The organism is Methylophaga sp. UBA2012 (assembly GCF_002335235.1).
In the GTDB taxonomy this organism is placed as follows: Bacteria; Pseudomonadota; Gammaproteobacteria; order Nitrosococcales; family Methylophagaceae; genus Methylophaga; species Methylophaga thalassica.
The window spans coordinates 18876-76546 of the sequence record NZ_DDCG01000010.1; the positions used below are offsets into that span (position 1 = coordinate 18876).

The window sequence follows — 57671 nt, forward strand, 5'->3', positions numbered from 1 at the left end:
AATACGACATCAGATGCAGAAGGCTCAGCAGGTGTCAAAGTGGAAGGTTTAGATCGACGCAAACCATTTAATATTTTCCAACAGGTTGAACGAGCAGAATGGGACACGTTGATGTTTTTTTACGGCATCATTCTATGTGTCGGTGGCTTAGGAACAATTGGTTACCTAAACCTTGGTTCACAGCTGATGTATGGGGATTTAGGTCCAACTACCGCGAATATTTTAGTCGGTATTGTCTCAGCGATTGTTGATAACATTCCGGTGATGTTCGCCGTACTGTCAATGAATCCTGATATGAGTCAGGGACAATGGCTGTTAGTAACACTCACGGCTGGTGTCGGTGGCTCTCTGTTATCAATTGGCTCTGCAGCAGGTGTCGCTGTGATGGGTCAAGCCAGAGGCATTTACACATTCTTCTCCCATATCAAGTGGATATGGGCTATTGCTCTGGGTTATGCCGCTAGTATTTATGTTCATCTCTGGCTGAATAGTGCAATGTTCTGATCGAAATTACATATCAGTAAAATAAAAAGGCGGTGATTAAAAACCGCCTTTTTTGTTATTCATATTGTTATTCATATAAGCGTAATAACATTTCTGCAATACACGCTGGTCGCTTACTATTTTCCACTTCAATTGTGACTTCACGCACTAATTCCAAACCACGCCTAAGCGGTGTTACAGCAATAATACGAGTTCGAGCCCGTATGCGCTTGCCTGCTCTGACTGGTGAAGGGAAAACTACTTTATTCATCCCATAATTGACCAGCATTCTGGCTTCAGGGTAATCATTTTTTTCTGGGTTAACGGTATCGGTCAATTTCGGAATCAAGGATAGTGTCAAAAAGCCATGGGCAATAGTTGATTTAAACGGTGATTCATTTTTCGCTTTTTGTGGATCGGTGTGAATCCATTGATGATCGCCGGTGGCCTGTGCAAACTGGTCGATACAAGGTTGATCAACCAGAAACCACTCTCCGATGTAATTTTCAACACCCAGATTCGACTCAATGCGTCTGTGTAAATCGGTAAACTTCTCACTTAACTTAGGAGCCGTTTCGATATCATTGATAACAGGCTCTTCACTATCATGAAAGAAATGGAAGTATTGTGTCCATGGCAGGGAGAAGTTTCGGATATCGGAGACTTTTTTATTAATGGTTTCCGGCCAGCTTTTTAGTGTTGTTTCTACTCGATTCTTTATTTCTGAATTGATTGACTCAAGCTTTTCTTGACCCTGCTTAAATGACTCTACCAGCCGCATAGTTGATCCTTTCTTCCAAACCTTAACGCCATATATTTGACTTATTCCGTAGTCATAAGTTTTTCTGCATATAGTGTGCCACAGGTTCCGAACCCACGTTTGAAGGATCTCATCATTATTTGTTACATGCTTGAGATAGCACAAAACGCCTTCAGCGGTTACAATTCTGTGTTTATTTCATCGATACCATAGATACCATGCTCTACAGCACAGACGATCTGCGAATCACTGGCATTCAAGAAGTGATCCCACCGGCTCAACTTCATGAGGAATTACCCATTACCGATCAGGCATCGGAAACAGTTTTCCATGCTCGTAAAGCGACACAGGATATTTTGCACAAACGCGATGATCGCTTAACAGTCATCGTTGGTCCTTGCTCTATACACGATCCTCTTGCTGCTCGTGAGTATGCCACAAGACTCCAACCTTTAATCGAAGAACTTAAAGATGACTTACAAATCATCATGCGAGTTTATTTTGAAAAACCGCGCTCAGTCGTTGGTTGGAAAGGTTTGATCAACGATCCGTATCTTGATGGCAGCTTCAAGATCAACGATGGACTTCACATCGCCCGCAAGTTACTTCTGGATCTTGCTGAGATGGGAGTACCCTCAGCCACAGAATATCTTGACTTAATCAGTCCACAATATATCGCTGATCTAGTCTCTTGGGGAGCCATTGGCGCCAGAACCACTGAAAGTCAGGCTCATCGTGAACTTGCATCCGGTCTTTCCTGCCCTGTTGGCTTTAAAAATGCGACCGATGGTGGAGTGCAAATTGCTGTCGATGCCTGTCTTTCGGCATCAAAACCTCATCATTTCATGTCGTTGACTAAAGCGGGTCGTTCCGCCATTTTCTCCACTACTGGCAACCCTGACTGTCACATTATCTTACGTGGTGGCCGTGAACCCAATTTTGACAACGACAGTGTTAATGCTGCCGCCGATGTCATTACTCGTTCAGGTCAAGATGTCAGAATCATGATCGACTGTAGTCATGCCAATAGTGGCAAAAATCATATTCAACAAGAAACCGTGTGCCGTGAAGTCGCCAGCCAGATTGCCGCTGGAGAGAAACGAATCATCGGACTAATGTTAGAAAGTAACTTGGTCGCTGGCCGGCAAAATGCCGAGACAGGTAAAGAGTTAGTCTATGGACAAAGTATCACAGATGCTTGTATGGCTTGGGACAACACAGAAGATCTTCTCAGAGAGTTGGCTCAGGCAGTTCGGCAACGTCGAGAACAATAAAGCATATTGATGCGTAACATCATTGTTGATTTGTCTGATAAGTTGCTCACAGATAACGCATTAATATCATTGCTATAGCTTCGATATTCATGCTTTTTAAGCTATAATTACTGATTACCGTTTACAGCCGAAATAAATCCGTGCTGAAATGACAACTAATTCCTGAGAAAATCAGTAGGTTATTAAATGGCAGATTATGCCCTCATACTCATAAGTACGATACTGGTCAATAATATTGTCCTCGTCAAATTCCTGGGACTATGCCCTTTCATGGGGGTGTCACGTAAGCTTGAAACAGCGATGGGAATGGCGCTTGCCACAACCTTTGTGTTGACCCTGTCATCGATCAGTAGCTATCTGATTAATGAATATCTACTTGCTCCATTCGATATTGAATTCCTGCGTACCATCAGTTTTATTTTCGTTATTGCTGTAGTTGTTCAGTTCACTGAGATGGTCGTTCACAAAACAAGTCCTCTGCTTTATCAGGTACTGGGTATTTTCTTACCATTGATTACAACTAACTGTGCCGTACTGGGTGTTGCTTTGCTGAATGTCCAAGAAAAACATGGATTTATTGAATCAGCGCTGTATGGTTTTGGGGCGGCTTTAGGTTTTTCAATGGTGTTGATAATTTTCGCGGGTATGCGTGAACGTCTTGCTGCAGCCGATGTGCCTGTTCCTTTCCAAGGTGCTGCTATCGGGCTTATTACCGCAGGTCTGATGTCTATGGCCTTTATGGGTTTTACCGGACTGGTGAAAGGATAAGCCCATGTTGACTGCAGTAATTGCTTTAACGCTTCTGGCGTTGATTCTCGGTTTGCTATTAGGCTTTGCATCGGTCAAATTCAAAGTTGAAGGCGATCCAATTGTCGACCAGATCGATAAAATTCTTCCTCAAACTCAATGTGGTCAATGTAGTTTTGCTGGTTGCCGGCCTTATGCTGAAGCCATTGCTGCCGGTGAAGTGGATATTAACCGTTGCCCGCCTGGTGGCGAATCCACCATTCAAGCGCTTGCCGATCTATTGGATGTTGAACCAAAACCACTTGATGAAGAATGTGGCGTCGAAAAACCCAAAATGCTTGCGGTGATTGATGAACAACGTTGTATTGGCTGTACTTTATGTATTCAAGCCTGCCCTGTCGATGCGATTTTGGGTGCAGCAAAACATATGCACACGGTTATCGCCGATGAGTGTACGGGTTGTGAACTATGCTTAGAGCCTTGTCCGGTGGATTGTATTGATATGGTTGAAATGACACCTAATCCCAATACCTGGCGCTGGCCAGATCCTTCTCACGTCCAACTGGAGCGTGGAGAAAGAATATGACAAAAACCTTAGGTTCTTTTCCAGGTGGCTTGAAATTACCCGGTCATAAAAAGCGGTCAACGCAAACACCTATCCGTAAAACACCTTTAGCTAAAAGGCTGACCTTACCGCTGCAACAGCATATTGGTAGTGCCGCCATTCCTATTGTCGAAGTGGGTGACAAGGTGCTTAAAGGTCAGCAAATTGCTCGCGCCGATGGTCATGTTTCGGTCTGTTTACATGCGCCAAGTTCAGGCACCATTATCGCTATTGAAGATCAGCCTATTCCGCATCCATCAGGTCTGACAGCACCCTGCATCACCATCGAAACAGATGGGGAAGATTGCTGGGTAGAACGTCATCCGGTAAAAGACTACCGCTCACTTTCTGCCCATGAGATTCGTCAAATTGTACGCGATGCTGGCATTGTGGGACTTGGCGGCGCGGGATTCCCTAGCTTTATCAAGCTCAACCCCGGCGTGCACCATACCGTCGAAACACTTCTACTGAATGGGGCAGAATGTGAGCCTTATATCAGCTGCGATGACATGCTGATGCGTGAACGGGCTGACGGCATTATAGATGGCGTCGAAATCATGCAATATGCACTTCGGGCTCGCGAAGTCATCCTGGCGATAGAAGATAATAAACCGCAAGCCATTTCAGCGATGGAACTGGCTTTGGCATCTCGACCACATTTGCAAAATACCCGGCTCGTTGTTGTTCCAACACGCTATCCAACCGGTGGTGAAAAGCAGCTTATTCAAGTGGTAACGGGTAAAGAAGTCCCCAGCAATGGTTTGCCTATCGATTTAGGTATTGTTAGCCACAATATGGGAACGGCTTATGCGGTGGGTCGTGCTATTCACCACGGTGAACCTTTAATTTCAAGAATCGTGACGGTCACCGGTAAAGATGTGACCCATGCCGGTAACTTTGAAACCCTGTTCGGTACCCCTATCTCAGAAGTTTTAGCTTACGCCGAAACGAAACGGGAACCGGATGAAGCCTTTATTCTTGGTGGGCCGATGATGGGCTTTAGCTTGTCAGGTGATAACCTGCCAGTGACAAAAACAGCAAACTGTATTCTTGCTGGTGTAGATGATGCTGCTCCGGCACAAGAACCCTTGCCATGCATTCGTTGTGGAGATTGTGCAAGTGCTTGCCCTGCCAGCTTACTGCCTCAGCAACTCTATTGGCATTCACGCGCAAAAGATTTTGACCAGACCCGCGATTACAATTTATTCGATTGTATTGAGTGTGGCTGCTGTGATTATGTCTGCCCAAGTAAAATTCCGCTTGTTTCTTATTTCCGCTTTGCTAAAACAGAGATTATGAATCAGGAGCGTGAGCGTAAGAAATCAGATCTTGCCCGAGATCGCTTTGAAACTCGTCAGGCACGGTTAGAACGTGAACAACGCGAGAAAGAAGAACGTCAACGTCAGCGTAAAGCCGCTCTAGCAGCCTCAAAAGCCAAAAAAGAACAACAAGAAAAGACTGCAGAAACGGCTGACGCGGATAATAAGGAGACAGAGTAAAAATGGCGATATTCCGAATGAGTCCGCCATTTTTGGCAGGCACTAACCGCGTCACCATGCAAATGCTGCAAGTCATCTTTGCGATGATTCCAGCGATAGCCGCTATGGTCTATTTTTTTGGCCCAGCGGTTTTAATCAATATAAGTTTAGCGCTGACTGTAGCATTATTAGCGGAAGCCATTTTATTAAAGCTTCGCAAACGTCCTGTTAAACCGTTTATTACGGATGGTAGTGCTGCCGTTACCGCCATACTGCTGGCCGTAGCTATCCCGCCACTGTCGCCATGGTGGCTAACCGTGACTGGCGTTTTGTTTGCGATCGTGTTTGCCAAACACCTATATGGTGGCCTGGGGTATAACCCGTTTAATCCGGCGATGATAGGTTATGTACTGTTACTGGTCTCCTTCCCCCTTGAAATGACAACTTGGTTACCTGTTGAATCACTGACAGATACTCCCCTTGACCTACATTCCGCCTTTCAATTGATTTTTTATGGTCAGACCAATGTCGGTTGGGTTGCTGATACCGTGTCCGGTGCCACGCCACTGGATACGATGAAAACCCAGATAGGACAATCGATTGCACCCGCTTATATTGTGAATCAGAACCTGTTTGGCAGTTTAGGTGGACTTGGCTGGGAATGGATCAATATCTGGTTTGCAGTTGGTGGGCTCTATCTTCTATACCGTCGCGTTATCAGCTGGCATGTGCCTGTTGCCATGATTGGTACGATGTTTGTGTTGAGCGGCGTTACCTATTTATTCGCACCAGAAATAACGGGTTCCCCCCTGTTTCATTTGATGAGCGGTGGCACCATGATTGGCGCTTTCTTTATTGCCACTGATCCTGTCTCCGGTTCCACCACAGTGAAAGGTCGATTAGTATTCGGCGCTGGGGTTGGAGCGTTGACCTACATTATTCGTGTCTGGGGTGGTTATCCTGATGGTGTTGCTTTTGCTGTTTTATTAATGAATATGCTGGCACCCTTGATCGATTATTACACACAACCCAAAGTCTACGGGGCCACGAAATAATGGCTGATTTCAAAAAACATGTATTAAGAGTAGGCGCCGTTCTTGGTCTTTTTGCTATCGTGGCGACAACCATGGTGGCTTTTACAGAGCAAAATACTCGTCAGCAAATCAAGGAAAATGAACGCCAGGCATTATTGGATGCGATAAACACCTTAATACCGCATGAGCAATACGATAATGCTATTTTGCAAGACACTCTAGCACTGCCTAAAACCGAAGAGCTGGGTACGGAAGAAACTACACAAGTGTACCGTGCCCGTAAACAGAACCAGCCGGTGGCGGTTGTGCTGACCGTTGTTGCACCTAATGGTTACTCAGGTCGAATTAAAATGTTAGTGGGGATTTATAACGATGGTACTCTGGCTGGTGTCCGTGTTATTAATCACAAAGAAACACCGGGACTAGGTGATAAAATTGATGCCAGTCGTTCAAACTGGATTAAACAGTTTGAAGGTTTGTCATTAGAAAACCCTTCATCAGCGAAATGGAAAGTCAAAAAAGATGGCGGGGCTTTTGATCAATTTACCGGGGCCACCATTACTCCAAGGGCTGTCGTCAGAGCTGTTAAAGCCTCACTGGAATATTTTAAAAATCATCGTGAAGCATTATTTGCCCAAAATGAGGAAAAATCATGAATCCTTATTACCAAATAGTTAAAGAAGGCTTGTGGAAGAATAATCCGGCGCTGGTACAGTTGCTGGGCTTATGTCCCCTTCTTGCCGTCACCAACACTGTCATCAACGGTTTAGGATTAGGCTTAGCGACGATATTAACCTTGGTTGCCTCCAACGGTTTTATCTCTTTATTGAGAAATCAGATTCCTGATGAAGCGCGACTCCCCGTGTTTGTGATGATCATTGCCTCGATTGTGACCGTTATCGAATTATCAATGAATGCCTGGTTTCATGATCTGTACTTAATCCTGGGTATTTTTATTCCGTTAATCGTGACGAATTGTTCGATTATTGGTCGGGCTGAGGCTTTCGCTGCCAGAAATTCTGTGGGTCCAGCCCTGCTTGATGGCTTAATGATGGGCTTAGGATTCACCGCAGTATTAGTTGTACTGGGTGGCATGCGTGAACTTATCGGCCAGGGCACCCTTTTCTCTCAGGCAGAGTTGATGTTTGGTGATGTAGCGAAAAATTTCAGTATTACGGTGATTGATGATTACCGTGGTTTTTTACTAGCCTTATTACCACCCGGTGCATTTATTGGTTTGGGATTAATCGTCGCATTAAAAAACGTGATTGATGCCAGACTCAGTAAACGACAAACAGTCCAAGTAGAAGCTTCGGCTGAAGTAGCAACGAGTAGCTAAAATGAATCAGGCTCAACGGCGTGATTTTTTTGCCACGCTAAAAGCACACAATCCGGCGCCCACCACTGAACTCAATTATTCTTCGCCTTTTGAGTTATTGATTGCGGTTATTTTGTCTGCTCAGGCCACCGATGTGGGTGTCAATAAGGCAACCGACAAACTCTACCCCGTCGCCAATACCCCCGAAAAAATTCTGGCCCTCGGCGTTGACGGTTTAAAGCAGTACATAAAAACTATTGGTTTATTCAATAGCAAAGCCGAAAATGTCATTAAAACCTGCAAAAGACTGATTGAGCAGCATGACAGCCAGGTACCTGAAGATCGGGAAGCACTTGAAGCCTTGCCTGGCGTCGGCAGAAAAACTGCTAATGTCATTCTGAATACCGTTTTTAAACACCCAGTTATTGCCGTCGATACACATATCTTCCGACTCTCCAACAGAACCGGTCTGGCAAAAGGTAAAACCGTTAAAGCCGTTGAAGACAAGCTGATGAAAGTCGTGCCCAAAGAATATCTGTTAGATGCGCATCACTGGCTCATTCTGCATGGTCGCTATGTTTGTCTCGCACGTAAACCAAAATGTGATACCTGTTGCGTTACTCAATACTGTGACTATTATCGCGATCAGCAACGTCGTCAGTCACGCTCAGTGTCATGATGTTTGGACAAAACAGACAAGAAATCAGACAAGTCTATTTTGATGTCTGGGCAAAAAGTCACTCAGGACAGCCCTTATCTGAGCTTGAGAAACACATCGCTCATATCATAGAACTACACCCAGAATATCACCCCTTATTTAACCAGCCAGAAAATATCCATCAGGACTACTTTGTGGAAGCAGGTGATACCAATCCATACCTACATATGGGATTACATCTGGCATTGCATGAGCAAATCCAAACGGACAGGCCCACTGGTATTCGTGAAGTTTATCGGCAATTACTGGTTATCAAACAGGATCAGCACCACTGTGACCATCTGATGATGGACTGTCTGGCTGAGTCCATATGGCAAGCACAACGAGATGGTATTCCACCATCAGAAGAAACCTATCTAAACGCGCTTAAACAATTATTGTCATAAAATCAGATCAACTTAATTCTCTCTCTCAGTTCATCAATGTCTTAATGCATCACGGAGAATAGCAATATGAAAGCCTACGGATTTTTTCAAGCCAATGGACAAGCACAACTCATCGAACGCGAAACACCAACAGCAAAAGGCCGCGACCTGTTGATTAAAATTGATGCGATTGCCGTCAACCCGGTGGATACAAAAATAAAAGCCAGTCTGGGTGATGGGGTTGAGCAAGCCAGAATCATTGGCTGGGACGCATGTGGCACTGTTATCGATACAGGCAGTGAGTGCGATTTATTCCAAACCGGTGATAAAGTCTTCTACTCAGGAGATGTCACCCGTGAGGGCTGTTATGCTTCTCACCAGTTAGTGGATGAACGTATTGTTGGTAAAGCGCCCAAGAACTTAAGTGCAGAACAAGCAGCAGCAATGCCACTCACCAGTATTACCGCCTGGGAAGCTTTATTTTCAAGAATGCGGATCCGGGCTGATCTGGATAAAGGCAAAACCATCCTGATTGTTGGCGGTGCCGGTGGCGTGGGCTCAATTGCGATTCAACTTGCTAAACAGGTAGGCCAGCTCAATGTGGTTGCTACAGCTTCACGTCAGGAATCCATCGACTGGTGTTACGAGCTGGGCGCAGATCATGTGATTAATCACCAGCAATTAAGCGAACATTATTCAACATTAAATATTCCGGCTCCTGATTATATTTTATGTCTGGCTGACACCGATCCCTATTACGAAGAGTTAACTGACCTAATAGCCCCTCAAGGTCTGATTTGTTTTGTTGTCACCAGCCAGCAGCATCACAATATTGATAAATTAAAAAATAAAAGTGCAGGGATCGTATGGGAGTTTATGTTTGCCAGACCGATGTACCACACAGCCGATATGATCGAGCAACACCATCTCCTCAATAAAGTCTCAGAAATGCTTGATAATAAAATACTCAAATGTACTCACAAACACACATTGGGGCCGATTTCTACCAGCAATATTGAGCAAGCTCATCAATTATTATTGACGGGTAGAACGATAGGGAAAATAAGCCTTTCTGCTATAGAGGACTAATCCTTTCTGCCGCTTTTCGTAGCGCAGCGTGTTCGTTAACCGTATAATCATCGCCATTATTTAAAATCAGCAGAGGTTAGTAATGAATAAGAAATCTGGTCAATTTTTTATCGGTAGTATCGTCACCATATTGGCACTTTACAGTTTAGTGTTAGTCATCCTGAATAACTCCCTCGAATTAGGAAAAGACGCTACAGCCCCTGCCAGTATGGAAGAAGATGCTGTTGCTGAGCGCATCAAACCTGTTGCTGAAGTTAACATCGGTGAACCACCTGCAGTACAAGCCCCCGCCGCTGAAGAAGAATCTGACACTGCTGGTGGACCCGGTCAACAAATCGTGACACAGGTTTGTGCGGCATGTCACGGCGCTGGATTAATGGGCTCGCCAAAAATCGGTAATGCTGCAGACTGGGCACCACGTATTGAAAAAGGTATGGATACTTTGCACAAACATGCTATTGAAGGTTTCAATATGATGCCGGCAAAAGGCGGTCGTGCCGACCTGAGTGACGAGGCTGTCATGGCAGCTGTTGATTATATGGTGTCACAATCAAAATAACCTTTGGCCATTAATGAATAAAAAAAGCACTGTCGAGCACTGCTCGACAGTGCTTTTTCATGTATAAATACAGTAAACGAGCATCCGTTAGATAACAGGAAAATCAATGAATTTATTGACGTTCAACTTACCTTTAGTTGCTCTGATACCTTTTCTAGGCGCACCGATTGCCGCATGGGCTGCTAGGTTCAATCGTGTCGCTTCAGCTTGGGTCGCGGGTGCTGTCACCTTTTTATCCCTGCTGACATTAATGCCAGCTGTGCATATTCCTTTTAATAATGAAAGCTTAATTCAAAGCTGGTCATGGCTACCTACGCTCGGATTAGATTTTGCATTCCGTCTTGATGGCCTCTCTCTACTGTTTAGCTTTTTGATCTTACTGATTGGCCTACTGGTCATCTTGTATGCACGCTATTATTTATCGGCTCAGGACTCCATGGGCCGTTTTTTTGCCTATTTACTTATGTTTATGGGCTCAATGTTAGGCATTGTGCTATCAGAAAACTTAATTCAGCTGGTCATTTTCTGGGAATTAACCTCGCTTACTTCATTTTTATTGATTAGCTATTGGCAATACAGTCAGGATGCACGTGATGGCGCCCGCATGGCGCTGACGATCACTGGTGCTGGTGGTTTGGCTATGCTGGCTGGTGTGTTAATGATTGGCAATATGGTCGGTAGTTTTAATCTGACCGATGTCTTAGCCTCAGGCGACTTGATTCGTCAAAATGAACATTACCTGACAGCCTTAGTTTTGATTCTGTTAGGGGTCTTTACCAAATCAGCACAGTTCCCATTTCATTTCTGGTTGCCACATGCCATGGCGGCCCCTACACCTGTATCAGCCTATTTACACTCCGCCACCATGGTCAAAGCCGGTATTTTTATTCTGGCAAGACTGTTTCCAGTACTGTCAGGTACTGAAGCGTGGGGTTGGCTGGTAGGTGGTGCCGGTATGATAACGATGGTACTAGGTGCTTACACGGCCCTTTTCAAACACGATCTAAAAGGCCTTTTAGCTTATTCAACCATAAGTCATCTGGGCTTGATTACCCTGTTATTTGGCTTTAGTACCAAACTGGCTGCTGTCGCCGCGATTTTCCATATTATTAATCACGCTACCTTTAAAGCGTCATTATTCATGGTGGCAGGTATTATTGATCATGAGTGTGGCACGCGTGATATGCGTAGAGTTAACGGCTTATTAAAATATATGCCGCACACTGCCGTACTGGCGATGATTGCAGCCTCTGCCATGGCAGGTGTACCACTGTTGAACGGCTTTCTCAGTAAAGAAATGTTTTTTCAACAGGCATTAACGGCTACGGACCACCATACATTAAGCTGGGCCATCCCCATTATTGTAACCTTTGGTGCTGTGTTCTCAGTCGCTTACTCACTGCGTTTTATCCACGACGTCTTCTTTAATGGTGAACCTCAGGGATTAACTAAAACACCGCATGAGCCCCCTCGCTTTATGAGAATACCTGTCGATATTCTGGTACTGCTTTGTCTTGGGGTAGGAATGATGCCCGTATTAATCGTCGCCCCTATTTTGACTGTGGCTGTGGCAGCTAGTCTGCAAGGGGTACCGCCGGACTACAGTCTGGCCATCTGGCATGGCTTTAATATTCCGCTATTGATGAGTTTTATTGCTTTGGTTTTCGGCGCGATTGTTTATTTCTACCGTGAAAAATTATTCCGTTGGCATGATACAAACCTACCCCGTCTGGATGCGAAAACACTATTCAACCGGGTCACACATGGTTTATTAGTATCGAGCGGTAAAATCAGTCGTCTATTCGATCGTGGTTCCTTACAAAATGCCATCAGCTGGGTATTGTTATCCGGTGTCGCTGCGACCTTATATGGCTTTTTACAATTTGATAGTCCACTGTTTGGTGACAGAAACTTACTGGATGCTAACCTGCTCACCATGATCCAAGTTGGCATTCTGGTTGTGGCGAGCATTCTAACGGCTGTGATGCACCATAACCGACTGGTAGCACTCATTATTATCGGTGTTATTGGTTTGATCGTATCTTTGGGTTTTGTGAAATTCTCAGCACCTGATTTAGCCTTAACTCAGTTATCAGTCGAAGTTGTCACCATTGTGCTTCTTTTATTGGCTCTGTTTTTCTTGCCTCAGCACAGTCCTCAGGAAAGAAGTCATAAACGCCTGACCCGTGATTTGGTTTTATCTGTTTCTGCCGGTGTCACGGTGATGTTATTAGCTATGGCGGTAATGACGCGTGACTACAGTACCATTTCAGGTTTCTTCCTTGAGAACAGTAAACCGGGAGGCGGTGGTACGAATGTGGTCAATGTCATTCTGGTCGATTTCCGTGGCTTTGATACATTAGGTGAAATCGTGGTACTGGCGCTTGCTGGCCTGGGTATTTTTGCTTTACTGGAAAACCTGAAACTTCCAGCACCACTACGTGATATAGACGGTCGTGAATCGAGCCATGATCCCCATCCTCCCATCATGCAAACACTGACCAGACTGCTGTTCCCATTAATGTTAATGGTGGCGGTGTTTATTTTCCTGCGTGGTCATAATTTGCCAGGGGGTGGCTTTATCGCAGGCTTAATCGCTGCTGTGGCTTTGATTTCACAATATCTTGCTAACGGTATAGCCTGGACCAATGCCAGAATTAAAGTGGATATGCATAAGGTGATTGCTGTCGGATTAACCGCTGCCTTTGTCACTGGTTTGGCCGCTATGTTCTTGTCTTACCCATTCCTGACCACCACCTTCACATATTTGACGTGGCCGATTGTCGGTAAATTTGAAATCGCCAGCGCCATGGTCTTTGACTTGGGGGTATTCCTCGTTGTGGTCGGCGCCACTGTCCTCATTCTGGTCGAACTGGGTAAGCTCAGTCATGCATCACACAGTTTAGCTCAACAGGAGAAAAAATAGATGGAGTGGTTAGTCGCCATCGCGATAGGTGTCATGACATCATGTGGTGTCTACCTTGTGCTTCGTGCCCGTACCTTTCCTCTGGTACTCGGGTTAACACTAATTTCCTATGCCGTTAATGTATTTTTATTTGTCATGGGCCGCTTACAGATTGGCGAAGCCGCCATTATTTCTGCTGAAACAACAAAATATACCGATCCACTACCTCAGGCACTGGTATTAACCGCGATTGTGATTGCCTTTGGTATGACGGCGTTTCTTATCGTTCTGGCTTTAAAAGCACGTAGCGAATTGGGTAATGACCATGTCGATGGCATGAGTTATGTGGCTGAGGAACAAGAGAAGAAAACAGCTGGAGGCCAATCAAAATGATACTGTCTCAGCTTCCTATCCTACTCATTCTATTACCTTTAGTAGGCGGCATATTGACCTTATTTGCCCGCCCTAAAGGAATAGTCTTACAACGCCTACTCAGTCTGTTTTTTACTGCTGCCCTGCTGTTACTGAGTATTTATACGGTCTCCATTGCTAATAGTGGTGGCTATTCTGTTTATTTACTGGGTAACTGGACAGCACCGTTTGGCATTGTGATGGTACTGGATAAACTGTCAGCCCTGATGGTATTGCTGACGTCTATTCTGGCTGTTGTTGCCCTCGCTTATGCCATCAGCCAGAATACCGACAAAAATGGGCAACACTTTCATGTCTTATATCAAATACAACTGTTTGGATTAAACGGGGCTTTTCTGACAGGTGATTTATTTAATCTGTTTGTCTTCTTTGAAGTATTGTTATTAGCTTCTTATGGTTTATTGCTGCATGGCGGCGGTCGTCTGCGAACCAAAGACGGACTGCACTATGTAGTGATTAATTTGGTCGGTTCCAGCTTGTTTTTGTTTGCGGTTGGTACGTTATACGGCATTTTGGGTACACTCAATATTGCCGATATGTCGACACATATCGCTCAATTGGATTCGATGGACCAGGGTATTGTCGCAGCAGCTGGCCTGCTGCTTCTGGTGGTATTTGGCATCAAGGCGGCCATATTCCCACTCTATTTATGGCTGCCCGGAGCCTACGCAAATACGTCAGCTGCGGTAGCCGCTTTATTTGCCATTATGACCAAAGTAGGTTTATACGCCATTATTCGGGTTCACGGCACCTTATTTTCAGAGCAAGCAGGCGCTTTAGCTGGGCTGCATGCCGATGTGGTATTAACGCTTGGGCTGGTGACATTGGCTATGGCCGTTTTGGGTGTATATGCCGCTCGTTCATTAAAAGAACAAACAGCTTTTCTGATTCTCGCCTCGGTAGCCACTTTATTAATCGGTATCGGTATTAACACCACGGATGCTATGGCTGCGACTTTGTACTACCTCATTCATTCCACGCTGATTGGTGCTGGCTTATTCCTATTGGCAGACATCATAGCCAGAGCAAGAGGCTCGTATTCAGATAGATTGCGGGCGGGCGCCCCTATCAAACAGGCTATTTTCCTGGGTTCTATCTTTTTCATTACCACGATTGCCATTGTCGGCATGCCACCGTTATCAGGTTTTATTGGCAAAGTCATGATTTTGGAAGCCGCGATGAGTAGTGCTTTCAGTACCTGGATTTATGCCGTTATTCTGGTGGGCAGTTTATTGATGATTATGGCAATGGCGCGCTCCGGCTCGATTTTGTTTTATCAGGTAGACAGCTCTCTGGATAACGATGGTGAGAAGTTAAATCTTCGTGCCACGGCTATGGCATTAATTTTAGTGTTCGCCAGTCCTGTCTTAGTCATCGCTGCCGGCCCCATCTCTGAATTTACCCAAAGCGTGGCTTCACAACTCAGCAATCATCAAAGCTATATCAATGCGGTGATGAGCCAGCCAGCCTATCAGGGAGGAAAATAAGATGTGGCGTAAATGCTTTCCTCATCCTTTTCTGACCCTAGCGTTATGGGTCATCTGGTTATTACTGAACAATACCCTTTCTGCTGGTCAGATGATTTTGGGAGGACTTCTCGCGATCTTTATTCCATGGTTTAGTGCCGGATTTTGGGAAGAACGCATTAGTGTCCGTCGACCATGGCTAATGGTGAAGTTTTTTGCCTCCGTGCTCTGGCAAATCATTATTGCCAATATTCATGTCGCGCGCTTAATTCTGATGTCTTCAGACAGACTGAGACCAGGCTTTGTTGAAATCCCCCTGGATTTAACCTCACCGCTAGCTATCAGTATTCTTGCCAATACTATTTCTCTGACACCTGGCACGGTCACCTGTGACTTGTCTCAAGATCAGAAAAGCCTGTTGATTCATGCCTTACATATTGATGATGCCCAAAGCACCATTGATGAAATCAAACAGCTCTTTGAAAAACCGTTAAAGGAGATTTTCAACTAATGCTGAATATCGCCATCATTACTGCCTGTGTTATGGTCTGTACAGCTCTTTTATTGAGCCTGTATCGTCTTCTTATCGGTCCTAGCGTGCCAGATAGAATCCTGGCTCTGGATACGCTTTATATCAATTCTATTGCGCTGCTTATCCTGCTGGGCATTTTTCTGCGAAGTAATCTTTATTATGAAGCCGCCTTGCTGATTGCCCTAATGGGCTTTATGGGCACACTCGCTCTCAGTAAATATCTGCTTCGCGGCGACATTATGGAATAAACCATGTTAGAAATTTTATTATCTATTCTGATTATTCTGGGTGGTTTTTTCACACTGGTTGGCTCATTAGGTTTGTTTAAGCTACCTGATTTTTATATGCGTTTACATGGGCCCACCAAAGCCAGCACACTCGGCGTTGGTGCAGTGCTGGTCGCTTCGGCTATTCATTTCAGTGTGAAAACAGGTGATATCAGCCTGCATGAAATCCTTGTCACCTTATTCTTATTTATCACAGCCCCGGTCAGCGCACATTTGATGGCAAAGGCAGCACTTCATATCAAAGTCAGACAAGAAAAACGTACACTCAATAAATCTGATCAGGAGCAGTAATGCATATCTGGGTCGATGCAGACGCCTGTCCGGCTGTTATCAAAGAAATCCTGATTCGGGCATCAAGACGCACCTCGCTACCACTTACCTTTATTGCTAACCACGCTATTAAGGTACCGGCAGATAACCAGATCCAGTTTATTCAGGTCGCCTCCGGTTTTGATATGGCCGACAATGAAATTGCCAGCCGTGTCCAGACGAAAGACTTAGTCATTACGGCTGATATTCCACTTGCCAATGATGTCATCGACCGCGGTGGCATCTGTCTCAGCCCCCGTGGTGAGTTAATGGATAAAAGTAATATTGCCGCCCGTCTCACCATGCGTAATTTTATGGATACCATGCGTTCAAGTGGTGTGGATACCGGCGGTCAAAACGCATTTAATCATCGTGACAGAATGCAATTTGCCAACCAGCTAGACAAAATTATTCAATCGTCTCTTTAACAAAAAAACCGAATAATCGGAACATCCCTATTGATAATTCTGTCCTAGCGATGGTTTTCACAAAGGAGAGAGAAATGATAAATGATTCAATAGACCGTTACGGAAGTATCACCCGTTTTTTCCACTGGTTAGTGGCTGTTCTGGTTTTCCAGCAATTCTTCAAATTTGCTGACCGGATTAACGATGGTAAACATTGGCTGGGGGATACATTCGGTCCCTATCATGTCTCGATAGGTGCAATCATTATGATTCTCGCCATATTGCGTTTGTTATGGAGCATGAAACAAAAAAACCAACGGCCGATTATTGAAGGTGCCAACAGTAAACTGGTAAAAACGGTTCATGGCATCATGTACTTCTGCCTGATTGCCATGCCACCGCTCGGCGCACTCTATATTCATGGTCATGGTTATCCGGTGAAAGTATTTGGTCAGGTACTCATCGAAAAGCCAGCTGATAAAGTACAGTGGGCACATGACATCGGCGAGTTACACTCAATATTAGCTATCGTACTTGCCATTTTGGTGGTTGGTCATATTGGTGCCGCCCTTTATCACCACTTTATTCGAAAAGACGATACCCTGCGTCGTATGGCATAAAATAAAAAGCCCGGTTTGAAACCGGGCTTTTTTTATTTCAGCATCTGACGGATATTCGATAAGTGGGCTTTACCGCGCTCTTTGCGTTCTTCCGGATCCGCCTGTGTTTTTTCAGACATCCAGATCAGATCATCAGACGGTAGTTCACGAAGAAAACGACTTTCCTCACACTCCATCTTTTCGCCATAGCGTTTACGCGTATTGGCCATAGTCATGACCAGACTGCGTTGGGCTCGGGTAATGCCGACATAGGTCAGGCGGCGCTCTTCCTCAATGGTGCCTTCTTCGATGCTGGTGCGATGAGGCAGAATTTCTTCTTCCATGCCAATCATAAATACATGAGGAAACTCCAGACCTTTTGCTGCATGTAAGGTCATCAAGTGCACGGCGTCGGCCTGATTTTCGTCTTCCTGACGATCCAGAATATCCATCAATGTCAGTCTGGCTGCAATATCACCAATACTTTTCTCTTCTGTGTCGTTTTCGATAATACGTTCGATCCAGCTCAGTAACTCAAGCACATTATCCATGCGGCGTTCGGCTTTGTTTGGATCACCACTGGTTTCTTCCAACCAGCCGCGATATTCGATTTCTTCCACCATATCGCGAATGGCGCTCATTAAATCACCACGTTTTGCCCGGTCAGCAATATCGACTAGCCAATTAGCAAAATGCGTCAGGTTGATAATGGCTTTTTCAGGCAGCTTTTCTGCCAGGCCCATCTCAAAGCAGGCACCGAACAAGCTGGTCTTACGTTCAGAAGCATAATTACCCAGAGCTTGTAATGTACTTGAACCTATACCACGACGCGGGGTGTTAATGACCCGCAGAAAGGCATTGTCATCATCCTGATTGGCCAGCAGGCGCAGATAGGCCATGATGTCTTTGACTTCAATCCGTGAGAAAAACGACGTCCCGCCCGTTAGAAAATAAGGCACATTATGTTCACGTAATACACGTTCAATCGGTCTGGACTGATGATTACTACGATAAAGAATCGCGTAATCCTTGAAATTCGCCTGATGTTTCAGCTTGTGATAAAGCAGCTCAGAGACGACTTTTTCCGACTCATGATCATCATCACGACAACCAATAACCCGAATCGGATCGCCCTCACCTAACGCACTCCATAATTGCTTCTCGAACACATGGGGATTATTACGAATCAAGGTATTCGCGACACGCAGAATACGGCTCATGGAACGATAATTCTGTTCCAGTTTAATCAGCTTCAAACGCGGATAATCGGTCTGTAACTGCGCCAGATTTTCTGGCCTTGCACCACGCCATGAATACACCGACTGGTCATCATCCCCCACCACGGTCAGTGCTTCCCGTATACCGACCAGTTGTTTAACCAGCTCATACTGACAGCCATTGGTGTCCTGATACTCATCCACCAACAGATAGTGAATACGTGCCTGCCACTTTTTTAAAACATCATCATGTTCACGGAATAACACCACGGGTTTGAGGATCAGATCATCAAAATCAACCGCGTTGTATGCCTGCAAAGCAGCGGTATAAAGCGGGTACACTTTCGCCGCAGCCATCTGGGTACCGGCTTCGGCAATTTGCATCGCTTTCTCAGGCAGAATCAGCTGGTTTTTCCATTCTGAAATTTGCCACTGCACTTGCTCAGCGTGTTCACTATCGGCAGCAAAATCACGCCCCATCAGATCACGTAAAACCGCCAGACTGTCTTGCGCATCAAAAATAGAAAATCCACTGCGATAGCCCAGCGATTTATATTCACGGCGCAGAATATTTAATCCCAAGGTATGAAAAGTCGACACCATCAAACCACGTGCTGCCGCCGAATTTTGGCGACTGGCCATGAGTTCAGAAACCCGGGTTTTCATTTCACGTGCGGCTTTATTGGTGAAAGTCACCGCAGCGATATTTTTTGCAGAAATGCCACATTGCTCGATCAAATAAGCAATTTTTCGGGTAATAACTCGCGTCTTACCACTACCGGCACCGGCTAAAACGAGAAGAGGTCCATCTATATGACGCGCAGCTTCCTGCTGCTGCGGATTAAGATCATTCAGCATCAACGCCTCTGAAAAACAACATGAACAACCGAGTGTTGCCACTCAGTGATAACGTGAAACATATGGACATTAATAACCTACATCAAGCCGGCGATAGCTGATGGCTTCGCTAAGATGTTCAGTTTGTATTTGACGACTTCCAGCAAGGTCAGCAATCGTTCTGGCGACTTTTAAAATGCGATGATAGGCACGGGCTGATAAGCCCAGACGAATAATCGCTTTTTCTACCAGTTGATAATCTTGTTCAGTCAACAGACAAACTTCCTCTATCTCTTTTTGTTCCAGCAAATTATTCGCTTTACCCTGCCTGTCGAGCTGTCTGTGGCGCGCCTTTTCTACTCGATGGCGAACCTGCTCAGAATGCTCTGCAGTAGCATCAGCCGCTTGATTTCGTAATAAACGTTTATCCACTGCAGGTACCTCGACCAGCATGTCGATTCGGTCCAGTAACGGGCCGGAGACTTTAGCACGATAGCGACGAACTTGCTCTTCTGTACATCGACAACGCGACTCGCCAAGATAGCCGCAAGGGCAAGGGTTCATCGCTGCGACAAGTTGGAAACGCGCTGGAAACTCCGCCTGCTGTGCCGCTCTTGAAACCGAGATTTTGCCAGATTCTATCGGTTCGCGCAGTACTTCCAATACGCGGCGGTCAAACTCGGGCAGTTCATCTAAAAAAAGTACGCCATTATGCGCTAACGATATTTCTCCCGGTCTGGGTTGACTGCCACCGCCCACCAATGCCACGGCTGATGCAGTGTGATGCGGTGACCGAAATGGCCGCTGACGCCATTGAGCCGGATCAAAACCATTCGAGGCGATAGAATGTATTGCGGCTGTTTCCATGGCTTCAGCTTCTGACATGGAAGTTAATATTCCGGGCAGTCGGCTGGCCAGCATCGTTTTGCCGGTTCCTGGTGGTCCACAAAAAAGAAGACTGTGTGAACCTGCAGCTGCAATCTCTAAAGCACGACGCGCATGTGACTGCCCACGAATATCAATCAAATCCGGATACTCAGGTTCAGTTGATATATCATCCGGTATTTCGGCCAGATTCAAAAATTGCTGTCCGTGCAAATGAGCACATACGGCCAGCAAGCTATCCGCACCAAAACACTGACATTGCTCAATTAGCGCCGCTTCACTGGCATTGGCTGAGGGTAAAATCAAAATACGTTTAGCAGCAGAAGTGGCGAGTGCTGTTGGCAAAACACCACGTACAGAACGACACTCTCCGGCCAGACCTAATTCACCAATAAACTCTTTGTCAGCAATCGCTTTTAAGGGAATTTGCCCTGATGCCGCGAGTATTCCTAACGCAATAGGCAAATCAAATCGCCCGCCTTCTTTAGGTAAATCAGCGGGTGCTAAATTAATGGTGATGCGTTGCTGAGGAAAATTAAACTGTGAGTTCAAAATAGCAGAACGAACCCTGTCCTTACTTTCTTTGACTGCGGTTTCAGGCATCCCCACAATCGACAAACTGGGCAAACCATTCGATAAATGCACTTCTATGGTGACTGACTGGGCATGTATACCTGTCACCGCGCGGCTGTAGACCTTAGCGATACTCATATTCCATCCTTGGTTGAGCGTGTTTGAAAAATAATATTAGCCTATCTTTTTTTATATTGTCGTGAAACTTGTCGGATAAATAACGGACGAAAAAAGCGTAGATTTTTACGAAAGCGGTTGCTTATGTTAATTTAGTAGCGCACAACCCATCCAATACAAAACTCCGGAGTTTTTATGCACAAGCCTAGCTTGAGGACTATTTTTTTATTAATTTCAAGCACCTTCACCAATATCGCCATCGCTGACCAAGTCGTTCTGGACGATGGCAGTCTGCTGAAAGGGACTGTCAAACAAGTCGCAAATGGTCAGCTAATCATGGATACCGCCTTCGCCAACGAAGTAACCATTGATTATGCTCGGGTGAATCAAATCACTACTGACAAAAAGTTTTTGGTTGAACTGGAAAGTCGTGATCGTATCGTAGGTAAACTCAGTGTCGATAGTAATGGCCAGTCGCAACTGAGCGATACCGCTTTTGGCTCAGTGAATATCGATCCTAAAAATATAAAAAATGTCTGGGAGACTGATGCTACCAAACCACAAATTCTTGCTGTACAGCAAGAATACCAAGATGAAATAAAAACACTGAAAGCGGACAAAGAAAAAGAAGTCGAAGATCTGAAATCCTCCTATGAAACTGCTCTCACAGCGCTAAGAGAAGAACGTAATCGTTTACGTGATCCCTGGAGCGGCAGCATCGCGATGGGTATCACTGGTGCCTCAGGTAACACCAACCGTTTTGGCGCACATGGTCGGGGTGAATTAAACCGTGAAACTGATCAAGAGCGCATGAATATCTATATGGAAGTTAACTTCCAGAAAGAGGATGGCGAGCAGACAGCCAATCAGAAACTGGCTGGACTTTCACTGGAACGTGATATCAGCGAAATGTGGTTTGCCAGAGGCTCCGCCGACTTTGAAATTGATGATTTTGAAGAGCTGGATTTACGTGCGATCGCCGCAGCGAGTTTAGGTCGCTTTTTCATTCGTGAAGATGATCTGAAATTCAAAGGTTTTGCTGGTCTCGGTTATCGTTTTGAGAGCTACTCAGACGGCACCAATGAAAAAGACCCAACGGGTGTGCTGGGTTACGATGTGAAATACAAAATGAATAGCAAACTGAGTCTATTCCACGACTTCACTTATTACCCCTCATTTAGCAGCCCAGGTAAAAACTACCTGATCGTGACTAACTTTGGTGGCGAAATGCCGATTACGGAAAAAGAAGACTGGAAAGTACGTGCTAGCCTACGTAGCAAATACAACAGTCAGCCAGCACAAGATGCTGAAAGCACAGACACCACCTACCAGATGAATCTGGTGTATGACTGGGACTAATTAAAGTAGTCTGAAATAAAAAAGGCGCCCTGAGGCGCCTTTTTTATTATCGCTGATAGCGTATTAATCTAAATAGCTACAGCAGTAATCGACTAACTCTAAGATCTGGATATCAAATGATGAGTTAGCTGGCACATTGAATGACTCACCAGCGCTTACATCAATCCATTGAGCATCGCCTTTCAGACGATAAGTCAATTTACCGGCCAGAATTTCCATCAATTCTGCTTTTTCTGTACCAAAGGTAAATTCACCCGGCATCATAATGCCTAATGTTTTGTAGCTGCCATCAGCAAATGTCACTTTACGGCTGGTCACATTACCATCGAAATAAACGTTTGCTTCACGTGTGACCGTGACATTAGTAAATTCAGACATATTGTTTTCTCTTATTTAGGTGGGTTTTCTAACTCGGCGACACGATGTTCCAGTGCCTCCAACTTTTCACGGGTACGTAACAACACTTGAGCTTGCACATCAAATTCTTCACGCGTGACCAGATCCAGTTTGGTAAATGTCGCGGTGAGGGCTGCACGGATATTCTTTTCAGCATCTTCCTGCATTTGTACTAAACCTGGTGGTAATGCTTTGCTGATGCTTTGTACAACTTCTTCAATTTTTTTGGTATCAATCATCATTTTTCCCCTTATATCTCAATGACTATTCTACGGCATTTAAAAACAGACTCAATTTGTTATTTTTTGCCTAACAAGGATCCTAAAATACCTCTGACAATTCGCCGACCTAATTGACTGCCAATAGCACGCATCGTACTTTTGGCAAAGGCTTCCAGGACAGTCTCACGCCTTCTTGCCGTTGTTTTTGGCTCGTCCTTGGGCTGGCTCTGTTCAGCCTCCTGAGCTTTTAATGCACGTTCCGCCAGCACTTCATACGCCGACTCCCTATCTAATGTCTTGTCATAGACACCAGCCACCAAAGAAGTCCGTAGCAAGGTCTGCCTTTGCTGTTCAGTAACAGGACCAATCTGACTTTGTGGTGGTTTAATCAGTGTCTGCTGCACGATCTGCGGTCGGCCTTTTTCATCAAGCGTAGACACCAATGCTTCGCCCACTCCTAAACTGGTCAGTGTTTCCCGGGTATCAAACGCCGGATTATCACGGAAAGTCTCTGCTGCTGCCTTTAGGGCTTTTTGATCTTTTACCGTGTAGGCACGCAAGGCGTGTTGAATCCGGTTACCTAATTGTCCAAGCACACTATCCGGGATATCAGTGGGGTTTTGCGTCACGAAATAAACACCGACGCCTTTTGAACGAATCAGTCGAACCACTTGCTCAATTTTATTCAACAGTACTTTGGGCGCGTCATCAAATAACAGATGGGCTTCATCAAAAAACAGTACCAACTTCGGCTTTTCCGGATCACCCACTTCAGGTAATTGCTCAAATAACTCCGATAACAGCCATAATAAAAACGCACTATAAAGATTAGGAGACTGCATCAGACTATCAGCCGCCAGCAAATTAATAACACCGCGCCCCTGCTCATCTGTTTGCAACAGATCATCCAAGTTTAACATCGGCTCACCAAATAACTGGGCAGCGCCTTGCTCCTCAAGCCCTAATAAACGTCGCTGAATCGCGCCCACACTGGCGGAAGAAATATTACCGTACAGCGTTCTGAACTCAGCCGCATTCTCAGCAATAAACTGCAGCATAGCTCGCAGATCTTTTAAATCCAGCACCAACCAGCCGTTATCATCTGCCACCCGGAATACCAGATTTAGAATGCCCTGCTGGGTATCATTCAAATTCATCAAGCGGGATAACAGCAGTGGTCCCATATCAGAAATAGTCGCTCTGAGCGGATGCCCCTGTTTTCCATACACATCCCAGCAAGTGACCGGAAACCCAGTGAAGCCGAAATCTGACAGCCCCATTATTTCTACACGTTCGCTGATTTTCGGATGCGGTTTCCCTGCTTGGCTCACACCCGATAAGTCACCTTTAATATCTGCCGCAAAAACCGGTACACCGATCTGACTAAAGCTTTCCGCCAGCCCTTGTAAAGTGATGGTTTTCCCTGTTCCTGTCGCACCAGCGATCAAACCATGGCGATTGGCCATATTTGGTAATAAGGTCACTGCAGACGTTGACTGGCCTAAAAAGATAGGTGAAACCATGCTGTATCCTTTCTGTTATGGCGGAGATAAATGATGACGATGACTTATTAAATCATAAAATAAACACGATAAAGAAAACGGTTTGTCATGTGCTCTGCCAGTGGCTAGACTAGACCTTATTCACTATCTACTGGAAATAACTATGACCTCAACGGAAATCTGGGCACTCACTATTGTCATCGCTATTATTGCTGCATTAATCGGCTTTGCTGTGGGACGTCGCCAAGCTCCTGGCAGTGATCATCAAATGAAAGAAATCGCTGAGTCATACGACCGCCAACTGGCCGATAAACAAGCCGAACTCGACGCCTACAAACAAAAAGTGCATGCCCACTACGACAAAACAGCCCAAGCCTTCAAAGATATGGCCGGTTCATATAAAGAATTATTTGATCATCTGTCTCATGGTTATGAAGAACTGGGTAACTTTTCAGACCAACGTGTTTTACCAGAACGTGCCGGAGCACTTTTAGATGGGCCAGATACCCACACAGCAAAAGAATCGAACTTTATTCACCCAAACCATAAAGGTGATGAAGACGCTTTAACTCGATAGAAAGTCTTTATCCTCGCATAAAAAAAGCCAGCTTAAAGCTGGCTTTTTTGTTTAACGGAAAGACGGTGTAATCAGGCTTTGCCTAACCCTTTGGCAATACGTTCACCAATATCACTATCAATGTTTTTCCAGTATTCAATCACCCGTGACAATACGGGTTCTTCAACACCATCACTGACATGACCCACCACGTTTGATACCAAACGATCACGTTGTGCATCGTCCATCACTTCACGGACTAAAATGCCGGCCTGACCAAAATCATCATCATCCTCACGTAGGGTATAAGCTTCACGTGTAAATTCACCACTGGCAGCCCAGGTAGTGTCTTCAGGATAGTTTTCTGGATCAGCTTTTGGCCCACCTTTCGAGTTCGGTGCATAAACCGGATCGGTCACATTTTGTACTCGCATCGCACCGTCTTTACTGTAACTATTAACTGGGCACTTAGGCGAATTCACTGGAATCTGTTTATAGTTCACACCTAAGCGATGACGATGAGCATCGGCATAAGAAAACATCCGGCCCAGTAACATCTTGTCAGGACTAATCCCGATACCAGGCACTAAATTACTCGGCTCAAATGCGGCCTGTTCAATCTCAGTATGAAAATCGGTCGGATTACGGTTAAGCGTGAGCTGCCCAACTTCATGTAGTGGATAATCGTCATGAGGCCAGACCTTAGTTAAATCAAATGGATTCAGACGATAGGTTTTAGCCTCTTCAAACGGCATGATCTGCACCTTCATGGTCCAGCTTGGATTATTCCCCTCTTTAATCGCATTAAATAAATCACGTCTGTGATAATCACCATCTTTACCAGCGAGCATGTCAGCGTCATCCTGAGTCAGAAAATCAATGCCCTGATTGGTTTTAAAGTGATATTTCACCCAAAACTTTTCACCCTTATCATTCACCCATAAATAAGTATGACTAGAGTAACCATTCATATTACGCCATGTTTTAGGAATGCCTCTATCACCCATCAACCACGTCACCTGATGAGCTGACTCTGGTGATAAGGTCCAGAAATCCCATTGCATATCATGGTCACGCATCCCATTATCGGCACGGCGCTTTTGTGAGCGAATAAAATGTTGAAACTTGAGTGGGTCGCGAATAAAAAACACCGGTGTATTATTCCCCACCATGTCGTAATTGCCTTCACTCGTGTAAAACTTAATGGAAAAACCACGCGGGTCACGCCATGTATCCGGGCTTCCACGCTCACCCGCCACGCTGGAAAAACGCATCAATGTCTCGGTTTCAGTACCAGGCTGAAACACCGCCGCCTTAGTGAACTGGCTGACATCATGTGTCACTTTAAAGTGACCAAATGCACCAGAGCCCTTAGCATGCGGTTGTCGTTCCGGAATACGTTCACGATTAAAATTGGCCATTTGCTCAATTAAATATAAATCGTGTAGCAAAATTGGCCCATCACGGCCAACGGTTAGCGAATGTTCATCACTGGAAACAGGCATCCCTGAATCAGTCGTTGTGCGATTGTTATCATTCCTGCTCATTTTTTTCTCCTCTCTTAAACCGTATCAAGAACACCTGAAGAACGGATGCAGCGGTGCTGAAACAAATCTGATAATTAGAATGGATAGGGCTTAGCCACCTTATACCTAGACTTTCCCCATATCAAAGATAAATAACTATTATTAAAAAACGTCACACCGGTGGTGGACTTTTAAACGAAAGTAATAACTTCTGAGCTAAAGACGGCTGAGCCTGAAACTCATGACCCGTCAATGGATAATTAAGAATATCGCTATAACCGGGAATGTGGTGCTGTAACTCTTCATCGAGATTATTAAAGCCCATGGACCAGTCATCAAACTCACGTTGCTGGATAAAAACTTCATCCAAGATGAGTATATTTTTATGACGCTTATCGCGGCAGATTTTCTCAAAGACGCGTTTCAATATCATTTCATCGCCTTCCAAAACCTGCATAAACTCGCGGTCTTTATAAAGAAGCTGACCAGTAAGCTTATCCCTAAGATTATTTCTATGACACACCTCAAGCAAAGCTAATAGCTGAGCCTGAGAATAATCCTCTGTGGCTTTACTGACATAAGTAATGGAATACAAAGTGCCTCCTTACAGAAAGGCTTATCACCAGCAATTATTTGTTTGTCAGAAAATCACAGAGATAAGTTCAAAACGATAGTGAGGCAATATAACAACCCAGCAAAATGAATGGATTAATCTAAGTTAAAAATAGCGGTAAAAGTCAGAATGGTTTTATGAAATCGCTATTGGATGAAGCCAATAGCTTTTCTAAGAATAACATGGAGGTCTGAATAGGTGTCTCAATAACTAATAAAATCCGACTTATAGCTTTTTCCTTTTATTCTAAGATGAATAGAAGACAAAACGCTTTGAGCCCAACTCCCAATTAACTAGTGAGCAAAGCTGCCACCTGCCCAAAACATGTGCCGTAATTACTAAAGCTGATTCAAAGCAAAACTGCCAAGCGCTGTGAATCCTTCTTCAAAGCTTGTTATCTTACGTGCCAAAGTGACACACATATTGCTTGTTTCACCTTTTAATACCATAATACTCGCGTGACATTTTGACACATTAGGAGATTACATTATGGCTACTACATTGCCTCGCATCACCGCTAGAGTAGATACCGAAACACAAGACTTACTCACAGAAGCTGCCGCGATTGCAGGCATGTCTAGCATTAACTCTTTTGTTTTAAGTGCTGCAATTGAAAAAGCCAAACAAGTGATCGAGCGTGAGCAGTCGCTTAAACTAAGTCAAGCTGACGCTATGTTGTTGATGGAGGCTTTAGACCGTCCGACTAAATCGCACTCAAAACTGAAAGGCGCTTCTGAACGTTACGAGAACAAAACTCAACAATGAAGACGGTACTTCTAGACAAAGCCAAACACGATAGAAACCGATTCAATTGTGGTATCAAAGCTCTTAATAATTACTTAAAAGTAATGGCCAGTCAGCAAGCAAAGAAAGACAACACCAGAACTTTCGTTTTGGAAGATGATAAAGACAACTCGTATATCATCGGTTTTTATACGCTAACAATGACACCAATTGACTTAAAGGCATTGCCCGATAAGTTACAAAAGAAACATCACCCATCTACTTCAGGAGGTCTGATTGCTCGTTTAGCCGTCGACGAGAGATACAAAGGAAAAGGCTTTGGCGAGTGGTTACTGGTAGACGCTCTTAGAAAGCTATTAGCAGCTAGTGATAGTGTGGCCTTTCCAGTCGTTATCGTTGACGCCAAAGACGGAGCAAAGCACTTCTATGAACGTTATGGCTTTCAAGCTTTTCAAGATGCTGAGCACAAACTCTTTATCACCATTGCCGATATTAGAGCGAGCTTAAGTGAGTAAAGCGCCAGCCTTGATAAACTCACCAGGATAATACTCTAAATAGTTTTAGTGATAGGAATCAATGGAGCTAAGTTCCTAACCCCATTGATTCCTATCTAATAAACTCTTTTAGTTATTCGGTTTTACTTCTTCCCATTGAGCGTTACCACCGCCCCAGTAAGCTCGGCAAGGATAGGGAGCGTTTGTGCCGTAACAGTTATTCGCTCTAAAACTACTAAAATCAAACTTATAGCCTTTTTCTTCCATACAAAGGTGAAGAGGAGCAATCTTGCTGTTAGGTAAATCTGCTCCACTCTGCACGTCTTTACCATATCCGCACTCTCTCATGTCTTTTATAGTTGTTTCCTTATCACTGCCTCGTTTATACCAAGCATCCCAGAGCGGGTCTGGAACAACCTGATATAGAGAACAGCCCGTCAAACTAAGCATAAAAAGAGTGAAAATAATTCTCGAAAAATAGGTCATCTGATACCTCCATGTATCGTGGTTTTGAAAAAGAAATTGCCTTAGCAAAGCCAGTAGTCAGATATCACAAAAATATAGCTTTGGATAAAGTTTACACTTTTCTGTATTCAAAATTCGTTCTCGGGATTGAGGCTGACATGCATCTACATAGGCCTTTTTTATGCAGTACTCACTATTAAGTCGTCTTTCCGTTTCTCGTTTAGGTACGGGTAAATCGCATGCTGGAATGGGATTACTCTCACATGGTGAAAAATCACCAAGGAAAGTGAAGCCATCATTCAACATGCAGCGTTTGATTAATAACAGTTTGCCGTTATATTCATCAGGAGTTAACGTCTTCATTAAGGCATAGTTTTTTGACATCCATATATCACTAGAGCCACATTCTAAAAGTGCCTCATCACGTTCTTGACGTGTTAAATCATCTTTTTGCCAATTGCTGGTCTTTATAATGCTTAGTTGATTTTTGTATAACTCAAGTGACGGGATATTGTATTTTCTGACATAGTCCTCATCAATCTTTGGTTGTATAAGAACATATCCACCAGCTCCGTTTTGGCATTCATTGTTTCCTTTTTTTTCACAATCTTGTTGTTGATATACAGAGCTACATGCAGTTACAAACATATAGCAGATCAGTATAACTATTAGTTTTTCTGTCATTTATTTAACACTTCCTTGTTATTACTTGCTGGTATTAAGATAAATTTAGCTTTCCCATCGGGACTATCCTGCCAATATTTCTTACTGGCACCATTAGGCTTTCCTTCCCCGTAGCTATTATGCACCGTGACATCAAAAAAGATTGATTTCAGTCCTTCAATAAAACTGGTACTACCCTCAGGAGTAGTGCCTCCAGTAGCCTCGTTACCACCAATGAAAGTACCAACAAAATCGTCTTTGTGAACTTGGGCATAAACATTACCATTTTGACCAGAATTTTTATTTAATAAATCTGCCATCTGTTGATTATTAAATGCTGAACCAACTGTATATATATCCATGTATTGAAGCATTGAACTATCGTTGGCATTTCTGCTATCTATTACCTCCAAAGCATTCCCTGTAGTCATCCCACCCCGACTATGTGCATCAATTATTAGTCCTTTATCACCGTATTTAGCCATCACCTTAATATTTTCTTTAACAGCATTGGTGAGTCCAAAACCTTCGCTTTCAAGAAATTTCTGGTAGCCGGCAACCATTAGCTCCGACAAGGCATTATTGGTTAATGGGAAATGAATCAAATAGTCTGATTGATGATTTTGTAGTGCCAGTTTTTTAGCCGCATCGACTGAATTAAACATGCCATTATTAAAAATATGTACCTTATCATCCTTACCGGGTTTTAAATTTTGCTTTTCCTCATCAGTTAATTTTTTCCATATCGCTTCATTATTTTCATCTTTGATCACTTCACCATTTTCATCGCGCATCACTTGATAAAACTCGATCTTGGTAAGAAACATTTTTCTGAATGCTTCATCGGTAAACGCCGTCGCGGCCTCATAGAGTAATTGTCTAGAAAGTTGCTCTGCTTCTGCCTCATCTTTGAGGAGTTCTATATCTGCTAGATTGAGTTTTCGATGGGTATTTTGAGTATTTCTATTGATATCGGAGATCGTTTCTTCTGCTGTTTTTCCATACACCGCTAATTGTTCATCAGCATCGGTTATTGTGATCTCAGCAGGGGCGATGGCACTTAATGTTGAACTTGCATCATCCACACTGGCTTCGCCTTTATTACTTAAATTCTGAGACGCAGTTTTTAACAAGCCATATTTTCCCGAGAAGGCATCAGAACTAACATTAAAGCCTTGTTGGCTGACTTCAGCATTCATTGCGTTTTGTTTATCCGACGTATGCAAGGTGGCGGTAGTGATTTGGTTTTTATCCGCTTGTGCCTGGCTATCAATAAGGGCAGCGTCCAGTTCGGTATGCCTGCCTACATTGATATCAAAACCCTCTTGTCCAGCCATAATGCCGGTTTGCTGATTTACACTAAGGTAATCGCTATTTGATTTTTGGACGTTGTGATGAAGATTAAATGACGAGGTAGCTGCACCCACACCAATACCAACGCTACCACCAGAATTGGACTCTTTCCCCGTTAAATAATGACTGTCCTGTAGGCTAGTCAGTGTTAAGTTATTACCGACATTTACAGAGACTTTATTGCCTTTGGCTTGTGCACCAATCAAACCGAGGTCATTATCTGTAGTCAGTGATAACTTTTTTGCAGCAGTTATGTGGCTATTTTGATAAAACATACCCTCAGTATTTGTTTTGCCTTTTCCTTTGCTCATCGCCATATCAAGACTGACGCCTGTGTTCTCACCGATACCGAAAGATAGACCTATACTGGCACTACTTGATGCCATTTTGGTATGTTGCTGTTGGGTATTTTGACTGGCTAAGATATCAATATTATTAGCAGCATTAATGCTAATATCGCCATCCGCTAAAATATCGCTACCTGTGACAACCACATCTTTATCTGTTGCTGTTAAACGCACATTTTGACCAGCCCGAATTGTGCTGGCCTGTGAGGTTTGTGATTTGGTCTCTGTCTGAGTTTTACTTTCTGACTTACCAATACTGATGCTTATTTTTAAACCTGAAGAAGATATCGCCTCATCTGCTTTGCCTTCATTAATGAGATTTAGCGTGTTTTCACCCATCTCAGCGAGTTGCTTAGCTTGGACATAGGCTGTAATACCATTCAGAACACGGTTTTTCTTTTTATCTTCTTCTACACTTCCCAGAGCATGCTGATAAGCCTGAGTGGCAACTGAAATGGCTGGCGCTTTCAAAGATAGTGACAAACCGCTTTGTGAAAATTCGGTTACCTGCTTCGTCTCGCTTTTATCATAAAGGCTCGTAATATTGATATCTTTTGCTTTAACGTCGATATCACCTTTCACTGAAATCAGATCACTGTTTTCCTGTTCAAAGGCTTCTCCGGCGACCACTGAAATATCCCCATTGAGTGCACCTATCGTCGATTTATTGTGAATCAGCTGCATGATCTCAGTTTGCGTATTCATTGCTCGGGTGCCAATGCTGATACCAACACCGCCTGTACCTGAAAGTCCTGATTTTTTCTCTTTTATATAATGAGACTCAGTAAAAGACTGCTCTGCAGCCGTGATATTAATATCTTTCGTCGCATTTAATTGAATGCTCTCATCTGCCAGAATCTGGCTGCCTTTCACATTAATATCGGTAGCGGAATCAATTGAAATATTTTTGGCTGTTAATGATGATGCCACCGACGTTTGCTGGCTGAACATATCCCTTTGCTCTTTCTTTCGGGAGCTAAATCCGCTTGAACGTTTCGTATAGGTGGCAATATCTGATTGATAAGTTGCCTCACCATTTTCAATATTGATCTGTCTGGCTGCCAGATCGAGATGACCTTGTTGCAAGTTAATATCGGCAGCCGTTACTTGAAGTGTATTACCTGCATTCAAGCTGACATCACCGTTTGTCTTAATGGATGTGCCGCTATCTTTTTGCTCATGCATCTTATTGAAATCACGAGCATTCAATATACTCAGGTTTGTTTCAGACTCTTTGACCGTGCCTAATGTTAAATTTTGTCCAGCAGATATCTGCGTCTGGCTTTGTTCTCCTGACATATTGATATTCGCTGCAGTGAGAGCAACATCACGCTGGGCATCAACTATTAATTTACCTGTTTCATCAGACACATAGAGATTGGCGTACCGCTTAATATTATCGCGCTCGAAATAGCTATTAGCTTGATTCTGCTCGCTATGCGCCATTGAGCTGGTTATGTTTATATCGTTATCAGCAGAGAGCGAAAGTGACTTATTGGCGGATAATGTGCCACCCTCTATTGAAATATTTGTCGCATTTACATCAATAGATTGACTTTGAATGTCACCGCCAAGTTGTTGATAATATTCAGTGTTCATCGAAACGGTATTTTTGCCTCTGATACTGGCAGCGTTAAATGTCTGCCCTTCGATCTCAAAGTTCACTTCATTACCAGCAAGTAAGCCTGTTTCTGGTATCAAGTCATCTTTTTCGGGTTTGATATATACCTTTGGAATCAGAGCGGTAATAAGCTCGCCATTATCCAACGTCACCTCTGTATTAACTAACCAAACGATATCAGTCGTTAATTGAGCGATTTGTTCAGCGCTGAGGGCAATACCAGGCGTTAGCTGAAGTGTTTCTGCCATACTCACACCCGCATCCATCAATGCCATAAACTGTGTTTGCTGGTCATTGTATTCACTCAGATACAGATGCCCGGTTAACTGGGCAATTTGGTCAGTGACTAATCGTTGCTCAATAAAACCATCCCCTAGTCGTTTCATAACCGTAGTGGGATCAAAAGCGAGTTGTTGCAACATATAGTCAGAACTTAACCAATCACTGTAATCTAAAAACTGTGGATCGGTTTCAATATAAAATTGAGTCGGATTGTCCACTAGTTTAAACATAGCGCTATTAATGATTGGCAGCGTCAAAGTCTGAATGTTAGACAGACTTTGAATATCAGCATGACTATCCTCCAGTAGACTGATGCCTAAATTAAACTCTGTGTTTTTAGCTGCCGGACTGTAAGGTGCTATACCACCAAAATCGAGTTCTTCATCATTGCCATCCCAGTCTCTGAACTGGCGTGTACCGTTATAACTGACTCTTTTTTGTCCAGGTGTAGCTATGTTTTGCAAGCTTCCACCTGTCACAGTCAGCGTTTGTCCTGCCACAATTTGGCTATCGCTATTAAGCACATCACCTATTATCTGAATATTCCCTGCCGCCATGATTTTTGCCGGGGAAGAACTGACAATATGAGTACTTTGTGTTTTAGCTGTGTAGTCGTAATAGGTATAGTCTTCGAAGTAGCGAATGATACTGCCGTTCTCATCAGTGAAAGGCTGTTTTTCTACGTTATGGTTGTTGATTAAGGGAAAACGACTGACATCATATTTATGTGCCCATCCCTCAGGCTGTACTTCAATGATTCGCTCAACACTATCGGTTACCCATTCTGTGATCATCTCGGCATTAAGATTTTGAAGTTCATCAGCGTATATCGATATATCACCTGAAGCTTCGATCCGGCCGCCTGAATTAATGACCTGCCTAGCTGAAGTCAAAGCATCCCCGATAGAGCCTCCAGCAATATCTATATTGCCCTGGCTGAGAATCTCAGCATTCTGATCATTGAATACGGTTTCAGTCGATATCGACAAATTTTCTCTGGCCGCAATAACGGAATAATTATTGAGCGTTGTCGTGTTGAAGGTGGTGTTATCACCATAAATACGGGCACCAGTCTGATTGTTTAATCTCTCCGCATCGATCAGCAGCTGATTGACATTAATTAATCCCTTATTTTCTATCGTTGAATCAGCCAGTATGTGTAAATCATCAGAGACAATTTCACCAGAATCCATATTGTGAAGTTCAAACGTTTCGATAGCACTCGCTCCTTCAGCCCTAATGGTTCCTGTATTAACCAACTGACCATCCGTTGTCAGCGTCAAACTCTGCTTAGCTTTTATCTCTCCAGATTGTTTAACACCGACGCCTTCTTCCGTGCCGATTAAACGAATTTTACTTGCATACATGCCGCCAATCTCACTGACATCTATACTAAAGCTAGGTTGGTCAGCATCCGTATCCAGTTTAGCTATGATGTCGTTGGTCGTGCTAACACGGTTTTTTCCTGTAGTGACAGTGAGATTGTTTGCCCAGATATCGGCATTGACTGACACGGCTCTTGCTATCAGATCCGTATAGGCTGTGGCGCTATCATCCAAACCTGCCCCATCAATAATGATATTGCCTCTTTCCACCAGAAAACCGCTTAACTGGCCATTATTCATCAGAGCTCGACCGGTGGTTAATGTGCTTCTGTCTGCATTAATAAAACCACAACCATCGCAGCTGATACCAGCAGGATTAGCAATCACAAGCTGTGCTTTGCTTCCTGCAATTTCCATTGGTCCGTTCAGATAACTGGGATGTTGTGAATTCACTTCATTAAGAATAATTCGGGCTGTACCACCTGCAAGCAGACTGTTTCCTTGCACCCATCCTGCTAATTGTGTCTGTACATTATTCGCACTGTTATTAAGAATCACACCGTTTTTGTCCACATCAAACTGGCTGTATTTATTTCTGGATACCCCAGCCGAACTCGGTGTCTGAATATTCACTTGTGGCAAACCATTCGCTGTTTGCGTAATGATGGCCTGTTGATTAGCCGGCGCAGATGGGTCAACAGCAATGCCAGCAGCTAATAAATTGTCCTGATAAAGTGATGCACCACAGAGTGCCACCGAAATCAAAATGCTTAAATATTTTCTGTTGAAACGATCTTCCATGATCATATCTCCTGAATCCGTTCAGTATTGATAGGTCAAATTAAATCCAAGATGCCGTCCATCCTCAAAGCCATCGGGTTTTGATAATGATTTCCCCGCAAACACATCATAAAAAAGGCCGTGCCACTGACCTCTTAAGCCAATCACAGCGCCAGCTAAAGTCTGTCCCAATAAATACTTCGCCGATTGACCACTGACATGACCAAAATCTATTCCCATATAAATTTGTTGTTGGTTTTGCAAAGGGAAACTAATCGTATTGCGGCTAAGCCAACCGTGCTCGGCAGATAAAGACTGTTCACCATCAAATCCCCTGACAGTATATCGCCCACCAATCGAGAATCTGTCCTGTGGAACCAACGGTGTTTTATTCCACTGCGCCCGCCACTCTGACTGCAACTGAATCTGATAGTCAGTGAACTGAACGGGCGTGAACCAATTAAAATAAGCATTAAAAATTTTTGGTCTGGAAGTGCCTTCACCAAAGGCTTCCTCTGGTGCAGCAATGGCATCAAATGCACCTGTTCCCCGCTGATATGAAACACCCGCATCTATGGTTGCTTTGCCGATATAACGACGGTAATCAACACCGGCAATCCAGCCAGCACTTTTTCTGCGTTGAACCTCAATTTCGGTATCATCAATAAAGTTATGTGAACGTCGATGATAGCCAGTCAATGAAGTGGTTAATTTCGAAAACTGATCGCGATATAAAACCTGACTCATGGCAAGCTCTTGCCTTTCACTCTTACCTTGATAAACATAGGTCTGGTTGAGTCCGGCCACACGCTGGTCATATTCATATTCACTATTTGTAAATGAGAATAACCAGTAGCCGACAGGAATAGAAATATGGGCCGTTTCCCCATGGCTGCCGCCGACATTCTCCTTACCGCCAAAATCCTTGTTTTTACTCACATAAACAAGGTCATTAAGTCCCAGAATATTATCCAAAGACAAAGTAGCCGAACCTTGATAACGCCCTGTCGACTCATAACCACTATCATCAAATGCCAGAGTCAACCTAAAAGGCTTCGACTGTTGGTAATCCAATAAAAGCTGGCTATCTCCCGGCTGACTATTTGCCGTATCATCAGGTTTGATATCAATATTGGTATCCACAGTAGGAATACGCTTCATATTTTCCATCGCTTGCTCGAGATCTCTCACATTGAGCAAATCACCTTCACCACTCGGTAAAGCTGACCATAGTGTTAACCTGGACACCGAATTATCAGGATCGACAATGCTAATTCGCCCGGGTATCAGGCTATACCTTAATTCCCCAGAGTTTAAATCTTGGGGTTCTATCAACACTCGAGTCGTAATAAAACCTTTCTTTATGATGCTGTTTTGAAGCTCAGACTGAAGCTGGTTGATTGCATTAATACCAAGACATTGGCCAAGTAAGTCAGGATGCTGATGAAGCGTGTCTGAAATAGCGAACTGAAATCTAGCTGAGTCATCACCCTCTAATGAAATGTGCTCAATGACAAAACATGGCTTTTCATCAAACGGGATAACATTAGCCTGTATTGGCTTGTCACTTTCTAATCTGACGTCCGGCTCATGTTCCTGTTGTTTGCGTAGCGCTTCTAATTGCTCTTGTTGACGCTGCTCTTTGAGAGCATCAATTTCAGGCAATGTTTCAGAAACAACGGGAAAACTCAAAAACCACAAACATAGAAAAAAGCAGCATATGACTATATGCCGTAGAGATTTTGATAATAACATCGCGATTAAACGCGATGAATAGCAAATTGAGAATTAAAGGGGTGTTGATTCATTCTGACTGTCCTCCATGACGGTTTAGAAGTGTTTTTTTTGCGTGCATCCATGCACAATGTGATCAATCTAATCAAATCAAAAAATGATTTCTACTGCATAAGAGGACAAATATTGCAGTTTTGTGACACTACTCACAAGGATGGTGATATCAGGTAGTATTTTGAGCCAGAGCGAAATAGCTTACTTTCCGACATTCAGCCATGATTTGGTCAGGTTAATCTTAATAATTTTAACCGGGTCCAAATATCCTACTTTATCAACATCGTAGTTTATTAAGCGTTATCGCAGTTCGAGATCAATTAAAGTCCCATCATCTGGTTTGGTTGTAACACCAGCCCGCACTCCAGGTACATTATTAACAGCTTTAAATTTGAATACCTTGATAAAGGCGCCGACGACTAGCCCCACCTCTAATTGACCAAGAAATTGACCCGGGCATACACGAGCTCCTAAACCAAATCCAAAATGGGTTAAATTTTTACGCGTTATGCCTAGACGCGTCAGCTCATCCCAGCGTAAAGGTGAAAAAGTGTCTGCCGGATATCCAGAAACCTCTTTGCCCCAAAAAGCTTCGTTGCGGTTTGCATTCCAAATATCCAGTCGGATGGTGGTATTTTTGGGAATCATGATTTTTCTTGTATCGTCTAATTTAAGCCATGTATCGGCCGTGGCTTTCCGGGGAAAGAAATAAAGTGAGGGGGTTAAACGTAAGGTTTCATTCAAACACTGATTAAGTAACTTTGCTTCGGTTAAGCTTTCGGGGTCGTAAACATCAATGTCTTTTACTTCGCTATATATCTTCTCTTGCAATTCAGGTTGTCGTGACAAATGAGATAACGTCCAAGTCGCAAACGATGAAGTCGCTTCTAAAGCCCCAGCTAAAAATACTCTTATATTGCTCCGCAATGCCTCTTCATCTTCAACTTTATCAATGAAGTTTTTCCAATGTCCTGACTTTTCGCCTCTGCCAGAAAGTGCAATGTCAGTTAAGTCCTCAAGGGCCTCCCTCCAACGCTTTACATCAGCTCCTTTACCCGTAATAAATTGATGAATAGCCGACAGGTTAGGTGCCACAGTATTGGTAATCATGTAATCAATTAACGAAACTAACGCAGGGACATAACGTTCGCGTAACTCCTTATACTCAACCGAACCACCAAAGAAATTATTCACTAACATTTCCAGCATGATAGGTTGAATTTCCTGTTCAATTTCGACGCGAGAAATGTTTTTCTTACTCATCTTCTGCGCATCACGTAAAACGATTAATCGTTTCTCTATCGTTTTACGAAACGTTTTCTCAAACACATGAAACTCTTCAGGTTGGAACAGAGAGCCTTTTCCAAAAGGTCCCGCTGACATCTGTTTTTGTTTTCGCCATACTTTGCCGTTTGCATACAATAGAGAGTTAACTCCGGTGACACGGGCAATTCCAGTCATTGGTGTCGTATCACGATCAAATTGCCCGGGCTTATCGCCTGTAGCAAGAAGAACAGCTCTAATTACTGCTGGATCACGCGTAATGAAAACCGGCGGCATACCCATCACATATAAATAGCGGTTATCACGCTCAAATAAATCCGGTGATTTAGCGTTTGTATAAAAAGCATCGAAGAGTGCCAAAGGCGTTTTGTAGTTTAAAAGATGAGGAAAAGGAAGACATGGTCTCCCTCTTTCAAATAGATATACACGTGACGGTAAAACATCACCCTTAAATGGATTAATATCCATGATTTGCTGCCAGATATTTTTAAATAAACGCATTTAATTACCTTGATGAAAAATGCAATGGGGTCTACTTCGAATTGCAGTGTTAATGAAAAAATTCAAGAACCAATACGGTCAGAATGTTTGATTTTTATAGGATGAATTTTTACTTCAAACCGCTCGGAGAAGTCTTTGAACTTAACTAAATAGACTGTGTCGTCTTCATCAGAAAAGAAAATAGCTTGATGGGAATTTTCACGTTGAATGAGATATTGTGGACAATCTTGTATGAATAATCTTGGTAATCTGGCCATGAGCAATCCTTGCTTAAATGACGATTAAAATTAATTTAATCTATCTGGGTAGTATTAAATGGTATGACGCTATTGATTCCTTATCTACGTCGATTCTAATAGGTTAGGACTTTTGCTTTAAACTCTCTCTTAGCATGCACAACACACTTAATTCTTCTTCCGACAAATTTTGATTGTCTTTTATTAAGTGTTTCACTTGATCTAAGAAATAATGTGCTGTTTTACCCTCAATATAATTATCAATGACTCTGGGATCAATATAAGCACTTTTTGCAACAGCTGGAGTATTGCCTAGCTGCTCTGAAACACTGACGACCACTGATTTAATATTCTTATCAAGCGATGCTTGGTCTTCTTTGCTGACTGTGCCGAGTTCATCAAAGGCCAATGCAGCGATCATAGTGCCCGCCCATGTCCTGAAATCTTTCGCTGAAAATTCCTCGCCCATACACTCATGAATGAAATCGTTAAGCTCACTGGCTTCAACTTCTTTTTTATTGTTATTTTCATCATAATATTTAAACAGGCGATAACCGGGAATATCATCTAAGTTTTTAATAGCATTGGCTAACTTTTTATCTTCGACATGACGTTCTTGTTCCTGACCAGACTTACCCAGATACGAAAATATAATTTCGTCGTCATTAATTTCTACATGCTTTTTTCGTAACGTGGTTAAACCATACGTATTGTTTTCTTCAGTATACCTAGGGCTACCGGGTCGAAAATACGCATGATCCATTAGACGTAGCATAGTCGATAATACTTTTTCTCTCGACATCTTACGTTGTCGTAAATGTTGGCCTGTGACACGCCGCATATGCTCTAATTGCTCAGCAAAACGAATGATACGGTCGAATTTTTCTTGGTTATGTTTTTCTTGAGTATCAGGATTATAAATATATTGTTTTCTATTTTTAGCATCCCTTCCAGTCGCTAAGATATCGGATTTTTTATCCTCTGATATTTCAACATCAGTCCATGCAGGAGGTATTACCAAGCTGGTGAACCACTCTCTTATGGATTTATCTTTTACCGTTTTATTCTGTTCATCAATGTAGGTAAAACCCGTGCCATGTTTTCTTCTGTAGTACATATCCGTTATTTTCAATCAAATAGTCAGGGGATAGACCGTATTTCACAAAGTCAATAAACGCCATCAATTCAAACGCATTCTTTCGACTTCAGGTATTTAGGTTAGTGAAAGAATAGCTCTCTCCGCTATTCAGCCTCGTTTGCTAAGGCTCATCTTAATAGTTTTTAACCTGCCACCAAATAACCTTGAGCAATCCTGGCTTAAATAACTTTTTAATTTAATCTATATGGGTAAAATCAAACGATTGACCCTATTGATTTTTTCATGTCTAACGCAGCCATAAGCGGAAGCTTTGGAGTTGATCGTTTTGTGGCAGCGTAGCGTTAAGCCACAGAGCCATCGACAGCTGTCTGATTGATGGCCTTGTTATGTTTAAGCCAATGAGCCACAATGTGTACGATATCAACCAAAAATACACACAGGTGCAGTATGCGAACTAACATTGTTATAGACGATAAACTTATGGCTGACGCACTAAAGGCCACCGGCCTACATACCAAAAAAGAAGCCGTTGAAGAGGGATTAAAAGCTCTGATAAAGCTACGAAAACAATCCAGCATTCGTAGCCTAAGAGGCAAACTTAACTGGGACGGTGATTTGGATGCCATGAGATCCACCAAATGATTATAGTCGACACTAGTGTTTGGATAGACTTCTTCAAAGGTCTAGACACACCAGAAACTTTAGCTTTGGATAGCGCCTTGGGTGACGAAGACGTAGCTATAGGCGACCTCATACTGCTAGAAATACTACAAGGCTTTAGAGCAGACAAAGATTATAAAATAGCGAAGGATCACCTTAAGGCCTTGCATCAATTTAATATGCTTACTCCTGAGCTAGCCATCAAAGCCGCGGACAATTACCGCAAGCTAAGGAAACAAGGAATTACAATAAGAAAAACAGCTGACGTGATCATTGCCACATTCTGCATTGAAAATAGGATCCCTCTCTTATATACAGATAAAGACTTTATCCCCTTTACTAAACACCTAAAACTGCGCTCAGTTACAGAAAAAACATAACGCCAAGTTAACTGGCGCGCGTTAGCTCGTCCGAGCGAGGAACGAGCGTTGTTAAACTTTTTGTTAGACGCTTTTGTACTCTTGTGCATAGGTGTCCTTTAGAAATGCCAGAAATTTCTTCTGGTTTTCATTTATATGGTGAGAAATGTCCTCAGGAGTTATATCCAACATACTGCCAAGATTCTCTATGACCTTGGGATGCGCCCAGTTCATATGCTGGCTACTGAGCATAGTAAAAACGACTTGTAGTCGATCAAACTGCCATACGATCATATTGCAGGCGTTTTGACACTCGTGATAGTTGGAGATCCCCAGAACTTGGCCTTTAACCAGTAGCGACCGAATACGGTGAACTGGTTGCTCCGCATTTTTTAGAAGCTCCATTAAACGATCAGCCGACTCCCTGCCTTCTTTTTCGATATATGCAACCGCTTGGGGATGCTGCAGGTCTTTATTGAGATCGGGGTTGAACTCTTGGCTTTCGATGCCTAGGCGAACAAACGTGAGCATTTGCACAGCTGGTGAGATTGATTGAATAAACTCATGCATTGAATCGGTGAGTTGATCGAGTAACTTGGTTACGGCTTGTGAGCGGTGTTGACGCCGCCATGAAGTCAAAGCAATAAAGGCGATAATAAGAGTTCCTAGCCCAGTTATGCTTTGAATTATTCCAGACCAATTCCAATTGACAATTTCGCACCATGCATTCAAAAGAAGTTCTTCCATATTGCGTCTAACGCCGCAAGTAAAGGCGCGCGTTAGCGCGTCCAGCCCGCAGGGCGATTTTGCCTTGCCTTGTTATGGCTTTTTAGTAGCGTGCCCATACTTGTAATAACTTGCAGCCCAGTATATTGGAAAGTTTTTCGATATCACCTTCTGAAATAAGACCTTCTAACTCTGGGTTTAAAGCAGATAGCTCGAACTTAGCGAAACCAGCAGGCCACTTAAAGGTGAGGTCGGTTGTATTAACAGTATTGCCGCAACAAGGCATTTCAATTACACCATGGCTTAGCTCACCACCTTCCGATTGCTCATCAATTTTCTCGAAGACTTTCTCACAATCAGTTTCCTCTTCCGAGTAAATATCCTGCTGAAGAGAGTTGTGGCATGAAGGACAAATGATTTCTTCGAGATTTTGTCCTTGATCGATAAAAGTGAGGCTTTCATAAACCTCGACTTCTACTTCCTCACCATCCGGAGTAAGTTCTTCTAAAAACGTAATTGCATCTTGATGCGTCGACTCTTTCGGAACGAAGTCTTTCTGAGCAGGTATTAATTTCAAATAATTGTCGGACATACTTCCTTATTCTCCCTTGAGCCATAACAGTGTCTTTTATGAAGCCACTGGCTTCATAATAAATATTAAAGAAGTTGCTTCATAATTCGGGTTTATATTTTCCAAGTATTTGTTTATTAATAAAAACGTGATTAATTTTTTGGGAAATAGAGCCAAAAACATGAACTGAGGTAGAAAAATAAGCCAACTATTTTGTATTCATGAAATCTTCCGTTTTTTCTGAACTTGATTTAACTCTGACCTATTTTGTTTTTTGTGGCAATCATTTAGTTGCTACATTTTCAGATACCGCGCCACATCCACTTCATCAATTTGTTCAGGTGACAGGAATTTTTCGGCATAGGCCTTGTAAGTTTCGGTGGTCAGGAATAAAGCAAATACGTCTGCATCGATATGTTTGTCTGCTACCATTTTAGCCATAATATCAATGGATTCACTCACTGTTTTGGCTTTTTTGTAAGGTCTGTCTGCAGCGGTGAGTGCTTCAAAGACATCGGCTAATACCATAATACGTTCGGGTATCGAGAGTTGGTCTTTGCTGAGTTTTCTGGGGTAACCGGTGCCATCCATTTTTTCATGATGGGTGGAAGCATAACGTGGCACACGGGCTAGTTCTTTGGGGAAAGGTAAAGCATCCAGCATACGAATGGTGCTGATGATATGTTCGTTAATTTTAAAACGGTCTTCGGCAGTTAGAGTGCCTCGTTCGACCTTGAGATTATAGAGTTCGCCCTGATTGTAGAGATATTCAGGAATCGTCATTTTGATGCCTAGATGTGGCTCATAACTTGTGCCACTCTTACGAGAAATAATATGTTCTGGCTTGTCTGACAATAGCTGTTCTTCACAAGGCAGACTTTCCTCTTCCGATGATATCCGCTCCTGATCGGCTGGTGATAAGCCGAGTCGATTACTGAAATGCCGAAGCCATGTGGTTTGGGCAATAAAGTCGAGCCGTATTTTTTTGTCTTCGCTCAGTACTTCACCACCGACATTCATTTCGGCAACAAAGGCAAAGTCTTCCTTAAGCTGGCGATGGGTTTGTTCAAGCTCGGCCTGATGTTGCACTTCTTTTTCAGGCGACTGTGTCATTTTCTGCCAATAGATGATTTCAGCGTCACGCCATAAGACTTCAAAACGAGTACGTATTTCATGAATTCGGTTGTAGATGGTTTCGAGTTTACTGCCTTTATCAACAATGTGTTCGGGTGTAGTTATTTTGCCGCAATCATGTAGCCAGGCAGCGACTTTGAATTCACGCCATTCTTCTTTTGAGTGGAAACGAAATTCACGGAATGCAGGTGCCAGAGAACATTCAGCCTGCTCTGCCAACATGAAAGCTAATTCAGGAACACGTTCACAATGGCTGGCCGTGTAATGAGACTTGTCATCAATGGCTTGAGCAATTAACTGAATAAAGGAATCCATCAACCGATCCTGATTTGCTTCATGCTGACGAATAGCGGTCACCATATCTTCCATGGAATGACCCAACTCATCGATTTCACGAATAAAGCTATCTGGAATGTCGAGTTTATCGAATTGGCGTTCACGGATTTTCTGATTTTCTTCCGCTAACTTTTTAATCGGTGCCACAATCGGTGAGGCAAATAACCAGGGTGCAGGTAATAACAGCAACAGCACACCAATCGACATCCATAAAGACCATGTCACTTTTTCTTGTGCACCGCTCAATACAGCTTTAACTGGAATCACGATCCCAAGGTAGTCTTTTCTGGCGCCATAACTGCCAAATGGCGAGACATACACATAAAAATCCTGACCGTTTAGAGTGGTTTGTTTTAACTGACGTTGCTCGCTTTGTTGGCCTGCATAATCCAATAAAGGTGAGTAAGGTACGCTTAATAAGCCCTGCTGTTTACTGAGAAACCATTTATGTGCCAACGCTATTTTTTGCTCATCTGACACATGAGCTATAGCTTTATTGAAAATAGTCAATAAGCCCTGATTTTTATCTGAAACCAATATTTTTAATGCACCGGGGAAAGGTGTCGGCGAGAAATCAATATCATCATGGTATTGCACGTCATTATAGAAAAACCGTTCTCCCACATAATGTAGAATCTCTGCCACATCAAGGCCAGCAAAGGCTTCGCCATCACTTACTGCTTCAAACACCGCCCGGGTTGAAGGGACTTCTTTAATCGTTATTTCAGGGAAAGCCTGTTTGACAACCTGAATGATTGACCAGCCCTCTGGTATGGCAACGGTTTTACCATTTAGCTGTCGAATGTGGGTAATGGGCGCATTGCCACTTTTTGTTACCAATGAATAAGGTAAATTTACAAAAGGGTCGGTAAAGCGACCAGAATAGAGTGACTGACCGGTATCAAATACCGACTGCAAAATATCAATCTGACCAGCTTCATACTGTGCAACCAGCTCACTCCATGAATAGCCATTGATATAGTCAAACTTTAACCCTGTCATATCAGAGATAATGGAAAGATAATCAATGCTGTAACCTTTTGGTTGCCCAGAGCTGGAGAAATCAATGGGGGCCCAGTCTCGTTCATTAGAGACAGTTAAACGTTTCGATTCAGCAATCAGCGCTTTTTCTTCTTCTGTTAAATCAAGCGGTGTACGTGTTTCTGGAATCAAAATGGCTTCATTACTGGGCAAGTTAGAAGCTAATAACTCGCCCGTTGAACGGTATAAAAATACCTGACCATAATCACTGAGTTCATGCTGACTTAGATAATCAGACATGGAACTCAAAGCAATATCAACCGCTATCACTGCACCACTTTCAAGCTGCTTGGAATAGGTCTGGCCGGGTGCTTGAATATTATGGAATAAATACGGGTCCGTTTTTCTTATCGTTTCTTTATCGGCGTTCACGAACCAGGGTCGGATGGTAGATAAATAATTACTCGGTTCGCTACGTTTAAACCTGAGCTGAAAGTCGCTGGAATAATATTCAAACGTTCGGCTACGCTGAGCTTCGTCACCACGTATTGTCACCACCACCCAACGATCTTCAGGCTCTGCCTTGAGCTGCTTACGAACATCATCACCACTATTCAGGTTAATGACTTCATAAAAATCACCATTCGGTAAACCAACATAAATCGCATACAACATGTCGCGATTCAGCATCAGGGAGGAAAAAATGCCTCTGGCATCATTATTGACGTTATTGCCATTCACCAGGCCAGGATAACTGGCAAGAATTCGTGTGGTTTCGACTGCCTGATTATCAATCGTGTTGAGTAACTGGCTGGTTTTATCTGCCAGATTATTGAATCGTTCTGTGGCATTTTCCGTGGCCATCTGCTGCATGAAAAAATATTGCAAAAGCAAAGCCGCAGAGGCTGTGAGCACGGTAGCAATGATAAAGGTCATCACCACGGTGATGCGTATCGTCAGTTTAAACCGACGGGAGTGTTGTCTGAGTTCTGCCATTCGCAGTGTCCATATCGCTAAATGCTACATCACATCAAATTACCCGCACTTGTTGTCATGCGGGTAGGTCCAGGATTTGACTATACACCTTAAGTTATCGGTTAAAACACAGATTCATGAGAAATATGTGATGGGCGCCATATTCCCTTAGCAAAATTTATTTGCCTAAATAGGTTTTCATCCATATTTTTTGTTAAAACAAACAAGTGTTCAGGACTGGTTAAGCTCACACCATTCACTATACTAAGTCCCTGTTGACCTCATAGCAGATAGAAAAATAAAAAGGACACCGCATGAAATGGGCTAAGTTAGGCTTACTGAGTATCTGCCTTGTAGGGATTATTGTTGGACTTGGCCTGTGGTGGCAGCATCAGAAAACCTATCCTTCTACCGACGATGCCTATGTCGAAGCGAATATATTAACTGTATCCTCACAAGAGTCTGGTCGGGTGACTGAGCTTAATGCTACTGAAAATGCCTACGTTAAAGCTGGTGATGTGCTTCTTAAAATTGATGACAGTGATTTACAGAGTGCTGTTGATGAGGCCACCTCAGAGCTGGAAAAAACGATCCAAAAACACATGATGGCCGGTTCAGATGTCAGCGAAGCTATCGCCAATCTCAATGCTGTACAGGCCACATTACGTGATGCAGAACTCGAATTTGAACGTCAGCAAACCTTGTATGAACGCCGGATTATTTCTAAATCCACCTTAGATAAAACCCAAGCTAATCTCGATAAAATCAAAGCCGACAGAGACAGTGCCAGAGCAGCGTTAAATACTGCTCAGACACAGCTTGGTGGGAAAACCGATGAAGACCCGGCGGTGCGTGCTGCTCGTGCCACATTAAAACGTGCACAGATTGCACTCAGTCATGCCATCATCTATGCCCCGGCTGACGGCTGGATTGCTAACCTGACTCTGCGCCCGGGTGATGTCATTACAGCAGGTCAGTCACTATTTTCCCTTGTTGAAAAAAATGATTGGTGGGTCACTGCCAATTTTAAAGAAACCGCCCTCTCTCGCATTCAGCCAGGTCAGCCCGCCAGCATTGAAGTTGATATGTACCCTGATCTGAAATTAACCGGCAAAGTTGCCAGTTTGGGCATGGGCTCAGGCGCTATTTTTTCTTTGCTCCCTCCTGAAAATGCTACCGGAAACTGGGTGCATGTTACTCAGCGCTTTCCAGTACGGATTCATCTAGACTACCAGCCTTCGCCAGACCAACAACAACGTTTGCGAGCCGGCGCCAGTGTTACGGCCACAGTGGATACCACGAATTTAGATAAAGCCAATGACTGAGGCAGAAAAACAGCCTGTTCACTGGTTAATCGTATTTGCGGTGGTGCTCACGGCGGTACTCGAAGTGCTTGATACCACCATCGTCAATGTGGCTTTACCTCATATCAAAGCTGCATTTGGCATTACCAGCGATCAAACAGTGTGGATTGTCACCAGTTACATCGTCGCTTCCATTGCCGTCATGCCTCTGACGGGCTTGCTATCACGTAAATTTGGTCGCCGTCGTTTAATTATCACCGCTATTGTTGGCTTTGCGTTTTTCTCAGCATTGGGAGGCATGGCTCAAAACTTCGAAATGCTGGTATTTTTTCGCTTAGGCCAGGGCTTTTTTGGGGCTTTTCTGATCCCGTTATCACAGGCGATTTTGTTTACCAGCTTTCCAAGAGAAAAGCGTGGACAAGCTATGGCCATTTTTGGGTTGGGGGTCATCGTAGCACCGGTACTCGGCCCCACCATTGGTGCGATTTTAACTGAGCACTTTTCTTGGCGTGCCGTGTTTTACGTCAATATGCCAATCGCCTTTATCGCTTTGCTAATGGTGAGTGGCGAGCTGAAAAAAGAAGAGACCCAGCATGTCGATATCGACTGGGTAGGGCTGTTACTCATGGTTACCGCTATTGGTGCATTACAAATGACGCTGGATTTGGGGGAAAGTCATGACTGGTTTGATTCTCATCTGATTCAGGTGACCGCCATTATCTCTGCTGTCACCGGCTTTATTTTCTTTGTGCGTGGCATGGGGCGTAAGCTGAATATCATCGATTTTTCACTACTGAAAGATAGAAGCTTTGCCGCGGGCAATGTCGCCATCGTTGGTTTTGGTGTCTCCATGTTTGGGGCCATTGCTATTTTGCCTTTATTTGTTCAAGGACTATTGGATTATCCTGTATTGGAATCAGGCCAATTATTTATTCCACGTGGTATTGCGGCTGGTTTTTCTATGGTGGTGACCGGCTCATTTCTAGTAAACCGGTTTGATCCACGGATGTTATTAGCCATCGGTTTAATTCTCACGGGTACAGGGAATGTCATGCTGGCCAACTTAAATCTGGACGTGAGTTTTTGGCAGCTTGCTTGGCCTGGAGTTATATCAGGGTTAGGTATGGGACTGTTTTTCGTGCCTATGTCGACACTGGCTTTCCAGAATATTTCCTCAGAAAAACAAGATGAAGCTTCTGGCATATACAGTGTGATGCGTTCGCTTGGTTCATCAGTCGGTATCGCCATTATTGGCTGGCAACTTGCTCGCAGAACCAATCTTCACTATGCCATTCTGACAGAGCAGATTACGCCTTTTAATCCAGCTGTCTCTCAGTATTTAGCACCTTTAGGCTTGTCTCCTGACACTGGGATGGGGGCCAAGGTTTTAGCGAATGAAGTCATGGCTCAAGCCTCAATGTTAGCGTTTCAGGATGCCTTTATTCTGTCGGGACTGGCCGCATTTGCCATGTTACCGATGGTGCTGTTAATTCAAAAACCAGCAAAATCAGAGGTGGGTTCGCCAGCCACTGTGCATTAACTCAAACAACATCGTGTGATAAAAAAATCCCGGACCAGCAAGCTGGTCCGGGATTCATTCCTTTCAATGTAATGCAGTCAGTGGTTTATGCAACAAATAACGATTTAGCATTCACAAATTCTTTTATACCAAAGCCACCATGCTCACGACCATAACCACTTTCTTTTACACCGCCGAAGGGCATATTGGCTTGAGGACCAGCGTAACCATTAATGTTCACCATGCCCGTATCGAGTTGTTCACGGGCAATACGAATAGCACGCTCCTCATCTTTAGAGAAAATGCCGCCACCAAGGCCATATCGGTGGTCATTAGCAAGCTCAATGGCTTCAGCTTCATCAGCGACTTTGAATAACGCAGCCACCGGGCCAAATAACTCATCGTCGTACGCCGGACTGCCAGCTTGGATGTTTTCCAATACCGTGGCTGGGTAATAGGCACCTTTTTGATCAGGTACTTCACCACCACATAAGCATGTGGCCCCTTTCATCACCGACTCCTGAACCTGCTGATGCAGCTTGTCACGCAGATCAACACGTGCCAATGGTCCCATATCATTCTGACTGTCGGTGGGATCACCGAAAGTCACCTGCTTCATCGCAGCAACATATTTATCTCTGAACTCTTCATAAACAGGCGCTTCAATAATAAACCGTTTCGCTGCAATACAGGTTTGACCACTATTCATGACACGGCCCTGAACACAGGTTTTGACCGCCAGATCGATATCGGCATCTCGCAGAACAATGTAGGCATCACTGCCACCTAGTTCTAATACATTTTTCTTCAGATGCTCGCCAGAAATTTTGGCAATCAGTCGACCGATACGAGCACTACCTGTAAACGTCACACCCCGAATATGAGGATGAGCAATCAATTCATCTGCCGTTTCACCATCAACAAATAGGCAGCTAAATACACCCTTGGGTAAACCCGCTTCTTCATAAATCTTCTGAATGGCCTCTGCTGTTTCAAAGCAGGACTCATCATGCTTAAACACTGTCGTATTACCGGCCATAATCACCGCAATGCTGTAGCGAATACATTGATAAAGCGGGAAATTCCAAGGCTGCATCCCTAAGATCACGCCTTCAGGCTGATAGGTAATAATGCCTTTCTTACCCACAGCGATGTCACGCTCTTCATCAGCCAGAGCGTCAATGCCATGCTCAGCGGTATATTCACAGATAGCAGCACACTGCTCGGCTTCGCCTTCGCCTAGTGCTAAGGGTTTACCCATTTGTTTAGCCATCATTTGAGCTAATTTAGCTTTATCACGACGGAGCAATTCAGCGATTTTTTTGATAATGCTGGCACGCTCTTCAAGTGATGTGTTTCTCCAGCGCTGAAAGGCTTTATGAGAATTATCAATTAACGCTTCTGCTTCCTGCTTGGTATGCAGATAGTAGGTTTTATACACCTCTTCTGTGGCAGGGTTATAGGTATCAATTGTTTGACGAGAAATAGCGGTTGTTTTCAATTCTGCTTGAGTCATATTTTATCCTCTTTGATAGTAAGAAAATTCGCGTTGATTGCAGATTGAAAATTAACGAGCATCCTCCAGAAATGGATAATCGGTGTAGCCTTCAGCACCACCACCATAGAAAGTATTTTGATCAGGCGTGTTCAGTGCAGCGCCGGCTTTGAGGCGTTCCACCAGATCCGGGTTAGCAATATATTGACGACCAAACGCTACCGCATCAGCACGTTGGCTTTTCACTGCATCCTGTGCCGTAAGCAGATTGTAGTCACCATTGGCAATGTAAAAACCCTGCCATTGTTGGATAAGCTGATCAACGATGTGTAGATCTTTATTGCTGACATCGATGCCTGGAAAGCGTTCAACGATGTGAACATAGGCCAGTTTGTATTGGTTAAGTTGTTTGATAAGTGCCGTGTAGGTCGTCAGCGGATCGCTATCACTAACATCATTAAAGGTACCGGTCGGAGAGAGTCGTATGCCTACCCGGCCAGCATCCATCACTTCAAGCACGGCTTCGACCACTTCATTGACCAGGCGGATACGATTTTCAACTGAACCACCGTAATTATCAGTGCGATGATTACTGCCATCACAAATGAACTGGTTTAATAAATAACCATTGGCGGAGTGAATTTCGACACCATCAAAACCGGCTTTGTCGGCATTACGTGCAGCTGTTTTGTATTCTTCAATCAGATTGTTAATGTCATCAGTTGTCATCGCACGTGGCTCTGAGACATCGACCATTTGGCCGTCTACAAAGGTTTGTGCTTCAGCACGAATCGCTGAAGGAGCAAGCGGCTTCTCACCTTCTGGCAGAACAGAGTGATAACTGATTCGGCCAACATGCCAGAGTTGCAAGAAGATTTTTCCACCTTTGTTATGCACAGCATCGGTGATTTCTTTCCATTTCACCACTTGTTCATCAGAGTAAATACCGGGGGTTCTGATATAACCTTTGCCCATTTTGCTGATCTGAGTACCTTCAGCAATGATAAGACCGGCACTGGCACGTTGTGAGTAGTATTCGATGGCAAGATCATTGGGGATATCCGTATCATCATGGGCTCTGTTTCGTGTCAGTGAGGCCATAAAAATGCCGTTTTTGAGTTCCACTGAGCCCATCTTCACAGGACTGAATAAATCATTCATATACTTCCTCCTTTGTTGTCCAGATGATCAGTTTGATAACAAAGTCATCAAATAGTTCGCTGGCTAACTATAGGAGAGAAACTGTCTTTTCTATGTGAAGAGATAAGCTTGAGCGTCTATAAAACGACATTCTAAAATAAAAGTCCTTTTTAATCCTTACCCGATGACACTTCTACATTCTGATATGCGTTCTCTGATTTTAAATACTGGCACTTGCTCGTTTATGTTTAGGTAAATACAGCGATATCACGGCTGTTATGACGATAAATAAAGCAGACATCCATAAACAAAACCCTAAACCATAAGACTGATAGAGCCAGCCTGAAAGCACGGTACCAATCAGCCTTCCCATGGCATTTGCCATGTAATAAAAGCCGACATCAAGTGATACACCATCTTCACCGGCATAACTAACAATCAGATAACTATGCAAAGCTGAATTAATCGCAAATAAAACACCAAAGATCATCAGCCCCACGATCAGTACCAGCTCTTTATGCCAGCTATAGGCCAATGCAACTGCAATCAATACTGGAATCAAACTTAAGGCGAGTGCCCAAAATAAGGCATCTTTGCCATCAGGAAGTCTATTTTTAGAGCGGGTAGTTAATCTAGGGGTAAAACCTTGTACCGCCCCGTAACCTATCACCCACAAAGCCAAAAAGCCCCCTACATACCAGTGATCCCAACCAAAACTGGTTGATAAATAAACGGGTAAGGCCACAACAAACCAGACATCCCGTGAGCCAAACAAAAACATTCTGGCGGCAGAAAGCACGTTAACTGACTGGCTTTTAGAAAAAACATGACTAAATTTAGGCTTATTTTTTGCTCTTCCAAGCTCTTGTTTAAGAGAGAACAGACTAAATATCCAAACCATCATTAATCCAAGAGCCATCACTAAGACCGCCCCTTTAAACCCACTCAGCGTAAGCAGCCCGCCTCCGAGAAAAAAGCCCACCCCTTTTAATGCATTTTTTGACCCAGTTAACGCGGCAACCCATTTATAGAGCTGACCATTTTCCTCTTTTGGCACCAGTAACTTGATGGCACTTTTGGCACTCATTTTATTTAAGTCTTTGGCAACACCGGATAAGGCCTGCGCCGCCATGACCCAAATAACAGTTAACCATTCGCTCGGCACAAGTAGCATAGATAAGGCAACAACTTGCAGCAGCAGCCCGATATTCATCGTTTTATTCAGGCCAATATGCGCGCCGAGCCAGCCTCCAACGAGATTAGTGATCACCCCAAAAATCTCGTAGAACAAGAAGAGCATGGCGATCTGCAACGGGCTGTAACCCAAACTATAAAAATGCAATACCACTAACATGCGTAATGCACCGTCAGTTAAAGTAAAAGCCCAATAGTTTGTGGTGATAATAAGATACTGGCGAATCTCGTCAGATAGCTTAGCCAAGGCTGTCATTGATGATTACTCCGAATCCTGGCGACCAACCAAACGCACTAACTCAGCAGTACGGTTAGCATAGCCCCACTCATTGTCATACCAAGCGTAAATCTTGACTTGCGTGTTATTGACGACCATGGTGGATAAGGCATCAACTATACTTGAACGCGGGTCACCTTTATAATCTATCGATACCAAAGGGCGCTGTTCAAAACCTAAAATACCGTTCAACCCTCCATCAGCCGCTTCTTTTAATAAACGGTTTACTTCATCAGCTGTTGTTGCACGCTCAACCTCAAACACGCAGTCTGTCAGCGAGGCATTGGTTAGCGGCACCCGAACAGCATGCCCATTAAGACGCCCTTTTAACTCAGGAAAAATTTCAGTAATTGCCGTTGCTGAACCTGTTGTTGTTGGAATCAAGCTAGTGCCACATGACCGTGCGCGACGTAAGTCCTTATGCGGTGCATCAATAATCGTCTGGGTATTGGTAATGTTATGGATGGTCGTTATCGAGCCATGTTTAATACCTAACTTATCGTGAATAACTTTAACCACAGGCGCAAGAGAGTTTGTTGTGCAGGAAGCGGCTGTCACAATTTGATGTTGGTTTTTGTCATAACAATCATCATTGACGCCCATCACAACATTTAAGACTCCCTCTTCCTTCACAGGCGCCGTCACAACGACACGTTTTACGCCTTGTTTCAAATAATCTTGAAGGATGGCCTTGCTTTTCATTTTGCCACTGGCTTCAATCACAACATCACAGGATGACCAGTCAGTATCAGCGATAGTTTTATTCTGACTGCAGATGATGTGTTTACCATTGATGTGAATGACATTATCATCAGACATCGCCTCATGCTGCCAAGTACCTTGAACTGAGTCGAAATTGAGTAAGTGAGCCAATGTATCTGCATTTCCAGCAGGATCATTAATCTGAACAAATTCAATATCATCCCAATCAAACGCAGCCCGTAACGCTAAGCGACCGATTCGACCGAACCCATTAATACCTACTTTGATTGTCATGTTTAGTCCTTAATTGCGTAGTATGTTTCTAAGAAATTCAGATGTGTCGTTACTGTTAAAGCACGAGGTCTTACAGACTGGACAAGCTCCTTAACCTCTTTCCATTCCACGCCCATCTCAAGTAAAAGTATGGCAGCGATCAATCCTGTTCTACCTGAGCCACCACGACAATGAATAGCAATGGTCGATGCATTCTTTAACAGCTTAAGTAGCTCAGTTTTGACCTGAGACAGTCTCGTTAAGAAAAGTGCATCTGGAGACATATCATCTTCGATGGGTAACTGAAACCAGTGCATCCCCTTCTTCTGGATCAGCATTCCCAGGTCAGACACACCTAAATCCGCAAGCTCGTGATCGGGTAAGGCTGTTATGACAGATGTTGCTCCCGCATGATGTAAAACGTCTAAAGCCTGTTCTATGTCAGTCTCTTTTGTGCCAGGACATGGCGTAAAAATAAATTGCCCGCCGGTTGGCAGGGGAAGAAAAGTAATAGGATGTGTATTCATGATTTAAAGACGTTCTTAAAAGTTATCCGCAGCAATTTTTTTGATTATCTGGACGATCAGACATTTGTTGTAATCGTTGCACGTCCTCATCGATAAGTTGCTGATTATGTATTTGGGTGGTTGAAATGACAGATACCATCCAGAGAGGAAGGTCAGTACTGATACGATAAAAGACCCACTGTCCCTGACGTCTATCCTGTATAAGTCCGCAATTTCTGAGTTGAGCTAAATGTCTTGAGATTTTAGGTTGGATTTCATTTAACGCCTCAGTCAACTCACAAACACACAGCTCATCTTGTTTGTAAATTAATAAAATGCAACGTAAACGAGTTTCATCGGAGAGACATTTATAAAAATCTATTGGGCTCATTACTCTATTCCAGGTTTGGACTTAACTAAGGTAAATAAATGAATACGGTTACTCAGCTCTCTTATGACAGAAATCCAAGAAGCCATATTTTGTGGAAGAGATATAATATCTAGATGCCAGCACAGTTGCTTGGAGCTGCCATCGTTCTGAGGACAACTCTCAGATTGTTTATCACATAACTGGATTGAGAAATCGTATTGTTCGGTGAGACTCATAGGTGTTGTTTGATGAGGTATTAGCTTTGAGTAAGCTATTGCCTCTGACACCTCAGTATCTAATGTGATGTCATGACAATATCCTCGGAAGTCATTTCCGCCTGCTTTATTCAACAATAAAGTAGCCAGATAAGCATAAACAGGATTTTCTTGGCATTGGAAACAAATTTTTTGCATTTCTATTCAGTTTCGCTGGTCGATTAAATATATGATATTTGATATATATTTCATTAATATTACACATAAAATAAAACTATAAAACCGCATAAATATAATGATTTCTGTAGTATAACATTAAGAGCAAACTAATATATGAAATTTCATATATATGTAACATGACATATATATATTCCTTCTACTCAATTCTCAGCAACGCTATTGAAATGCTCACCACAAATAAAGGAATAGTCATGAAATCGTTTATTAGAAATAGTATTTATATCGGTATTGTCTTCACTTCACTCGGTTTGACAGCGTGTGGTTCCGAATCCTCTTCGTCGGTCACGACGAATGCTGATAATGCTGCCAAGAGTATTGTTATCTCGGGCTCCACCTTTGCTCGCCCATTTTTTGAGAATGTATTAGAGAAATACAAAATACGAGATCAAAGCACCCAATATGCTTATCATTCGATCGGTAGTGGAGCAGGCATTGAACAGTTCATAACTGGCGAAGCCGATATCGGAACAACAGATGCCCCTATCAACACAGCAGAATCCAGTCGCCTGAAAGAGGGGTATGAAGAGATTATTATCACCTCTGGCATGATTAGCATTGCATACAATATTGATGGAGTTAATACACCTTTAAACCTACCAAGAGATGTATATACAGATATTTTCCTTGGGAAAATAACCCAGTGGAATGACCCTCGAATACAATCTGCTAATGCTGATATCAGTTTGCCGAAAAGTCATATTCAACTCATTACGCGTTCCGATAGCAGCGGTACAACCTATGCTTTTGCTCAACACCTTTCAGCAATCAGCCCAGAATGGAAAAACACGTTCGGTGCCCATAAAGTCATAGACTGGCCGGGAAAGGCGATGAAAACTAAGGGGAATGAAGGCGTGTCTCAACGATTATCTATTACAAAAAACAGTATTGGTTATGTTGAGTTTGGCTTTGCAAAACAACTTGGATTAAAAATGGCACGACTAGAGAATAAACATGGAAAGTTTCTTTTGCCTGACATTAAATCAGGTCAAGTCAGTTTTAATGATGAGCAGTACCCTGAATCTGAGGAACGTGCTTCATCAATTAGTGATCCTGATGGCTATCCAATCGTGACATATATATGGGCTTTGATACGTAAAGACTACAGCGATCCTAGAAAAACAGAAAAAGTTCGAGACTTAATAAAATGGACGCTTAATGACGGTCAAAAACTTGCTGAGGATTTGTATTACCTCCCATTATCTGAACAGATTATTCGATCAGAACAATCAAAATTATGACCATGCATAAAATTATATTTCTATAAATGTATGTCTTATTTAAGAGTGAAAGGATTATCAGGAATCATCGCCGTCGTCAGTTGTCGCACTGATCAATGCGTTGATTCATCTAAAGATAAGCTGTGTGCAAAATCTAATGACATGAATAAAAAGCATTTCACACTATACAAACATGTGCATTGCTATCTTTAGTTGAATTTGAATTTACCACTGTCAAGGAGATATAGATGAGTAACGATATTCGAAAAACCATGTGGAAAGCGATGAGTGACAGTCCTTTTCTGATGATCGGGCTGGATCACTCGCTGCAACACAGTGAACCCATGACAGCACAATTAGATGAAAATGCCGATAGTGAGTTCTGGTTTTACACGACTAAAACTAATCGAATAGCAGAAGGCGGACCAGCGAAAGCGACTTTTGTGAGTAAAGATAACAAAGTGTTTGCATCCATCCGTGGCGTATTAAAACCTGAAACGGATGAAGCGGTGATTGATAAATACTGGTCAAAAATGGCCGCATCCTGGTATGACCAAGGACGTGAGGATCCATCTCTACTTATGATGCGTTTTGAATTAGATGATGCGGAAGTTTGGATTTCAGATCCAAGCATTAAAGGCCTATTTAAACTATTCACCGATGGCAAAGTGGAGCCAGACATGATGGGGGAACATAAAAAAATCGGTCTCTAATCTCACGACTTTTCTGCCATATAAAAAAAGCCCTGCTCGCTCTGAGCAGGGCTTTTTTAATGCCACTACGCTGGGTCCACACTCGCACTGGTCAAATAAAACTAATCGTAATAGATAAAGGGCTCTGTTTCATGCTCAGGCAAGTTATGAATATAATGCTTATCTGAATAAGCAGTGCACTTGAGGTCAGCCAGAAGACGCTGGTCTTTCACCACATAAATACCGCCTAACTCCACCTTCTCTCTGATACCCGCCTCAGCATCTAACCATTCGCCATTGGTAATGCCGGAATAGACAATATAGTCATAACGTCCATTTGAGAATCGTAAACGTCCTTCGCCACCACCACTATAGGCTGTTGAACTAAATTGCACTGGTGCGTGAAGTTCCAGCTCAATCTGATTTGGTTTGCCATAACGATAAACTAATGTGTCCTGTTTAGTGACACACACTGAAACCTGTTTAGACTTAATATCGCAGCTAAAAGAAACCGTCTCCTGTTCACCACAGTCATTCTCAGCACTGAGGTCGCCACATAAAAAAAGCAGTGACAGGAGACCGAGGATTGTGCCCGGCCAATAAAAAGCAGCTTGTTTCATGAGCCGGCCACGTTA

At 43.4% G+C, this 57671-nt stretch carries 57 protein-coding genes (1 of these 57 only partly in view); 30 read left to right on the top strand and 27 right to left on the bottom strand.

Annotated features, from left to right (window positions below; genetic code table 11):
- Positions 1–504: sodium:proton antiporter NhaD (gene nhaD / locus B2248_RS08725; RefSeq protein ID WP_286722828.1), on the top strand; the 504-nt coding region annotated here is incomplete at its 5' end.
- A gap of 67 nt (positions 505–571) precedes the next feature.
- Here nhaD and B2248_RS08730 read toward each other — a convergent pair.
- Positions 572–1264 (bottom strand): MaoC family dehydratase, encoded by a 693-nt coding sequence (locus tag B2248_RS08730; protein ID WP_273181215.1) that lies wholly within the window; start codon positions 1262–1264, stop codon positions 572–574.
- Positions 1265–1461: 197 nt separating this feature from the next.
- Here B2248_RS08730 and B2248_RS08735 point away from each other — a divergent pair, with 197 nt between their 5' ends.
- The 19 genes from B2248_RS08735 to B2248_RS08825 all read left to right on the top strand — a co-directional run bounded on the left by B2248_RS08735 (position 1462) and on the right by B2248_RS08825 (position 17387).
- Positions 1462–2517: a 3-deoxy-7-phosphoheptulonate synthase gene (locus B2248_RS08735; protein ID WP_273181216.1), complete on the top strand. Its 1056-nt coding sequence runs from the start codon at positions 1462–1464 to the stop codon at positions 2515–2517.
- Positions 2518–2703: 186 nt separating this feature from the next.
- Positions 2704–3285 (top strand): electron transport complex subunit RsxA, encoded by a 582-nt coding sequence (rsxA, locus tag B2248_RS08740; RefSeq protein ID WP_273181217.1) that lies wholly within the window; start codon positions 2704–2706, stop codon positions 3283–3285.
- Positions 3286–3289: 4 nt separating this feature from the next.
- Positions 3290–3850, top strand: a complete 561-nt coding sequence (gene rsxB, locus B2248_RS08745; RefSeq protein WP_007146376.1) for an electron transport complex subunit RsxB — start codon at positions 3290–3292, stop codon at positions 3848–3850.
- On the top strand, positions 3847–5367 hold the full coding sequence (gene rsxC / locus B2248_RS08750; RefSeq protein WP_273181218.1) for an electron transport complex subunit RsxC: 1521 nt from the start codon (positions 3847–3849) through the stop codon (positions 5365–5367). The genes rsxB and rsxC overlap by 4 nt, the downstream gene beginning before the upstream one ends.
- Positions 5368–5369: 2 nt before the next feature.
- The gene (gene rsxD, locus B2248_RS08755) at positions 5370–6401 is read left to right on the top strand and encodes an electron transport complex subunit RsxD (protein WP_273181219.1); all 1032 of its coding nucleotides are present in this window, start codon (positions 5370–5372) and stop codon (positions 6399–6401) included.
- Positions 6401–7036 carry an electron transport complex subunit RsxG gene (gene rsxG, locus B2248_RS08760; RefSeq protein ID WP_273181220.1) on the top strand — a complete coding sequence of 212 codons (636 nt, stop codon included), beginning with the start codon at positions 6401–6403 and terminating at the stop codon, positions 7034–7036. Before rsxD ends, rsxG begins: the two co-directional genes overlap by 1 nt.
- On the top strand, positions 7033–7719 hold the full coding sequence (locus B2248_RS08765; protein ID WP_273181222.1) for an electron transport complex subunit E: 687 nt from the start codon (positions 7033–7035) through the stop codon (positions 7717–7719). Before rsxG ends, B2248_RS08765 begins: the two co-directional genes overlap by 4 nt.
- 1 nt (position 7720) lies before the next feature.
- On the top strand, positions 7721–8377 hold the full coding sequence (nth, locus tag B2248_RS08770) for an endonuclease III (RefSeq protein ID WP_273181223.1): 657 nt from the start codon (positions 7721–7723) through the stop codon (positions 8375–8377).
- Positions 8374–8802 carry a DUF1841 family protein gene (locus tag B2248_RS08775; RefSeq protein WP_273181224.1) on the top strand — a complete coding sequence of 143 codons (429 nt, stop codon included), beginning with the start codon at positions 8374–8376 and terminating at the stop codon, positions 8800–8802. Before nth ends, B2248_RS08775 begins: the two co-directional genes overlap by 4 nt.
- Before the next feature lie 66 nt (positions 8803–8868).
- Positions 8869–9870 carry a zinc-binding alcohol dehydrogenase family protein gene (locus tag B2248_RS08780; RefSeq protein ID WP_273181226.1) on the top strand — a complete coding sequence of 334 codons (1002 nt, stop codon included), beginning with the start codon at positions 8869–8871 and terminating at the stop codon, positions 9868–9870.
- A gap of 82 nt (positions 9871–9952) precedes the next feature.
- Complete coding sequence (locus B2248_RS08785) at positions 9953–10429, top strand: c-type cytochrome (protein WP_273181227.1); 477 nt, start codon at positions 9953–9955, stop codon at positions 10427–10429.
- A 106-nt stretch (positions 10430–10535) separates the two neighbouring features.
- Positions 10536–13355, top strand: coding sequence for a monovalent cation/H+ antiporter subunit A (locus tag B2248_RS08790; protein WP_273181229.1), 2820 nt, complete (start codon positions 10536–10538; stop codon positions 13353–13355).
- Positions 13356–13727 (top strand): Na+/H+ antiporter subunit C, encoded by a 372-nt coding sequence (locus B2248_RS08795; RefSeq protein ID WP_007146386.1) that lies wholly within the window; start codon positions 13356–13358, stop codon positions 13725–13727.
- The gene (locus tag B2248_RS08800) at positions 13724–15253 is read left to right on the top strand and encodes a monovalent cation/H+ antiporter subunit D (protein WP_273181231.1); all 1530 of its coding nucleotides are present in this window, start codon (positions 13724–13726) and stop codon (positions 15251–15253) included. Before B2248_RS08795 ends, B2248_RS08800 begins: the two co-directional genes overlap by 4 nt.
- Position 15254: 1 nt before the next feature.
- Complete coding sequence (locus B2248_RS08805; RefSeq protein WP_273181233.1) at positions 15255–15743, top strand: Na+/H+ antiporter subunit E; 489 nt, start codon at positions 15255–15257, stop codon at positions 15741–15743.
- Positions 15743–16012 (top strand): K+/H+ antiporter subunit F, encoded by a 270-nt coding sequence (locus tag B2248_RS08810; RefSeq protein ID WP_007146389.1) that lies wholly within the window; start codon positions 15743–15745, stop codon positions 16010–16012. The genes B2248_RS08805 and B2248_RS08810 overlap by 1 nt, the downstream gene beginning before the upstream one ends.
- Before the next feature lie 3 nt (positions 16013–16015).
- Positions 16016–16342 carry a Na+/H+ antiporter subunit G gene (locus B2248_RS08815; RefSeq protein ID WP_007146390.1) on the top strand — a complete coding sequence of 109 codons (327 nt, stop codon included), beginning with the start codon at positions 16016–16018 and terminating at the stop codon, positions 16340–16342.
- Positions 16342–16788, top strand: a complete 447-nt coding sequence (locus tag B2248_RS08820) for a YaiI/YqxD family protein (RefSeq protein ID WP_273181236.1) — start codon at positions 16342–16344, stop codon at positions 16786–16788. Before B2248_RS08815 ends, B2248_RS08820 begins: the two co-directional genes overlap by 1 nt.
- A 74-nt stretch (positions 16789–16862) precedes the next feature.
- Complete coding sequence (locus B2248_RS08825; protein ID WP_007146392.1) at positions 16863–17387, top strand: cytochrome b; 525 nt, start codon at positions 16863–16865, stop codon at positions 17385–17387.
- 32 nt (positions 17388–17419) lie between these two features.
- Here B2248_RS08825 and rep read toward each other — a convergent pair whose 3' ends face one another.
- Together rep and B2248_RS08835 are read right to left on the bottom strand one after the other, a co-directional pair.
- Positions 17420–19441 (bottom strand): DNA helicase Rep, encoded by a 2022-nt coding sequence (rep, locus tag B2248_RS08830; RefSeq protein ID WP_007146393.1) that lies wholly within the window; start codon positions 19439–19441, stop codon positions 17420–17422.
- Positions 19442–19510: 69 nt separating this feature from the next.
- Positions 19511–21016, bottom strand: coding sequence for a YifB family Mg chelatase-like AAA ATPase (locus B2248_RS08835; protein ID WP_273181239.1), 1506 nt, complete (start codon positions 21014–21016; stop codon positions 19511–19513).
- Positions 21017–21190: 174 nt separating this feature from the next.
- On the opposite strand from B2248_RS08835, the gene B2248_RS08840 reads away from it, so the two are divergent.
- Positions 21191–22354 carry a DUF481 domain-containing protein gene (locus B2248_RS08840; RefSeq protein WP_273181241.1) on the top strand — a complete coding sequence of 388 codons (1164 nt, stop codon included), beginning with the start codon at positions 21191–21193 and terminating at the stop codon, positions 22352–22354.
- A 63-nt stretch (positions 22355–22417) separates the two neighbouring features.
- Here B2248_RS08840 and B2248_RS08845 read toward each other — a convergent pair whose 3' ends face one another.
- Genes B2248_RS08845 through B2248_RS08855 form a run of 3 tightly spaced genes read right to left on the bottom strand, consistent with a single transcriptional unit; the run spans position 22418 to position 24494 of the window.
- Positions 22418–22732, bottom strand: coding sequence for a pyrimidine/purine nucleoside phosphorylase (locus B2248_RS08845; RefSeq protein ID WP_007146396.1), 315 nt, complete (start codon positions 22730–22732; stop codon positions 22418–22420).
- Positions 22733–22743: 11 nt separating this feature from the next.
- Positions 22744–22989 carry a ubiquinone biosynthesis accessory factor UbiK gene (ubiK, locus tag B2248_RS08850; protein WP_007146397.1) on the bottom strand — a complete coding sequence of 82 codons (246 nt, stop codon included), beginning with the start codon at positions 22987–22989 and terminating at the stop codon, positions 22744–22746.
- Between the two features lie 59 nt (positions 22990–23048).
- The gene (locus B2248_RS08855) at positions 23049–24494 is read right to left on the bottom strand and encodes a helicase HerA-like C-terminal domain-containing protein (protein WP_273181243.1); all 1446 of its coding nucleotides are present in this window, start codon (positions 24492–24494) and stop codon (positions 23049–23051) included.
- 142 nt (positions 24495–24636) lie between these two features.
- Here B2248_RS08855 and B2248_RS08860 point away from each other — a divergent pair, with 142 nt between their 5' ends.
- The gene (locus B2248_RS08860; protein WP_273181244.1) at positions 24637–25050 is read left to right on the top strand and encodes a ZapG family protein; all 414 of its coding nucleotides are present in this window, start codon (positions 24637–24639) and stop codon (positions 25048–25050) included.
- 71 nt (positions 25051–25121) lie between these two features.
- Here B2248_RS08860 and B2248_RS08865 read toward each other — a convergent pair whose 3' ends face one another.
- Both B2248_RS08865 and B2248_RS08870 read right to left on the bottom strand, forming a co-directional pair.
- On the bottom strand, positions 25122–26576 hold the full coding sequence (locus tag B2248_RS08865; protein WP_273181245.1) for a catalase: 1455 nt from the start codon (positions 26574–26576) through the stop codon (positions 25122–25124).
- 151 nt (positions 26577–26727) lie between these two features.
- Positions 26728–27150: a BLUF domain-containing protein gene (locus B2248_RS08870; protein WP_273181247.1), complete on the bottom strand. Its 423-nt coding sequence runs from the start codon at positions 27148–27150 to the stop codon at positions 26728–26730.
- Positions 27151–27657: 507 nt separating this feature from the next.
- On the opposite strand from B2248_RS08870, the gene B2248_RS08875 reads away from it, so the two are divergent.
- Together B2248_RS08875 and B2248_RS08880 are read left to right on the top strand one after the other, a co-directional pair.
- Positions 27658–27933, top strand: coding sequence for a DUF1778 domain-containing protein (locus B2248_RS08875; RefSeq protein ID WP_273181250.1), 276 nt, complete (start codon positions 27658–27660; stop codon positions 27931–27933).
- The gene (locus B2248_RS08880; protein ID WP_273181252.1) at positions 27930–28427 is read left to right on the top strand and encodes a GNAT family N-acetyltransferase; all 498 of its coding nucleotides are present in this window, start codon (positions 27930–27932) and stop codon (positions 28425–28427) included. The genes B2248_RS08875 and B2248_RS08880 overlap by 4 nt, the downstream gene beginning before the upstream one ends.
- 108 nt (positions 28428–28535) lie before the next feature.
- Here the strand turns inward: B2248_RS08880 and B2248_RS08885 are convergent, their stop codons facing one another.
- The 7 genes from B2248_RS08885 to B2248_RS08915 all read right to left on the bottom strand — a co-directional run bounded on the left by B2248_RS08885 (position 28536) and on the right by B2248_RS08915 (position 40168).
- Complete coding sequence (locus B2248_RS08885) at positions 28536–28892, bottom strand: hypothetical protein (protein WP_273181254.1); 357 nt, start codon at positions 28890–28892, stop codon at positions 28536–28538.
- A gap of 57 nt (positions 28893–28949) precedes the next feature.
- Positions 28950–29555 carry a hypothetical protein gene (locus B2248_RS08890; protein ID WP_273181256.1) on the bottom strand — a complete coding sequence of 202 codons (606 nt, stop codon included), beginning with the start codon at positions 29553–29555 and terminating at the stop codon, positions 28950–28952.
- On the bottom strand, positions 29552–35263 hold the full coding sequence (locus B2248_RS08895) for a hemagglutinin repeat-containing protein (protein ID WP_273181258.1): 5712 nt from the start codon (positions 35261–35263) through the stop codon (positions 29552–29554). Before B2248_RS08895 ends, B2248_RS08890 begins: the two co-directional genes overlap by 4 nt.
- Positions 35264–35284: 21 nt before the next feature.
- The gene (locus tag B2248_RS08900) at positions 35285–36934 is read right to left on the bottom strand and encodes a ShlB/FhaC/HecB family hemolysin secretion/activation protein (RefSeq protein WP_273181260.1); all 1650 of its coding nucleotides are present in this window, start codon (positions 36932–36934) and stop codon (positions 35285–35287) included.
- Positions 36935–37330: 396 nt separating this feature from the next.
- On the bottom strand, positions 37331–38815 hold the full coding sequence (locus tag B2248_RS08905; protein ID WP_273181261.1) for a cytochrome P450: 1485 nt from the start codon (positions 38813–38815) through the stop codon (positions 37331–37333).
- Between the two features lie 62 nt (positions 38816–38877).
- Entirely contained in the window at positions 38878–39072 is a 195-nt protein-coding gene (locus tag B2248_RS08910; RefSeq protein WP_273181262.1) for a hypothetical protein, read from the bottom strand.
- A 103-nt stretch (positions 39073–39175) separates the two neighbouring features.
- Positions 39176–40168 (bottom strand): DNA topoisomerase IB, encoded by a 993-nt coding sequence (locus B2248_RS08915; protein WP_273181263.1) that lies wholly within the window; start codon positions 40166–40168, stop codon positions 39176–39178.
- Positions 40169–40597: 429 nt separating this feature from the next.
- Between B2248_RS08915 and B2248_RS08920 the strand changes: the two genes are divergently transcribed.
- Together B2248_RS08920 and vapC are read left to right on the top strand one after the other, a co-directional pair.
- Positions 40598–40792 (top strand): type II toxin-antitoxin system VapB family antitoxin, encoded by a 195-nt coding sequence (locus B2248_RS08920; protein ID WP_040576595.1) that lies wholly within the window; start codon positions 40598–40600, stop codon positions 40790–40792.
- Positions 40789–41190 carry a type II toxin-antitoxin system VapC family toxin gene (gene vapC, locus B2248_RS08925; protein WP_273181264.1) on the top strand — a complete coding sequence of 134 codons (402 nt, stop codon included), beginning with the start codon at positions 40789–40791 and terminating at the stop codon, positions 41188–41190. The genes B2248_RS08920 and vapC overlap by 4 nt, the downstream gene beginning before the upstream one ends.
- 63 nt (positions 41191–41253) lie before the next feature.
- On the opposite strand, the gene B2248_RS08930 is transcribed toward vapC, so the two are convergent.
- The 3 genes from B2248_RS08930 to B2248_RS08940 form a co-directional block, all read right to left on the bottom strand.
- Positions 41254–41916, bottom strand: coding sequence for a hypothetical protein (locus tag B2248_RS08930; RefSeq protein WP_273181265.1), 663 nt, complete (start codon positions 41914–41916; stop codon positions 41254–41256).
- An 82-nt stretch (positions 41917–41998) separates the two neighbouring features.
- Positions 41999–42487 (bottom strand): hypothetical protein, encoded by a 489-nt coding sequence (locus tag B2248_RS08935; RefSeq protein ID WP_273181267.1) that lies wholly within the window; start codon positions 42485–42487, stop codon positions 41999–42001.
- Between the two features lie 273 nt (positions 42488–42760).
- Complete coding sequence (locus B2248_RS08940; protein WP_273181269.1) at positions 42761–45913, bottom strand: HD domain-containing phosphohydrolase; 3153 nt, start codon at positions 45911–45913, stop codon at positions 42761–42763.
- Positions 45914–46206: 293 nt separating this feature from the next.
- Here B2248_RS08940 and B2248_RS08945 point away from each other — a divergent pair, with 293 nt between their 5' ends.
- On the top strand, positions 46207–47217 hold the full coding sequence (locus tag B2248_RS08945; RefSeq protein ID WP_007146419.1) for an HlyD family secretion protein: 1011 nt from the start codon (positions 46207–46209) through the stop codon (positions 47215–47217).
- Positions 47210–48736: a DHA2 family efflux MFS transporter permease subunit gene (locus B2248_RS08950; protein ID WP_007146420.1), complete on the top strand. Its 1527-nt coding sequence runs from the start codon at positions 47210–47212 to the stop codon at positions 48734–48736. Before B2248_RS08945 ends, B2248_RS08950 begins: the two co-directional genes overlap by 8 nt.
- Before the next feature lie 85 nt (positions 48737–48821).
- Here the strand turns inward: B2248_RS08950 and B2248_RS08955 are convergent, their stop codons facing one another.
- The 7 genes from B2248_RS08955 to B2248_RS08985 all read right to left on the bottom strand — a co-directional run bounded on the left by B2248_RS08955 (position 48822) and on the right by B2248_RS08985 (position 55085).
- Complete coding sequence (locus B2248_RS08955) at positions 48822–50231, bottom strand: NAD-dependent succinate-semialdehyde dehydrogenase (protein WP_273181272.1); 1410 nt, start codon at positions 50229–50231, stop codon at positions 48822–48824.
- Positions 50232–50282: 51 nt separating this feature from the next.
- A complete protein-coding gene (locus tag B2248_RS08960) occupies positions 50283–51371 on the bottom strand; it encodes an alkene reductase (RefSeq protein ID WP_273181274.1) in 1089 nt (362 codons plus the stop codon).
- Positions 51372–51570: 199 nt separating this feature from the next.
- On the bottom strand, positions 51571–52800 hold the full coding sequence (gene arsJ, locus B2248_RS08965) for an organoarsenical effux MFS transporter ArsJ (protein ID WP_007146423.1): 1230 nt from the start codon (positions 52798–52800) through the stop codon (positions 51571–51573).
- A 6-nt stretch (positions 52801–52806) separates the two neighbouring features.
- Positions 52807–53817 carry an ArsJ-associated glyceraldehyde-3-phosphate dehydrogenase gene (locus B2248_RS08970; RefSeq protein ID WP_007146424.1) on the bottom strand — a complete coding sequence of 337 codons (1011 nt, stop codon included), beginning with the start codon at positions 53815–53817 and terminating at the stop codon, positions 52807–52809.
- Positions 53818–53819: 2 nt separating this feature from the next.
- Entirely contained in the window at positions 53820–54323 is a 504-nt protein-coding gene (locus B2248_RS08975) for a tyrosine-protein phosphatase (RefSeq protein WP_007146425.1), read from the bottom strand.
- Positions 54324–54345: 22 nt separating this feature from the next.
- Positions 54346–54693 carry a metalloregulator ArsR/SmtB family transcription factor gene (locus B2248_RS08980; protein WP_040576597.1) on the bottom strand — a complete coding sequence of 116 codons (348 nt, stop codon included), beginning with the start codon at positions 54691–54693 and terminating at the stop codon, positions 54346–54348.
- A complete protein-coding gene (locus B2248_RS08985; protein WP_007146427.1) occupies positions 54693–55085 on the bottom strand; it encodes a hypothetical protein in 393 nt (130 codons plus the stop codon). Before B2248_RS08985 ends, B2248_RS08980 begins: the two co-directional genes overlap by 1 nt.
- A gap of 206 nt (positions 55086–55291) precedes the next feature.
- Here B2248_RS08985 and pstS point away from each other — a divergent pair, with 206 nt between their 5' ends.
- Together pstS and B2248_RS08995 are read left to right on the top strand one after the other, a co-directional pair.
- Positions 55292–56365 (top strand): phosphate ABC transporter substrate-binding protein PstS, encoded by a 1074-nt coding sequence (gene pstS, locus B2248_RS08990; RefSeq protein ID WP_286722853.1) that lies wholly within the window; start codon positions 55292–55294, stop codon positions 56363–56365.
- A 227-nt stretch (positions 56366–56592) separates the two neighbouring features.
- Complete coding sequence (locus B2248_RS08995) at positions 56593–57057, top strand: pyridoxamine 5'-phosphate oxidase family protein (RefSeq protein WP_007146429.1); 465 nt, start codon at positions 56593–56595, stop codon at positions 57055–57057.
- A gap of 101 nt (positions 57058–57158) precedes the next feature.
- Here B2248_RS08995 and B2248_RS09000 read toward each other — a convergent pair whose 3' ends face one another.
- On the bottom strand, positions 57159–57656 hold the full coding sequence (locus B2248_RS09000) for a hypothetical protein (RefSeq protein ID WP_007146430.1): 498 nt from the start codon (positions 57654–57656) through the stop codon (positions 57159–57161).
- Positions 57653–57671, bottom strand: partial view of a YidH family protein gene (locus B2248_RS09005; protein WP_273181276.1) — the final stretch only. The gene runs 353 nt beyond the window's last position; 19 of the gene's 372 nt are visible here — the last part of the coding sequence; its start codon lies beyond the right edge, outside the window — the gene reads right to left on this strand; its stop codon occupies positions 57653–57655. Before B2248_RS09005 ends, B2248_RS09000 begins: the two co-directional genes overlap by 4 nt.

What these genes read in the sequence shown, in the direction of transcription:
- B2248_RS08730 (WP_273181215.1), bottom strand. Translation starts at nt 1,264, where the DNA reads ATGCGGCTGGTAGAGTCATTTAAGCAGGGTCAAGAAAAGCTTGAGTCA.
- B2248_RS08735 (WP_273181216.1), top strand. Translation starts at nt 1,462, where the DNA reads ATGCTCTACAGCACAGACGATCTGCGAATCACTGGCATTCAAGAAGTG.
- rsxA (WP_273181217.1), top strand. Translation starts at nt 2,704, where the DNA reads ATGGCAGATTATGCCCTCATACTCATAAGTACGATACTGGTCAATAAT.
- rsxB (WP_007146376.1), top strand. Translation starts at nt 3,290, where the DNA reads ATGTTGACTGCAGTAATTGCTTTAACGCTTCTGGCGTTGATTCTCGGT.
- rsxC (WP_273181218.1), top strand. Translation starts at nt 3,847, where the DNA reads ATGACAAAAACCTTAGGTTCTTTTCCAGGTGGCTTGAAATTACCCGGT.
- rsxD (WP_273181219.1), top strand. Translation starts at nt 5,370, where the DNA reads ATGGCGATATTCCGAATGAGTCCGCCATTTTTGGCAGGCACTAACCGC.
- rsxG (WP_273181220.1), top strand. Translation starts at nt 6,401, where the DNA reads ATGGCTGATTTCAAAAAACATGTATTAAGAGTAGGCGCCGTTCTTGGT.
- B2248_RS08765 (WP_273181222.1), top strand. Translation starts at nt 7,033, where the DNA reads ATGAATCCTTATTACCAAATAGTTAAAGAAGGCTTGTGGAAGAATAAT.
- nth (WP_273181223.1), top strand. Translation starts at nt 7,721, where the DNA reads ATGAATCAGGCTCAACGGCGTGATTTTTTTGCCACGCTAAAAGCACAC.
- B2248_RS08775 (WP_273181224.1), top strand. Translation starts at nt 8,374, where the DNA reads ATGATGTTTGGACAAAACAGACAAGAAATCAGACAAGTCTATTTTGAT.
- B2248_RS08780 (WP_273181226.1), top strand. Translation starts at nt 8,869, where the DNA reads ATGAAAGCCTACGGATTTTTTCAAGCCAATGGACAAGCACAACTCATC.
- B2248_RS08785 (WP_273181227.1), top strand. Translation starts at nt 9,953, where the DNA reads ATGAATAAGAAATCTGGTCAATTTTTTATCGGTAGTATCGTCACCATA.
- B2248_RS08790 (WP_273181229.1), top strand. Translation starts at nt 10,536, where the DNA reads ATGAATTTATTGACGTTCAACTTACCTTTAGTTGCTCTGATACCTTTT.
- B2248_RS08795 (WP_007146386.1), top strand. Translation starts at nt 13,356, where the DNA reads ATGGAGTGGTTAGTCGCCATCGCGATAGGTGTCATGACATCATGTGGT.
- B2248_RS08800 (WP_273181231.1), top strand. Translation starts at nt 13,724, where the DNA reads ATGATACTGTCTCAGCTTCCTATCCTACTCATTCTATTACCTTTAGTA.
- B2248_RS08805 (WP_273181233.1), top strand. Translation starts at nt 15,255, where the DNA reads ATGTGGCGTAAATGCTTTCCTCATCCTTTTCTGACCCTAGCGTTATGG.
- B2248_RS08810 (WP_007146389.1), top strand. Translation starts at nt 15,743, where the DNA reads ATGCTGAATATCGCCATCATTACTGCCTGTGTTATGGTCTGTACAGCT.
- B2248_RS08815 (WP_007146390.1), top strand. Translation starts at nt 16,016, where the DNA reads ATGTTAGAAATTTTATTATCTATTCTGATTATTCTGGGTGGTTTTTTC.
- B2248_RS08820 (WP_273181236.1), top strand. Translation starts at nt 16,342, where the DNA reads ATGCATATCTGGGTCGATGCAGACGCCTGTCCGGCTGTTATCAAAGAA.
- B2248_RS08825 (WP_007146392.1), top strand. Translation starts at nt 16,863, where the DNA reads ATGATAAATGATTCAATAGACCGTTACGGAAGTATCACCCGTTTTTTC.
- rep (WP_007146393.1), bottom strand. Translation starts at nt 19,441, where the DNA reads ATGCTGAATGATCTTAATCCGCAGCAGCAGGAAGCTGCGCGTCATATA.
- B2248_RS08835 (WP_273181239.1), bottom strand. Translation starts at nt 21,016, where the DNA reads ATGAGTATCGCTAAGGTCTACAGCCGCGCGGTGACAGGTATACATGCC.
- B2248_RS08840 (WP_273181241.1), top strand. Translation starts at nt 21,191, where the DNA reads ATGCACAAGCCTAGCTTGAGGACTATTTTTTTATTAATTTCAAGCACC.
- B2248_RS08845 (WP_007146396.1), bottom strand. Translation starts at nt 22,732, where the DNA reads ATGTCTGAATTTACTAATGTCACGGTCACACGTGAAGCAAACGTTTAT.
- ubiK (WP_007146397.1), bottom strand. Translation starts at nt 22,989, where the DNA reads ATGATTGATACCAAAAAAATTGAAGAAGTTGTACAAAGCATCAGCAAA.
- B2248_RS08855 (WP_273181243.1), bottom strand. Translation starts at nt 24,494, where the DNA reads ATGGTTTCACCTATCTTTTTAGGCCAGTCAACGTCTGCAGTGACCTTA.
- B2248_RS08860 (WP_273181244.1), top strand. Translation starts at nt 24,637, where the DNA reads ATGACCTCAACGGAAATCTGGGCACTCACTATTGTCATCGCTATTATT.
- B2248_RS08865 (WP_273181245.1), bottom strand. Translation starts at nt 26,576, where the DNA reads ATGAGCAGGAATGATAACAATCGCACAACGACTGATTCAGGGATGCCT.
- B2248_RS08875 (WP_273181250.1), top strand. Translation starts at nt 27,658, where the DNA reads ATGGCTACTACATTGCCTCGCATCACCGCTAGAGTAGATACCGAAACA.
- B2248_RS08880 (WP_273181252.1), top strand. Translation starts at nt 27,930, where the DNA reads ATGAAGACGGTACTTCTAGACAAAGCCAAACACGATAGAAACCGATTC.
- B2248_RS08885 (WP_273181254.1), bottom strand. Translation starts at nt 28,892, where the DNA reads ATGACCTATTTTTCGAGAATTATTTTCACTCTTTTTATGCTTAGTTTG.
- B2248_RS08890 (WP_273181256.1), bottom strand. Translation starts at nt 29,555, where the DNA reads ATGACAGAAAAACTAATAGTTATACTGATCTGCTATATGTTTGTAACT.
- B2248_RS08895 (WP_273181258.1), bottom strand. Translation starts at nt 35,263, where the DNA reads ATGGAAGATCGTTTCAACAGAAAATATTTAAGCATTTTGATTTCGGTG.
- B2248_RS08905 (WP_273181261.1), bottom strand. Translation starts at nt 38,815, where the DNA reads ATGCGTTTATTTAAAAATATCTGGCAGCAAATCATGGATATTAATCCA.
- B2248_RS08910 (WP_273181262.1), bottom strand. Translation starts at nt 39,072, where the DNA reads ATGGCCAGATTACCAAGATTATTCATACAAGATTGTCCACAATATCTC.
- B2248_RS08915 (WP_273181263.1), bottom strand. Translation starts at nt 40,168, where the DNA reads ATGTACTACAGAAGAAAACATGGCACGGGTTTTACCTACATTGATGAA.
- B2248_RS08920 (WP_040576595.1), top strand. Translation starts at nt 40,598, where the DNA reads ATGCGAACTAACATTGTTATAGACGATAAACTTATGGCTGACGCACTA.
- vapC (WP_273181264.1), top strand. Translation starts at nt 40,789, where the DNA reads ATGATTATAGTCGACACTAGTGTTTGGATAGACTTCTTCAAAGGTCTA.
- B2248_RS08930 (WP_273181265.1), bottom strand. Translation starts at nt 41,916, where the DNA reads ATGGAAGAACTTCTTTTGAATGCATGGTGCGAAATTGTCAATTGGAAT.
- B2248_RS08935 (WP_273181267.1), bottom strand. Translation starts at nt 42,487, where the DNA reads ATGTCCGACAATTATTTGAAATTAATACCTGCTCAGAAAGACTTCGTT.
- B2248_RS08940 (WP_273181269.1), bottom strand. Translation starts at nt 45,913, where the DNA reads ATGGCAGAACTCAGACAACACTCCCGTCGGTTTAAACTGACGATACGC.
- B2248_RS08945 (WP_007146419.1), top strand. Translation starts at nt 46,207, where the DNA reads ATGAAATGGGCTAAGTTAGGCTTACTGAGTATCTGCCTTGTAGGGATT.
- B2248_RS08950 (WP_007146420.1), top strand. Translation starts at nt 47,210, where the DNA reads ATGACTGAGGCAGAAAAACAGCCTGTTCACTGGTTAATCGTATTTGCG.
- B2248_RS08955 (WP_273181272.1), bottom strand. Translation starts at nt 50,231, where the DNA reads ATGACTCAAGCAGAATTGAAAACAACCGCTATTTCTCGTCAAACAATT.
- B2248_RS08960 (WP_273181274.1), bottom strand. Translation starts at nt 51,371, where the DNA reads ATGAATGATTTATTCAGTCCTGTGAAGATGGGCTCAGTGGAACTCAAA.
- arsJ (WP_007146423.1), bottom strand. Translation starts at nt 52,800, where the DNA reads ATGACAGCCTTGGCTAAGCTATCTGACGAGATTCGCCAGTATCTTATT.
- B2248_RS08970 (WP_007146424.1), bottom strand. Translation starts at nt 53,817, where the DNA reads ATGACAATCAAAGTAGGTATTAATGGGTTCGGTCGAATCGGTCGCTTA.
- B2248_RS08975 (WP_007146425.1), bottom strand. Translation starts at nt 54,323, where the DNA reads ATGAATACACATCCTATTACTTTTCTTCCCCTGCCAACCGGCGGGCAA.
- B2248_RS08980 (WP_040576597.1), bottom strand. Translation starts at nt 54,693, where the DNA reads ATGAGCCCAATAGATTTTTATAAATGTCTCTCCGATGAAACTCGTTTA.
- B2248_RS08985 (WP_007146427.1), bottom strand. Translation starts at nt 55,085, where the DNA reads ATGCAAAAAATTTGTTTCCAATGCCAAGAAAATCCTGTTTATGCTTAT.
- pstS (WP_286722853.1), top strand. Translation starts at nt 55,292, where the DNA reads ATGCTCACCACAAATAAAGGAATAGTCATGAAATCGTTTATTAGAAAT.
- B2248_RS08995 (WP_007146429.1), top strand. Translation starts at nt 56,593, where the DNA reads ATGAGTAACGATATTCGAAAAACCATGTGGAAAGCGATGAGTGACAGT.
- B2248_RS09000 (WP_007146430.1), bottom strand. Translation starts at nt 57,656, where the DNA reads ATGAAACAAGCTGCTTTTTATTGGCCGGGCACAATCCTCGGTCTCCTG.